Source organism: Pseudomonas sp. HP_12 (genome assembly GCF_055283955.1).
Genome location: NZ_JBTOQG010000019.1, coordinates 1 through 57,671, shown reverse-complemented (window position 1 = coordinate 57,671; position 57,671 = coordinate 1). Strand labels below are relative to the sequence as shown.

The 57,671-nt window shown below is 60.0% G+C and carries 52 protein-coding genes and 1 tRNA gene (1 of these 53 running past the window's edge); 37 read left to right on the top strand and 16 right to left on the bottom strand.

The window, feature by feature from the left end; genetic code table 11:
- Positions 1-402 carry the 3' end of a methyl-accepting chemotaxis protein gene (locus ACYASU_RS14430; RefSeq protein WP_463583180.1) on the top strand. It extends 480 nt beyond the left edge of the window, so 402 of the gene's 882 nt are visible here — the last part of the coding sequence; its start codon lies beyond the left edge, outside the window; its stop codon occupies positions 400-402.
- Positions 403-497: 95 nt separating this feature from the next.
- Here ACYASU_RS14430 and ACYASU_RS14425 read toward each other — a convergent pair.
- Positions 498-588 (bottom strand) — tRNA-Ser (locus ACYASU_RS14425).
- A 169-nt stretch (positions 589-757) separates the two neighbouring features.
- Here ACYASU_RS14425 and ACYASU_RS14420 point away from each other — a divergent pair.
- The 7 genes from ACYASU_RS14420 (at position 758) to ACYASU_RS14390 (ending at position 5,028) form a co-directional block, all read left to right on the top strand.
- Positions 758-1,429, top strand: a complete 672-nt coding sequence (locus ACYASU_RS14420) for a Bax inhibitor-1/YccA family protein (RefSeq protein WP_133777231.1) — start codon at positions 758-760, stop codon at positions 1,427-1,429.
- 114 nt (positions 1,430-1,543) lie between these two features.
- Positions 1,544-1,936 carry a sulfurtransferase complex subunit TusD gene (gene tusD / locus ACYASU_RS14415; protein WP_192174822.1) on the top strand — a complete coding sequence of 131 codons (393 nt, stop codon included), beginning with the start codon at positions 1,544-1,546 and terminating at the stop codon, positions 1,934-1,936.
- A gap of 1 nt (position 1,937) precedes the next feature.
- Positions 1,938-2,300: a sulfurtransferase complex subunit TusC gene (gene tusC, locus ACYASU_RS14410; RefSeq protein ID WP_463583178.1), complete on the top strand. Its 363-nt coding sequence runs from the start codon at positions 1,938-1,940 to the stop codon at positions 2,298-2,300.
- Positions 2,300-2,599 carry a sulfurtransferase complex subunit TusB gene (tusB, locus tag ACYASU_RS14405; protein WP_463583177.1) on the top strand — a complete coding sequence of 100 codons (300 nt, stop codon included), beginning with the start codon at positions 2,300-2,302 and terminating at the stop codon, positions 2,597-2,599. The genes tusC and tusB overlap by 1 nt, the downstream gene beginning before the upstream one ends.
- A complete protein-coding gene (locus ACYASU_RS14400) occupies positions 2,596-2,931 on the top strand; it encodes a TusE/DsrC/DsvC family sulfur relay protein (protein ID WP_463583176.1) in 336 nt (111 codons plus the stop codon). Before tusB ends, ACYASU_RS14400 begins: the two co-directional genes overlap by 4 nt.
- Positions 2,928-3,929 (top strand): glycosyl transferase family protein, encoded by a 1,002-nt coding sequence (locus ACYASU_RS14395; RefSeq protein ID WP_463583175.1) that lies wholly within the window; start codon positions 2,928-2,930, stop codon positions 3,927-3,929. The genes ACYASU_RS14400 and ACYASU_RS14395 overlap by 4 nt, the downstream gene beginning before the upstream one ends.
- A gap of 97 nt (positions 3,930-4,026) precedes the next feature.
- Positions 4,027-5,028, top strand: coding sequence for a glutathione S-transferase family protein (locus tag ACYASU_RS14390; protein ID WP_463583174.1), 1,002 nt, complete (start codon positions 4,027-4,029; stop codon positions 5,026-5,028).
- 183 nt (positions 5,029-5,211) lie between these two features.
- Here ACYASU_RS14390 and cysG read toward each other — a convergent pair whose 3' ends face one another.
- From cysG to ACYASU_RS14360, 6 genes are all read right to left on the bottom strand, one after another.
- Positions 5,212-6,606 (bottom strand): siroheme synthase CysG, encoded by a 1,395-nt coding sequence (gene cysG, locus ACYASU_RS14385; protein WP_463583173.1) that lies wholly within the window; start codon positions 6,604-6,606, stop codon positions 5,212-5,214.
- Positions 6,607-7,887: a serine--tRNA ligase gene (gene serS / locus ACYASU_RS14380; RefSeq protein ID WP_282370030.1), complete on the bottom strand. Its 1,281-nt coding sequence runs from the start codon at positions 7,885-7,887 to the stop codon at positions 6,607-6,609.
- 16 nt (positions 7,888-7,903) lie between these two features.
- Complete coding sequence (gene crcB / locus ACYASU_RS14375; RefSeq protein WP_282370032.1) at positions 7,904-8,278, bottom strand: fluoride efflux transporter CrcB; 375 nt, start codon at positions 8,276-8,278, stop codon at positions 7,904-7,906.
- Positions 8,278-9,600 (bottom strand): replication-associated recombination protein A, encoded by a 1,323-nt coding sequence (locus tag ACYASU_RS14370; RefSeq protein ID WP_192174829.1) that lies wholly within the window; start codon positions 9,598-9,600, stop codon positions 8,278-8,280. Before ACYASU_RS14370 ends, crcB begins: the two co-directional genes overlap by 1 nt.
- An 18-nt stretch (positions 9,601-9,618) precedes the next feature.
- A complete protein-coding gene (gene lolA / locus ACYASU_RS14365) occupies positions 9,619-10,242 on the bottom strand; it encodes an outer membrane lipoprotein periplasmic chaperone LolA (protein ID WP_282370037.1) in 624 nt (207 codons plus the stop codon).
- A gap of 76 nt (positions 10,243-10,318) precedes the next feature.
- A complete protein-coding gene (locus ACYASU_RS14360; RefSeq protein ID WP_282370040.1) occupies positions 10,319-12,733 on the bottom strand; it encodes a DNA translocase FtsK in 2,415 nt (804 codons plus the stop codon).
- A gap of 487 nt (positions 12,734-13,220) precedes the next feature.
- Here ACYASU_RS14360 and aat point away from each other — a divergent pair, with 487 nt between their 5' ends.
- From aat to infA, 3 genes are all read left to right on the top strand, one after another.
- Positions 13,221-13,910: a leucyl/phenylalanyl-tRNA--protein transferase gene (aat, locus tag ACYASU_RS14355; RefSeq protein ID WP_463583172.1), complete on the top strand. Its 690-nt coding sequence runs from the start codon at positions 13,221-13,223 to the stop codon at positions 13,908-13,910.
- Between the two features lie 48 nt (positions 13,911-13,958).
- The gene (locus tag ACYASU_RS14350) at positions 13,959-14,666 is read left to right on the top strand and encodes an arginyltransferase (protein ID WP_463583171.1); all 708 of its coding nucleotides are present in this window, start codon (positions 13,959-13,961) and stop codon (positions 14,664-14,666) included.
- Positions 14,667-14,767: 101 nt separating this feature from the next.
- The gene (gene infA, locus ACYASU_RS14345; RefSeq protein ID WP_002553999.1) at positions 14,768-14,986 is read left to right on the top strand and encodes a translation initiation factor IF-1; all 219 of its coding nucleotides are present in this window, start codon (positions 14,768-14,770) and stop codon (positions 14,984-14,986) included.
- Between the two features lie 247 nt (positions 14,987-15,233).
- Here infA and clpA read toward each other — a convergent pair whose 3' ends face one another.
- Both clpA and clpS read right to left on the bottom strand, forming a co-directional pair.
- Positions 15,234-17,504, bottom strand: coding sequence for an ATP-dependent Clp protease ATP-binding subunit ClpA (clpA, locus tag ACYASU_RS14340; protein WP_346631382.1), 2,271 nt, complete (start codon positions 17,502-17,504; stop codon positions 15,234-15,236).
- 29 nt (positions 17,505-17,533) lie between these two features.
- A complete protein-coding gene (clpS, locus tag ACYASU_RS14335) occupies positions 17,534-17,896 on the bottom strand; it encodes an ATP-dependent Clp protease adapter ClpS (protein ID WP_122536342.1) in 363 nt (120 codons plus the stop codon).
- A gap of 222 nt (positions 17,897-18,118) precedes the next feature.
- Here clpS and cspD point away from each other — a divergent pair, with 222 nt between their 5' ends.
- Together cspD and ACYASU_RS14325 are read left to right on the top strand one after the other, a co-directional pair.
- Positions 18,119-18,385: a cold shock domain-containing protein CspD gene (cspD, locus tag ACYASU_RS14330; RefSeq protein WP_463583170.1), complete on the top strand. Its 267-nt coding sequence runs from the start codon at positions 18,119-18,121 to the stop codon at positions 18,383-18,385.
- A gap of 597 nt (positions 18,386-18,982) precedes the next feature.
- Positions 18,983-21,208, top strand: a complete 2,226-nt coding sequence (locus tag ACYASU_RS14325; RefSeq protein WP_463583169.1) for an NADP-dependent isocitrate dehydrogenase — start codon at positions 18,983-18,985, stop codon at positions 21,206-21,208.
- 75 nt (positions 21,209-21,283) lie between these two features.
- Here ACYASU_RS14325 and ACYASU_RS14320 read toward each other — a convergent pair whose 3' ends face one another.
- Positions 21,284-25,486: a fibronectin type III domain-containing protein gene (locus tag ACYASU_RS14320; RefSeq protein ID WP_463583168.1), complete on the bottom strand. Its 4,203-nt coding sequence runs from the start codon at positions 25,484-25,486 to the stop codon at positions 21,284-21,286.
- Positions 25,487-25,879: 393 nt separating this feature from the next.
- Between ACYASU_RS14320 and ACYASU_RS14315 the strand changes: the two genes are divergently transcribed.
- The 22 genes from ACYASU_RS14315 to nuoN all read left to right on the top strand — a co-directional run bounded on the left by ACYASU_RS14315 (position 25,880) and on the right by nuoN (position 49,719).
- Entirely contained in the window at positions 25,880-26,320 is a 441-nt protein-coding gene (locus ACYASU_RS14315; RefSeq protein ID WP_463583167.1) for an NUDIX hydrolase, read from the top strand.
- Between the two features lie 128 nt (positions 26,321-26,448).
- Positions 26,449-27,579, top strand: a complete 1,131-nt coding sequence (gene mnmA / locus ACYASU_RS14310; RefSeq protein WP_423574728.1) for a tRNA 2-thiouridine(34) synthase MnmA — start codon at positions 26,449-26,451, stop codon at positions 27,577-27,579.
- A complete protein-coding gene (hflD, locus tag ACYASU_RS14305) occupies positions 27,579-28,199 on the top strand; it encodes a high frequency lysogenization protein HflD (protein WP_346628115.1) in 621 nt (206 codons plus the stop codon). Before mnmA ends, hflD begins: the two co-directional genes overlap by 1 nt.
- A gap of 132 nt (positions 28,200-28,331) precedes the next feature.
- Positions 28,332-29,702, top strand: a complete 1,371-nt coding sequence (gene purB / locus ACYASU_RS14300) for an adenylosuccinate lyase (RefSeq protein ID WP_192174841.1) — start codon at positions 28,332-28,334, stop codon at positions 29,700-29,702.
- Positions 29,703-29,786: 84 nt separating this feature from the next.
- Entirely contained in the window at positions 29,787-30,953 is a 1,167-nt protein-coding gene (locus ACYASU_RS14295) for a ribosomal protein uL16 3-hydroxylase (protein ID WP_192174842.1), read from the top strand.
- Complete coding sequence (locus tag ACYASU_RS14290) at positions 30,946-31,371, top strand: GNAT family N-acetyltransferase (RefSeq protein ID WP_282370064.1); 426 nt, start codon at positions 30,946-30,948, stop codon at positions 31,369-31,371. Before ACYASU_RS14295 ends, ACYASU_RS14290 begins: the two co-directional genes overlap by 8 nt.
- Positions 31,372-31,534: 163 nt before the next feature.
- Entirely contained in the window at positions 31,535-32,323 is a 789-nt protein-coding gene (locus ACYASU_RS14285; protein ID WP_282370065.1) for a secretin N-terminal domain-containing protein, read from the top strand.
- Positions 32,324-32,714: 391 nt separating this feature from the next.
- Entirely contained in the window at positions 32,715-32,858 is a 144-nt protein-coding gene (locus ACYASU_RS14280; RefSeq protein WP_463583166.1) for a hypothetical protein, read from the top strand.
- 123 nt (positions 32,859-32,981) lie between these two features.
- Entirely contained in the window at positions 32,982-34,307 is a 1,326-nt protein-coding gene (aceA, locus tag ACYASU_RS14275; RefSeq protein ID WP_122625266.1) for an isocitrate lyase, read from the top strand.
- A gap of 490 nt (positions 34,308-34,797) precedes the next feature.
- A complete protein-coding gene (locus tag ACYASU_RS14270; protein ID WP_037008823.1) occupies positions 34,798-35,211 on the top strand; it encodes an NADH-quinone oxidoreductase subunit A in 414 nt (137 codons plus the stop codon).
- Between the two features lie 10 nt (positions 35,212-35,221).
- On the top strand, positions 35,222-35,896 hold the full coding sequence (locus tag ACYASU_RS14265) for a NuoB/complex I 20 kDa subunit family protein (protein WP_463583165.1): 675 nt from the start codon (positions 35,222-35,224) through the stop codon (positions 35,894-35,896).
- Between the two features lie 74 nt (positions 35,897-35,970).
- A complete protein-coding gene (gene nuoC / locus ACYASU_RS14260) occupies positions 35,971-37,752 on the top strand; it encodes an NADH-quinone oxidoreductase subunit C/D (RefSeq protein WP_122536330.1) in 1,782 nt (593 codons plus the stop codon).
- Between the two features lie 2 nt (positions 37,753-37,754).
- Positions 37,755-38,252, top strand: coding sequence for an NADH-quinone oxidoreductase subunit NuoE (gene nuoE, locus ACYASU_RS14255; protein WP_282370081.1), 498 nt, complete (start codon positions 37,755-37,757; stop codon positions 38,250-38,252).
- Entirely contained in the window at positions 38,249-39,607 is a 1,359-nt protein-coding gene (nuoF, locus tag ACYASU_RS14250) for an NADH-quinone oxidoreductase subunit NuoF (RefSeq protein ID WP_192174847.1), read from the top strand. The genes nuoE and nuoF overlap by 4 nt, the downstream gene beginning before the upstream one ends.
- 134 nt (positions 39,608-39,741) lie before the next feature.
- Positions 39,742-42,453: an NADH-quinone oxidoreductase subunit NuoG gene (gene nuoG / locus ACYASU_RS14245; RefSeq protein ID WP_463583164.1), complete on the top strand. Its 2,712-nt coding sequence runs from the start codon at positions 39,742-39,744 to the stop codon at positions 42,451-42,453.
- Positions 42,450-43,439, top strand: a complete 990-nt coding sequence (nuoH, locus tag ACYASU_RS14240; protein WP_037008811.1) for an NADH-quinone oxidoreductase subunit NuoH — start codon at positions 42,450-42,452, stop codon at positions 43,437-43,439. The genes nuoG and nuoH overlap by 4 nt, the downstream gene beginning before the upstream one ends.
- An 11-nt stretch (positions 43,440-43,450) precedes the next feature.
- On the top strand, positions 43,451-43,999 hold the full coding sequence (gene nuoI, locus ACYASU_RS14235) for an NADH-quinone oxidoreductase subunit NuoI (protein ID WP_037008808.1): 549 nt from the start codon (positions 43,451-43,453) through the stop codon (positions 43,997-43,999).
- Between the two features lie 9 nt (positions 44,000-44,008).
- Complete coding sequence (gene nuoJ, locus ACYASU_RS14230; protein ID WP_037008804.1) at positions 44,009-44,509, top strand: NADH-quinone oxidoreductase subunit J; 501 nt, start codon at positions 44,009-44,011, stop codon at positions 44,507-44,509.
- Between the two features lie 4 nt (positions 44,510-44,513).
- Positions 44,514-44,825: an NADH-quinone oxidoreductase subunit NuoK gene (gene nuoK, locus ACYASU_RS14225; protein ID WP_065989117.1), complete on the top strand. Its 312-nt coding sequence runs from the start codon at positions 44,514-44,516 to the stop codon at positions 44,823-44,825.
- The gene (gene nuoL, locus ACYASU_RS14220; protein WP_172611451.1) at positions 44,822-46,669 is read left to right on the top strand and encodes an NADH-quinone oxidoreductase subunit L; all 1,848 of its coding nucleotides are present in this window, start codon (positions 44,822-44,824) and stop codon (positions 46,667-46,669) included. The genes nuoK and nuoL overlap by 4 nt, the downstream gene beginning before the upstream one ends.
- 52 nt (positions 46,670-46,721) lie before the next feature.
- Positions 46,722-48,254, top strand: a complete 1,533-nt coding sequence (nuoM, locus tag ACYASU_RS14215; protein ID WP_282370096.1) for an NADH-quinone oxidoreductase subunit M — start codon at positions 46,722-46,724, stop codon at positions 48,252-48,254.
- A gap of 7 nt (positions 48,255-48,261) precedes the next feature.
- A complete protein-coding gene (nuoN, locus tag ACYASU_RS14210; protein ID WP_192174849.1) occupies positions 48,262-49,719 on the top strand; it encodes an NADH-quinone oxidoreductase subunit NuoN in 1,458 nt (485 codons plus the stop codon).
- Between the two features lie 451 nt (positions 49,720-50,170).
- Here nuoN and ACYASU_RS14205 read toward each other — a convergent pair whose 3' ends face one another.
- From ACYASU_RS14205 to ACYASU_RS14180, 6 genes are all read right to left on the bottom strand, one after another.
- A complete protein-coding gene (locus ACYASU_RS14205) occupies positions 50,171-51,235 on the bottom strand; it encodes an AI-2E family transporter (protein WP_192174850.1) in 1,065 nt (354 codons plus the stop codon).
- A 142-nt stretch (positions 51,236-51,377) separates the two neighbouring features.
- Positions 51,378-53,057 (bottom strand): methyl-accepting chemotaxis protein, encoded by a 1,680-nt coding sequence (locus tag ACYASU_RS14200; protein ID WP_463583163.1) that lies wholly within the window; start codon positions 53,055-53,057, stop codon positions 51,378-51,380.
- Positions 53,058-53,142: 85 nt separating this feature from the next.
- A complete protein-coding gene (locus ACYASU_RS14195; protein WP_463583162.1) occupies positions 53,143-54,498 on the bottom strand; it encodes an ATP-binding protein in 1,356 nt (451 codons plus the stop codon).
- Entirely contained in the window at positions 54,495-55,163 is a 669-nt protein-coding gene (locus tag ACYASU_RS14190) for a response regulator transcription factor (protein ID WP_272635029.1), read from the bottom strand. Before ACYASU_RS14190 ends, ACYASU_RS14195 begins: the two co-directional genes overlap by 4 nt.
- Positions 55,163-55,492: a PepSY domain-containing protein gene (locus ACYASU_RS14185; protein ID WP_192174854.1), complete on the bottom strand. Its 330-nt coding sequence runs from the start codon at positions 55,490-55,492 to the stop codon at positions 55,163-55,165. The genes ACYASU_RS14190 and ACYASU_RS14185 overlap by 1 nt, the downstream gene beginning before the upstream one ends.
- Positions 55,492-55,800: a PepSY domain-containing protein gene (locus ACYASU_RS14180; RefSeq protein ID WP_463583161.1), complete on the bottom strand. Its 309-nt coding sequence runs from the start codon at positions 55,798-55,800 to the stop codon at positions 55,492-55,494. Before ACYASU_RS14180 ends, ACYASU_RS14185 begins: the two co-directional genes overlap by 1 nt.
- 163 nt (positions 55,801-55,963) lie before the next feature.
- Between ACYASU_RS14180 and ACYASU_RS14175 the strand changes: the two genes are divergently transcribed.
- Positions 55,964-57,046, top strand: coding sequence for a patatin-like phospholipase family protein (locus ACYASU_RS14175; RefSeq protein WP_463583160.1), 1,083 nt, complete (start codon positions 55,964-55,966; stop codon positions 57,044-57,046).
- 104 nt (positions 57,047-57,150) lie between these two features.
- Entirely contained in the window at positions 57,151-57,507 is a 357-nt protein-coding gene (gene queD / locus ACYASU_RS14170) for a 6-carboxytetrahydropterin synthase QueD (protein ID WP_172611443.1), read from the top strand.
- Positions 57,508-57,671: the final 164 nt, after the last annotated feature.

Below are 57,671 nucleotides of genomic sequence, written 5' to 3'. Positions count from 1 at the left end.
GTGGCAGACGAGGTTCGAGCACTGGCGCACCGGACCCAACTGTCCACGCAGGAAATCGAGCAGATGATCACCAAGGTCCAGTCAGGGTCTGCCGCTGCCGTGGAGTCCATGGACAAAAGCAGGCAGGAGGTTTACAGCACGCTGACCTCTGCGAAAGACGCCGGCTCGTCCCTGCGCCTGATCACCGATGCGGTCCTGGAAATCAATGAACGAAATATGCAGATTGCGACGGCGTCGGAGGAGCAAGCCCATGTTGCCCGCGATGTGGACAGAAACCTGGTGAGCATTCGGGATCTGGCAATGCAGAGCACCGAAGGCGCGAGACAGACACTGGAAGCAAGCAACGAGCTGTCGAAGCTGGCGGTCCGGCTCAATGACATGGTCGGCAAGTTCCGGCTTTAGCCCACCGCGGCCCTGACATCCGGACTTCAGGGCCCATCGCCAACCAAACCCCGGAAACGAAAAAGCCCCGCATATGCAGGGCTTTTTACTGTGTTTGGCGGGGAACTAGGGATTCGAACCCTAGAAACGCTATTAACGTTCGCCGGTTTTCAAGACCGGTGCATTCAACCACTCTGCCAATTCCCCGAAGCATCTGGCGTCGGAAGTTTTTCACCCCTCCGTCGCTTTGCGGGCGCCATAATACCGTAATGAAACAAGCTGTCAAACTCTCCGGCTAGCGCGCTGCCTCGCCTCTGTTATGATCTTTGCAACTTGAGGTTTCAAACCCTTCGTTTTCACCATCAGGAGTAGCGCCATGCGCGAACAGGATTACGCAGTCAACAACCGCGTGCAGGTCGAGCAGCTAGAGGTTAGCCGCGTCCTGCGCAACACGTACGGCCTTCTGGCCCTCACCCTCGCCTTCAGCGGCGTCATGGCGTTCGTTGCACAACAGATGAACGTGCGTTACCCGAACGTCTTCGTCGTACTAATCGGCTTCTACGGTCTGTTCTTCCTGACCAACAAATTGCGCGATTCGGCGTGGGGTCTGGTCTCGGCGTTCGCGCTGACGGGCTTCATGGGGTTCATCCTCGGCCCGATCCTCAACCGTTACATCGGCATGCAGGGCGGCGCTGAAGTCGTTGCTTCCGCGTTTGCGATGACGGCACTGGTCTTCGGTGGTCTGTCGGCCTACGTGCTGATCACCCGCAAGGACATGAGCTTCCTCGGCGGCTTCATCACCGCAGGCTTCTTCGTGTTGCTCGGGGCCGTGGTGGCCAGCATGTTCTTCCAGATCAGCGGCCTGCAACTGGCGATCAGCGCCGGCTTCGTGCTGTTCTCGTCGGTCTGCATTCTGTTTCAGACCAGCGCGATCATCCACGGCGGTGAGCGCAACTACATCATGGCGACCATCAGCCTGTATGTATCGATCTACAACCTGTTCATCAGCCTGTTGCAGATCTTCGGCATCATGGGCAGCAAAGACTGATCAGTTTGCCCGCTTAAACAAAAAGCCCGCTTCGGCGGGCTTTTTGCTGTCCGGCGTTCATGAATTCTTTATCATTGCGCCCATGTTCCCTGCCAGCGCCCCACCGAGCCGCCCATGAAGTTCGCCATCGCCCTGCATTCGCCCGCCCACGCGCCCTCCTCACGGCGTGCGCTGCTGTTCGCCAAAGCCGCATTGGCCCAGGGCCATGAAATCGTCCGCCTGTTCTTTTATCAGGACGGCGTACACAGCGCGTCCGGCAATGTCGTGTCGCCTCAGGACGAGTCGGACACTGCCGCGCAATGGCGTGATTTCGTCACCACCCACCAGCTTGATGGCGTGGTCTGCATCGCAGCGGCCCTGCGCCGGGGCTTATTGAATGGCGAAGAAGCGGAACGCTATTCGCGACCTGCGGCGAACCTTGCTGCACCGTGGGAATTGTCGGGGCTGGGTCAGTTGCACGACGCGGTCCAGGCGGCCGACCGTTTGATTTGTTTCGGAGGGCCGTGACGTGGCGAAGTCATTGTTGATCATCAGCCGTCAGGCGCCATGGTCCGGTCCGGATGCCCGCGAGGCATTGGACATTGCCCTGGCCGGCGGCGCGTTCGATCTGCCGGTCGCCCTGCTGTTCATGGACGACGGCGTGTTTCAGCTGGCGACGGCGCAGAACCCCAGCCAGGTGCAGCAGAAAGACCTGACCGCCAACCTGCAAGCGTTGTCGATGTTCGGTGTGGAAGACCTGTTCGCCTGCGGCACCAGCCTGAATCAGCGTGGGATGCAGCCAACCGGCTTGAGCGTCGAACCCCTTCAGGTACTGGATGACCCGCAAATCGCTGGGCTCATTGACCGTTACGACCAGGTGATCACAATCTGATGGCTACCCTGCACGTACTCTCTCACTCCCCTTTTACCGATTCGCGCCTGAGCAGTTGCCTGCGCGTGCTCGGCAGTCAAGACGCGATCCTTTTGTGCGGCGACGCAACCTATGCACTGCGCGAAGACACCGCTACCGCCGAGGCACTGAGCGCGAAAACGGGCAGCCTGAAACTGTTCGTGCTCGATGAAGACGCCACCGCTCGAAACATCGCGCTGCCTGACTGGGCCCAAGGCGTCGACTACGCCGGCTTCGTGGCGCTCTCGGTGCAATACGACAAGGTCAACACGTGGCTATGAAACAGCTCATCGTCGACGGGCGCAGCATCGCGCTGGACAAAGACGGCTATCTTGAGGACCTCCACGACTGGTCCAGTGAAGTCGCCGAAGCCCTGGCCCTTGAAGAGGACATCGCCCTTACTCCCGATCACTGGGAAATTCTCGAACTGCTGCGTGCGTTCTACGCGGAGTTTCAGCTGTCCCCGGCCACACGGCCGCTGGTCAAGTACACCGCGCTGAAACTGGGCGCCGACAAGGGCAACAGCTTGCACCTGAATCGTCTGTTCAACGGCACTCCCGCCAAACTTGCCGCCAAGCTGGCGGGCCTGCCCAAGCCGACCAATTGCCTATGACCGACTTCACTCCCCTCGTCATCGAAACCCCTGCCGAGCATCCGTTCGCGCCCTTCGTGCGTATTCTCGGCAAGGGCAAGCGTGGTGCGCGCAACATGACCCGCGCCGAAGCGCGGGAAGCCATGGGCATGGTGCTCGATGAAAAAGTCGAAGACACCCAGCTCGGCGCATTCCTGATGTTGCTTCGGCACAAGGAAGAGAGCCCGGATGAGCTCGCGGGTTTCACCGAAGCGGTGCGCGAGCGGCTGCATGCGCCGGAACTGAAGGTCGATATCGACTGGCCCACGTATGCCGGCAAAAAGCGTCATCTGCCGTGGTACCTGCTGGCCGCCAAGTGCCTGGCACAGAACGGCGTGCGCGTATTGATGCACGGCGGCGGCGCCCACACCGGCGGCCGCCTATACAGCGAGCAGTTGCTGGAGCTGTTGGGCATTCCGCTGTGCCGCAACTGGCAGGCGGTGGGTGAAGCGCTGGAGCAGCAGAACATTGCGTTCTTCCCCCTCGGCGACTGGGCGCCGCAGCTGCAGCGCATGATCGATCTGCGCAACACGCTAGGGCTGCGCTCGCCGATCCATTCCCTGGCGCGCATCCTCAATCCGCTGGGTGCCCGCTGCGGGCTGCAGAGTATTTTCCATCCGGGCTATCAGGGCGTGCATCGCGACGCCAGCAGCCTGCTCGGCGACCACGCCATCGTGATCAAGGGCGACGGCGGTGAAGTCGAGATCAATCCCGACACCATCAGCCACTTGTATGGCACGACTGACGGTCAGCCGTGGGACGAGGAATGGCCGGCGTTGTCGGACCGTCGCCACGTGAAGCCGGCCACCCTCGATCCGCAGCATCTGCTCGCGATCTGGAAAGGCGACATCGAGGACAGTTACCCGCAACTGGCGCTGATCGCCACCATGGCGCTGGCACTGCGAGGCCTCGGGATGCCGCGAACTGAAGCCTTCGCGCAGGCCGAGCAGTATTGGGCGAACCGAAACAGATCGATTTAGCCGATAGCTACCCCCCAGTCTTTGCGTTATTCGTTCGAACGATTGCCTTTAGACTGATCTCCAACGTACTTCGGTACAGCTCACTTTGGAGTCAGACATGGGCCTTCTCGTTGAAGGACGCTGGCAAGACCAGTGGTACGAAAGCAGCAAAGATGGCGCTTTTCAGCGCGAGCAAGCCAAGCGCCGGAATTGGGTCACCAGCGATGGTCGGCCCGGCCCGTCCGGTGAAGGCGGCTTCAAGGCGGAAGCCGGTCGCTACCATTTGTACGTTTCTCTTGCCTGCCCGTGGGCCCATCGGACGCTGATCGTCCGTAAGCTCAAGGGCCTGGAAAGTCTGATCGACGTCTCCGTGGTCAGTTGGCTGATGCGCGAGAACGGCTGGACGTTCGACAAGCAGAAAGGGTCTACCGGCGACGCGCTGGATGGCCATACCTTCATGTACCAGCGCTACCTGGCCGACACCGCCGACTACACCGGCCGGGTGACCGTGCCGGTGCTGTGGGACAAACAACTGAATCGCATCGTCAGCAATGAATCGTCGGAAATCATCCGGATGTTCAATTCGGCGTTCGACGACCTGACCGGCAATCATCTGGATCTCTATCCAGAGCCGCTGCGCAACGAGATCGACCGGCTGAACGACCGAATTTATCCGGCCGTGAACAACGGTGTTTACCGCGCCGGTTTCGCCACGTCACAAGGTGCGTACGAAGAGGCCTTCGATGAAGTGTTTGCCGAGCTCGATGCGCTGGAAAGCCTGCTCAGCGAGAAACGATACCTGGCGGGTGAATACCTGACCGAAGCGGACGTGCGCTTGTTCACCACGCTGATTCGCTTTGACGCGGTGTATCACGGACACTTCAAGTGCAACCTGCGGCGCATTGCCGACTACCCGAACCTGAGCAACTGGGTGCGCGAGATGTACCAGCTGCCGGGCGTGGCCGAGACAGTGGATTTCGTGCACATCAAGCATCACTACTACGCAAGCCACGCCACCATCAACCCGACCGGCATCGTGCCAAAAGGCCCGCAGCAGGACTTTAGCGGCGAGCATGATCGCGGGCGTTTGAGCGGAAAAGGGATCTTGCACAACGACTGATGGGTTTCAGTTAAAGACCTGAAACCCGTCACCCGGCGCATGATCATTGTGGGAGCGAGCTTGCTCGCGAATAGGCCAGTGCATCCGCAAAATTTTCAGCGGCTGGAAGGCAGTCTTCGTGAGCAAGCTCACTCCCACAAGAATTGTGTAGCTCTCGCAAAGCCAGGCAGGCGCATGTCGTGATCAAACGCTCGCCTGCGCCCCTTCGAACCACGCCAGTTTTTCCCGCAACTTCACCACTTCGCCCACAATCACCAGGGTCGGCGCATGAACCTCATGCTCCGCGACCAGTTGCGGCAGATTGGCCAGTGTGCCGGTGAAGACGCGCTGGTTGACTGTGGTGCCCTGCTGAATCAGCGCCGCAGGGGTGTCGGCCGAGCGACCGTGCTTGATCAGCTGTTCGCAAATGACCGGCAGCCCGATCAGGCCCATGTAGAGCACCAAGGTCTGGGATGGCGAAACCAGATCCTTCCATGGCAGGTCGGTAGAGCCGTTCTTCAGGTGGCCGGTCACGAAACGCACGGACTGCGCGTGGTCGCGATGGGTCAGCGGAATGCCGGCGTAGGCCGCGCAACCACTGGCCGCCGTGATGCCCGGCACGACCTGGAAGGGAATGCCGTGAGCCGCCAGTTCCTCGATTTCCTCGCCGCCACGGCCGAAGATGAACGGATCACCGCCCTTCAGTCGCACCACGCGTTTGCCCTGCTTGGCCAGATCCACCAGTTGCTGGTTGATCTGATCCTGGGGCAAGGCGTGATCGGCGCGCTGCTTGCCCACGTAGACGCGGTCAGCGTCGCGGCGGCACAGATCCAGAATCGCCGGTGCTACCAGGCGGTCGTACAGAACGACATCCGCCTGCTGCATCAAACGCAGCGCGCGGAAGGTCAGCAGATCAGGATCGCCCGGCCCCGCGCCCACGAGGTACACCTCGCCGGTGGTGGCCGGCGCATCGCCGTCAATCTTTGCCTGCAACAGCCGCTCTGCTTCGGCGCCCTGCCCGGCCAGTTGCCGGTCAGCGATGGGCCCCTGAAATACATCCTCCCAGAACGCCCGGCGCTGCTGAACGTTGGGAAACAGCCCTTTCACCTGATGCCGGAAGCGCGCGGCCAGACCGGCCAGATGCCCGTACGTCGGTGGAATCCAGGTTTCCAGCTTGGCGCGGATCAGCCGTGCCAGCACCGGCGCATCGCCACCGCTGGATACCGCGATCACCAGCGGCGACCGATCAACGATGGCCGGGAAGATCACGCTGCACAGCGCAGGCGCATCCACCACGTTAACCGGCACACCGCGCTGGCGGGCATCGGCTGACACCTGCGCATTGAGCGGCTCGTCGTCGGTGGCGGCGATGATCAGCACGCAACCATTGAGGTCCGACTCGGTGTAGCCGCGCAGAATCTCTTCGCCGCCGCTGCGCTCGATCAGCTCGCGCACCTCCGCTCCGATCTCGGGGGCAACCACGCGCAGCACCGCCCCGGAGTCGGCCAGCAGGCGAGACTTGCGCAAGGCAATCTCGCCGCCGCCCACCACCAGCACCCGAGCGCCCCGAAGGTTATGGAACAGCGGCAGAAATTCCATTTAGCCGATCACCTCGATGCCGCCCATCCAGGGCTTGAGGACGTCCGGCACGCGGATCGAGCCGTCGGCCTGCTGGTAGTTTTCCAGCACCGCCACCAGCGTACGACCCACTGCGAGACCCGAACCGTTCAGCGTGTGAACCAGTTCCGGCTTGCCGGTTTCCGGGTTGCGCCAGCGCGCCTGCATGCGACGCGCCTGGAAATCGCCGCAGTTGGAGCACGACGAGATTTCACGGTATTTGTCCTGACTCGGAATCCACACTTCCAGGTCGTAGGTTTTCACTGCGCTGAAACCCATGTCGCCGGTGCACAGCGCCAGCACGCGATACGGCAATTCGAGCAGTTGCAGAACGCGTTCGGCGTGACCGGTAAGGCTCTCAAGCGCTTCCATGGATTTTTCCGGCTCGACGATCTGCACCATCTCAACCTTGTCGAACTGGTGCTGACGGATCATGCCGCGGGTATCACGGCCCGACGCGCCGGCTTCGCTGCGGAAGCACGGGGTGTGGGCGACGAACTTCAACGGCAGCTGCTTGGCGTCGATGATTTCCCCGGAGACGATGTTGGTCAGCGACACTTCGGCGGTCGGGATCAGGTACAGATCGGCCTCGCCTTCGCGGGAGATCTTGAACAGGTCTTCTTCGAATTTCGGCAGCTGGCCGGTGCCCTGCAACGCAGGCGCCTGGACCAGATACGGCGTGTAGGTCTCTTCGTAACCATGCTCGTTGATGTGCAGCGTGATCATGAATTGCGCCAGCGCACGGTGCAGGCGCGCAATCGGGCCCCGCAACAACGCGAAACGGGCGCCGGACAGCTTGGCGGCGGTTTCGAAATCCAGCCAGCCGAACTTCTCGCCCAGGGCAACGTGGTCCTGAACCGCGAAATCGAACGACGCCGGCGTGCCCCATGTGCGCACTTCGACGTTCTCTTCCTCATCAGCGCCCACCGGCACCGATTCGTGGGGCAGGTTCGGCATGCTCAGGGCCATGGCGTCGAGCTCGGACTGGATGGCGTCCAGCTCTTTCTTGCCGGTGCTCAGCTCTTCGGCCATGCGATCGATGTCGGCCATCAGCGGCGCGATGTCTTCGCCGCGCTGCTTGGCCTGGCCGATGGATTTGGAACGGGCGTTACGCTCGGCCTGAAGCTGTTCGGTGCGGGTCTGCACCGTCTTGCGCTGGGCTTCCAGCGCTTCGATGCGGGCCACGTCCAGTGTGTAGCCACGGGAAGCCAGGCGATCCGCTACGTCCTGAAGTTGAGTACGCAGCAGTTTGGAGTCGAGCATATCGGTCTCTCGTATATTAAATTCGGGTCAAAGACAGGCCGGCCCATGTTGCGAGCAGCCCGCCCAGTACGCTGATGAGGGCGTAACCAATGGCCAGAGGAGCCTGGCCGCTTTCAAGCAGGCGAATCGTGTCCAGTGAAAAAGACGAAAAGGTCGTCAAGCCTCCAAGGACTCCCACCATCAATCCGGCGCGCACTTCGATCGGGACTTCCGGGCGAATCAGAAACAGCCCGTAGAGCAGACCGATCAGCAGGCAGCCCACCAGATTCACGGCGAGCGTCGCCGTGTAGAAGTAGCGCGGCCAGTTCGCGGCCACGACGTTAGCCGTGGCGAAACGCAGTAATGTACCAGCCACGCCACCGGCGGACACGGCAAGAATCAACTGAATCACTATTTTCTCCGTTGACGAGGGCTGGCGCGGTCGAGCGCCGACAGGTGTTTGAGTTTTTCGCCGATCTTCAGCTCAAGGCCTCGGGGCACAGGCTGATAATACTGGCGCGGTTCGAGTTCGTCGGGGAAGTAGTCTTCACCCGCCGCGTAAGCGTCCGGTTCATCATGGGCGTAGCGGTATTCTTCGCCGTAGCCGAGCTGTTTCATCAATTTGGTCGGTGCGTTGCGCAGGTGCAGCGGCACTTCCAGCGAACCGTGCTCGGTGGCTTCGCGCATGGCCATTTTGAAACCCATGTACACGGCGTTGCTCTTCGGCGCACAGGCAAGGTACACAATGGCCTGGGCCACGGCCAGTTCGCCTTCCGGACTGCCGAGGCGTTCCTGCACATCCCACGCCGACATGCACAGCGGCAAGGCGCGCGGATCGGCGTTACCGATGTCTTCGCTGGCCATGCGCACCACGCGCCGCGCCAGATACAGCGGATCACAGCCGCCGTCGATCATCCGCGCGAACCAGTACAACGCGGCATCGGGGTTGGAGCCGCGAATGGATTTGTGCAGCGCGGAAATCTGGTCGTAGAATGCTTCGCCGCCCTTGTCGAAACGGCGACGGCTGTCACCGAGCAGGCTTTGCAGCAATTCGGGATCGATTTCGCTGCCGTCTTCCGCCAGATCAGACGCATTTTCCAGCAGATTGAGCATCCGTCGACCGTCGCCATCCGCTGCGGCCAGAAGCGTCGTGAACGCCTCGTCGCCCAGCGTCAGATGCCGATTGCCCAACCCGCGCTCTTCGGTCAGCGCGCGGTTGACCAACTGACGCAACGCCCCTTCGTCCAGGCTCTTGAGCACATAGACCCGGGCGCGGGAGAGCAGCGCGTTATTCAGTTCGAATGACGGGTTTTCAGTGGTGGCGCCGATGAAGATCAGCGTGCCGTCTTCCACGTAGGGCAGAAACGCATCCTGCTGCGACTTGTTGAAGCGGTGCACTTCGTCGACGAACAGAATGGTCCGGCGGCCGTACTGACCCGCCTGCTGCTTGGCGATCTCTACGGCCTGCCGGATCTCTTTGACCCCCGCCAGCACCGCCGACACCGTTTCAAAATGCGCGTCGGAGACTTTCGCCAGCAACCGCGCCAGCGTGGTTTTGCCCACGCCGGGCGGTCCCCAGAAAATCATTGAATGCAGCGCGCCCTGCTCCAGCGCTTCACGCAGTGGCTTGCCGTGGGCGAGCAGGTGCTGCTGGCCGACGTACTCGTCCAGATTGGTCGCTCGCAGGCGGGCGGCCAACGGTTGCGCGATCGGTTCAGTGCTGAACAGGTCCATGAAACAGGCGAACCCCTCTTATTCCTGAATGACGTCAGCGCCTTTCGGGATCTGGAACTGGAATTTGCTCGCCGCGACAGGCTCGTTGGCCTTGACGCCGGTGAACAGGATATTGGTGCGCTGGCCGACGCTGTCGATCAGTTGCATGTCGTTGATCATGCCGTTGCGAAACGACAGGCGCAGGCTGTCGAACAGCGTGTCCTTGGATTTAGGCTTGAGCACGAAGTCGATCACGCCACCCGCTTCCTTGGCAGTGATGTCGAAGCTTTCGCTGATTTTTGATACATCGCCGGACAGCAGCAGTGCTGGGGTCTGGGTCAGACGCTGGTCGAGGGTCTTGATGGTGACCTGCTCCAGGTCAGGGTCCCACAGGGAAACCTTCTTGCCGTCGGAGACCATCGTTTGCTCCTGCGGCGGGTCGGTGTGCCAGTAGAACAGGCCCGGGCGCTGCAAGGTCATCTCGCCGGCGGTTTCCTGCAACTGGGTGCCGCCACCGTCGAGGGTGAGCTGGGAGAAACGCCCGCTCAAGGTTTTCGAGTTTTCCAGCAGTTGGGTCAGGCGCGCCACGTCCTTGCTGTCGGCGTGGGCCGAGACAGCGGAAAAAGCCAGTGCAGATACCAACAGCATGCGGATAAGACGCATGGGATTCCTCTTTGAGTGTGGTTGAAGCCGGGCGCCGCCGCGGTGGCGACGCCCGGTAACGCATGACCGGGAAGTGTCAGTCACGCACAGGGGCTGGCGCAATCACTTCGCGCGAGCCGTTGGTGTTCATCGGCGTCACGACGCCCGCGTTTTCCATGGTTTCGATCATCCGCGCGGCGCGGTTGTAGCCAATCTTCAGCTTGCGCTGCACCGCAGAGATCGACGCACGACGGCTTTCCAGCACGAACTTCACGGCTTCGTCGTACAGCGCATCGCTTTCGCTGTCTTCGCCATCACCGCCGCCACCGCCACCGTCGAAGCCGCTGCCCGGCTCTTCGACGCCGGCCAGGATGTCATCGTTGTAGTTCGGCGTGCCGCGCAGCTTCCACGCCTCGACCACGCGGTGAACCTCCTCGTCCGACACAAACGCGCCGTGCACACGAATCGGCAGGCTGGTGCCCGGCGGCATGTAGAGCATGTCGCCGTGACCGAGCAGTTGTTCGGCGCCGCCCTGATCGATGATGGTCCGGGAGTCGATCTTGCTCGATACCTGGAACGCCATGCGCGTCGGGATATTCGCCTTGATCAGGCCGGTGATCACGTCCACCGACGGACGCTGGGTCGCGAGGATCAAGTGGATACCTGCCGCTCGGGCCTTCTGGGCGATACGGGCGATGAGTTCTTCGACCTTCTTGCCGACGATCATCATCATGTCGGCGAACTCGTCCACCACCACAACAATGGTCGGCAGCTTGGTCAGCAGCGGCGCTTCGTCGTGAATGCTTTCGCGGTGATACAGCGGGTCGGACAGCGGCGTGCCAGCCTCTTCCGCTTCGCGCACCTTCTGGTTGAAGCCCGACAGGTTACGCACGCCCATCTTGGCCATCAGTTTGTAGCGGCGTTCCATTTCAGCCACCGACCAGCGCAAGGCGTTGGCGGCGTCTTTCATGTCGGTCACCACCGGGCACAGCAAATGCGGGATGCCTTCGTAGATCGACAGCTCGAGCATTTTCGGGTCGATCATGATCAGCTTGGCGTCTTCCGGACCGGACTTGAACAGGATCGACAGGATCATCGCGTTCACGCCCACCGACTTACCGGAACCGGTGGTACCGGCGACCAGCAGGTGCGGCATCTTGGCGAGGTCGGTAATGACCGGCTTGCCGCCGATGTCGTGACCCAGCGCCAGGGTGACCGGTGATTTCGCATCGTCGTATTCCGGCGTCGAGAGGACCTCGGAGAAACGCACGATCTGGCGATCTTCGTTGGGGATTTCGATACCGACGGTGGTCTTGCCGGGAATGACCTCGACCACACGGACGCTGGTCACTGCAAGGGAGCGCGCCAGGTCTTTCGCCAGGTTCGAAATACGGCTGACTTTCACGCCGGCAGCCGGCTGGATCTCGTAACGGGTAATCACCGGGCCGGGGTGAATCGAGTCCACGGTGACTTCGACGCCGAATTCCTTGAGCTTGATCTCCAGCAGATGACCCACCGCTGCCAGGGATTCAGGCGAATAGTTGAGCTGCTTTTTCTCTGCCGGGTCGAGGATCGAGATCGGCGGCAGGGTGCCTTCCACGGCGCTGTCGACGAACAACGGCGCCTGTTTCTCTTTCTGGACGCGCTTGCTCGGCTCCGGTGCCCGTGGAGGTGCCGGCGCAATGACGGCGGGCACGTGCTTCTCGCGGGCGGCCATGTGCTCGGTCAACGCCTGTTCGCGCTCGATCAGGCGTTCCTTGGCTTTGGCCTGCTCCCGTCGATCCGGGGCAACCGGCGCGACCACTTCGTCGACACGCATGTCGACTTCACGCAGCTGAGCCACCATCTGCTTGCGTTCGTTGCGGGCGGTCCACCAGCGATTGAGCGAGCCCGTGAACAGTTCGATCAGGTCCAGGGTGATCTTGCCGGTGTTGTCCATGACCTTGAACCAGGACAGATCGGTGAACACGGTCAGACCGAACAAAAACAAGGCGATGAACAGCAGCGTGCTGCCCTGAACATTCAGCGCGCGCTTGGCCAGATCGCCCAGCACTTCGCCCAGCACGCCACCGGCAGAACCCGGCAGGCCCGATGCCGAATGAAAGTGCAAGTGCGCCAGCGAAGCGCCGGCCAGCACCAGAAACACCAGACCGATCATGCGCCAGGAAAACAGCCAGCCGCTCCACTGCCACGGCTCATGGCGATGGCGGAAAACCTGATAGGCCTTGATCCCCAGCAACAGCGGGAAGATGTAGGCGAAGTAGCCGAGGATCATGAACAGGATGTCGGCAGAGTACGCACCGGCGAAGCCTGCGGCGTTCTGAACCTGGGCAGAATTGCTCGAGCTGCTCGTGTGGCTCCAGCCTGGGTCGCCCTGATCGTAGGTCAGCAGCGCCATGATCAGATACAGACACAGCGCGCCGAACGCGATCAGTGCACCTTCCTTGAGCCGGTAGTGCAGGTGCTGCCGCCAGAGCGGAACGGGGGTGGGTGCTATGGTGGATTTCTTCAAAACGCTTCAATTCCTGCGCGCAAGCGCGAACATCTGATGATTGACTGTGTACGACTGCCTTGACGAAATGGCAGTGCCTTTCCCGAACATCGGCCTGAATATCGGTCCGACGGTCAGCATGACCACCGGGGAAAACACGACTGCGATAACGCACGCTCGACAGGTGACTTGAAATGAGGTTAAACAACATCGGCATTGTACGGATTTGCGCGCCGCGCGCTACGTTAGTCTGGCGCGGAGCTTGCCGATCTTCAAGCTTCGCCGGCCGCTGACAATTGCAGCACGCATTTTTCTTTCCCGACAAAGGCTTATGACGCGTAGCTACTGCTTCCTTGAACTGTCAAAAGGCCATGCCGGAACGAAGAAATCAAGCGGTCCGACATCCCGGTTCGATCAGGCGGCTTGTGACCCCGTTCGCAGCACGGAGTTGCAATTCGCAATGGCGACCCGCGCTGACTCCCCTCCCCTCTCGTAAAGTCTGGATGCCATGCTGACCTGGTTACAACGCGACACCCTTGATTTCCCTGCGCTGGAAAAAGCCATGCGCGAGCCCAACGGACTGTTGGCCGGCGGCGGCGATTTGTCTGCCGATCGCCTGATCGCCGCGTACCGCCATGGCTGTTTCCCCTGGTATCAGCAGGGCCAGCCGATTCTCTGGTGGTCGCCGGACCCTCGTACCGTGCTGTTTCCGGATGAACTGCATGTGTCGCGCAGTCTGGGCAAGTTGCTGCGCCAGGGGCGTTATCGGGTCACGTTCGATCAGGACTTCCCGGCGGTCATTCAAGCGTGCGCCGAACCTCGGGCCTACGCAGACGGCACTTGGATAACCGACTCCATGCAGGCGGCCTACATCGAACTGCACGCGCGTGGGTTCGCCCATAGCGTTGAGGTCTGGGACGGCGACGCCTTGGTGGGCGGCTTGTATGGATTGGCCATGGGCCAGTTGTTCTTTGGCGAATCCATGTTCAGCCGCGCCGACAACGCTTCAAAGGTCGGCTTTGCGACGCTGGTCGAACATTTGCAAAGGTGGGGATTTGTCCTGATCGATTGCCAGATGCCGACCGAGCACCTGCTAAGCCTTGGCGCTCGGTCGATTCCACGGCAGACCTTCGCCGACTGTCTGCGCGAACATCTGGATAAGAGCACTTGCGCCGACTGGCTGCCTAGGCGAGTTTGAGTCGGCTGGCATACACTCTTAACTCAAGGTTTTTCTCGAGGGTTGATCATGACCGAGCTGGCGCGGCTGAAGTTCTATGCCACTCAACCCCACTCCTGTAGCTACCTGCCCGAGGAACAAGCCACCACGCTGTTTCTCGACCCCAGCCAGCCGATGGACGTCCAGGTCTATGCCGATCTCTCGGACATGGGGTTTCGCCGCAGTGGCGATCATTTGTACCGTCCGCACTGCCAGAACTGCAGCGCCTGCGTGCCTGCGCGCATTCCGGTCGGGCTGTTCGTGCCTGATCGTCAGCAGAAACGTATTTTAAAAAGGAACGCCGACCTCGAAGTGACGAGCACCAAGCCGCATTTCAGCGAAGAGTACTTCGATCTGTATCAGCGCTACATCGAGCAGCGCCATGCCGATGGGGATATGTTCCCGCCAAGTCGCGACCAGTTTTCCACGTTTCTGGTACGGGACCTGCCGTTCTCGCGGTTTTACGAATTTCGCCTGGAAGGCCGGCTACTCGCCGTGGCCGTCACTGACCTGCTGCCCAACGGTCTTTCGGCCGTTTACACGTTCTACGAACCCTCGGAAGAGCGCCGCAGCCTGGGGCGTTACGCGATTCTCTGGCAGATCGCCGAAGCCGCACGCATGCAATTGCATGCCGTGTACCTCGGTTACTGGATAAAGAACTGCAAAAAGATGAATTACAAGACCCAATATCGCCCCATCGAGCTGCTCACCAATCAAAGATGGGTCACTCTTTACTGAAGCCCTTGGCTTAAACCTCAATTTTCGGGCACAATGCAGCCCGCTTTTGCCTGGCTGCCGTTTGCACCGGGCCATTCATTGGATACCGAGGGCTTTACTGCATGTCGAAAGAAGACAGCTTCGAAATGGAAGGCACTGTCGTCGACACCCTGCCCAACACCATGTTCCGTGTGGAGTTGGAAAATGGGCACGTCGTAACCGCGCACATCTCCGGCAAGATGCGCAAGAACTACATCCGCATTCTTACCGGCGACAAGGTCCGCGTTGAGCTGACGCCCTACGACTTGAGCAAAGGGCGCATCACTTACCGCGCCCGCTAACAGGTCTTAACAAAAACGCCCGGCTCATGCCGGGCGTTTTTGTGTGCGCGGAATATAGAGGCGGCATCACTCGATCCCACAGACCGCGGCACGTTGCAAAAGATGTGGGAGCGAGCTTGCTCGCGAAAAGGCCCGAAGGGCTTCAAAGTAACATTCTCAAGCCAACCCAAACCAAACCCCACAAACCAGCCAGACACAAAAAAGGCGCCAATCGGCGCCTTTCAGGTTTGTTGCATCAACCGAAGCGTCAGGCCAGTTCAGCCGTGGTTTCGTAATCGAACGAGATCTCGCCGTCCTTGATGTCGATGTGTACCACACCGCCATGCTCGGACAACTCGCCGAACAGAATCTCCTCGGCCAGCGGACGCTTGATCTTGTCCTGGATCAGACGTGCCATCGGGCGTGCACCCATCGCTGCGTCGTAACCCTCCTCGGCCAGATAACCCCTCACCGCGTCGGTCACTTCCAGCAATACGCGCTTGTCTTCCAGCTGCGCCTGAAGCTCGGTGAGGAACTTGTCCACCACGTTCTTGATAACCTCATGGCTGAGGCGACCGAATTGAATGATGGTATCCAGACGGTTGCGGAATTCCGGCGTAAAGCTCTTCTTGATCACTTCCATCGCATCAGAAGAGTGATCCTGATGGGTGAAACCGATCGAAGCGCGCGCGGCGGTTTCAGCACCGGCGTTGGTGGTCATGATCACGATCACATTGCGGAAGTCCGCCTTGCGCCCGTTGTTGTCGGTGAGCGTCCCGTGGTCCATCACCTGCAGCAGCAGGTTGAAGACTTCAGGGTGCGCCTTCTCGATTTCATCGAGCAGCAGCACGCAATGCGGCTGTTTGGTGACGGCTTCGGTCAACAAACCGCCCTGATCAAAACCGACATAGCCCGGCGGCGCACCGATCAGACGCGATACGGTGTGACGCTCCATGTATTCGGACATGTCGAACCGCACCAACTCGATACCCAGCGCCTTGGCCAGCTGACGCGCTGCCTCGGTCTTGCCGACACCGGTCGGACCTGCGAACAGGAACGAACCGACAGGCTTGTCCGGCGACTTGAGGCCTGCACGGGACAACTTGATCGCGGTGGACAGCGAGTCGATGGCTGCGTCCTGACCAAACACGGTCAGCTTCAGGTCGCGCTCCAGGTTACGCAGCAACTCCTTGTCGGAGCTGTTGACGTGCTTCGGCGGAATCCGCGCGATCTTCGCAACGATGTCTTCAACCTGCGGCACTTCAATGCGCTTGACGCGCATTTCCACCGGTTGCAGCCGCTGATAGGCGCCCGCCTCGTCGATCACGTCAATGGCCTTGTCGGGCATGTGACGGTCATTGATGTAGCGCGATGCCAGTTCGGCAGCGGCACGCAGGGCTTCGTCGCTGTATTCGATATTGTGATGCTGTTCGAAACGGCCCTTCAGGCCGCGCAGAATGCCGATGGTGTCTTCGACAGACGGCTCCGAGACGTCGACCTTCTGGAAACGACGGGCCAGCGCACGGTCTTTTTCGAAGATGCCGCGGAATTCCTGGAACGTGGTCGAACCGATGCAACGGATATCACCCGACGACAGCAACGGCTTGAGCAGATTGGACGCATCCATCACGCCACCGGACGCAGCGCCGGCACCGATGATGGTGTGGATTTCGTCGATGAACAGGATCGCATGCGGACGTTTCTTCAACTCGCCGAGCAGCGCCTTGAAGCGCTTCTCGAAATCGCCACGGTATTTGGTACCGGCCAGCAGTGCGCCCAGGTCGAGGGAGTACACGACGCTGTTGGCCAGCAGGTCCGGCACCTGATTGTCGACGATGCGTTTGGCCAGGCCTTCGGCGATGGCGGTTTTACCCACCCCGGCCTCGCCCACCAGCAGCGGGTTGTTCTTGCGGCGCCGCGCGAGAATCTGAGCGACGCGCTCGACTTCCATCTCGCGCCCTACCAGCGGATCGATGCGGCCTTGACGGGCCAGCTCATTCAGGTTGCTCGCATAGGCATCCAGAGGATTGCCTGAGGAAGAAGACTCACCGCCCTCGTCATCCTGCATATCTTGCTCACCTTCAGATTGATCGCCATGCCCCGGCACTTTGGAAATACCGTGGGCGATATAGTTGACGACATCGATACGGGCAACGCTCTGCTGCTTGAGCAGGAACACTGCCTGGCTTTCCTGCTCGCTGAAGATCGCCACCAGCACGTTTGCGCCAGTGACTTCTCGCTTGCCGGAGCTCTGCACATGGAAAACCGCACGCTGAAGAACGCGTTGGAAGCCGAGTGTAGGTTGGGTCTCGCGATCCTCGTCATGCACGGGGATCAGCGGCGTGGTGGAGTCGATGAACTCCTGGAGGTCGTGTTTGAGTTTGTCGAGGTTCGCGCCGCAGGCACGCAGTACGGTGGCGGCAGCCTCATTGTCCAATAGGGCCAGCAGGAGGTGCTCGACGGTCATGAACTCATGACGTTTAGAGCGGGCCTCCTTGAAAGCCAGATTGAGGGTGACTTCGAGCTCACGGTTTAACATAGCTTCACCTCATACCCAAGTGTCCGGCGTTAACCGTCCTTCTCGATTTCACAGAGTAGCGGATGCTGGCTTTCCCTGGCGTACTGGTTGACCTGCATAGCCTTGGTCTCGGCGATGTCGCGGGTAAACAATCCGCAAACGGCCCGTCCCTCTGTATGGACGGCCAGCATGACCTTGGTCGCCAGCTCACGATTCAGGTTGAAAAACACCTCGAGCACTTCGACAACGAAATCCATCGGGGTGTAGTCATCGTTGAACAAAACCACCTTGTACATAGGCGGCACCTGCAATATCGGCTTGGCTTCCTGTACAGCGGTGCCCGACGCATCGTCCTCATGGGGATGCGGGTCATCCTGATTGAATGTTAGTCGAATCTTGCTGATTGCATGCATGGTAAAGAAGGTTCACAGAGGACGTGATTGAAATAAGTGGTGGCGGTGATACCGGTTTTCAACTGGACCGCCGCTTGACCTTGACTATCGGCCAATCGGTGTTACAAACAATAGAACCCACATTGGGTAAAAAGGGTCCGCGCAGTCAACCAAAATTTTTTAGGTCCGGCGGATGAGAGGTGATGATACTCCCATCGGAGTCCTTTGCAGAGGGATGTGACTATGCTAAGCGGTAAGGTCAAGTGGTTTAACAACGCCAAGGGGTATGGCTTCATCGTCGAAGATGGTAAGTCCGAGGACCTGTTTGCACACTACTCGGCGATCAGTATGGATGGCTATAAAACCCTGAAGGCCGGGCAGCCGGTAAATTTCGAAATCATCCAGGGACCGAAAGGTCTTCACGCCATTAAAATCAGCGCGAAGATCTCCGCTGATAACCATCAGGTCGTTACTCATCACGAGAGGCAACCCGAGCAGCAGCGGGCATAGCGCAACAATCACGCCTGAGCCGGACCGTTCAAGCGCGAGATTCGATGAGCCGGTCAATCCACTCAGGGTTGGCCGGCTTTTTTGTGCCTTCGCTGCCCCGTTGCGTGCATCTATCGCGCATCTATATAGGGAAGCGAGCCAACGCAACTGTGGCCCAGGTGCTCCTTTAGTCGAAATCCGGTGGGCCACTGATCAGGACGCACCGGCCCCAGGCTGCTGCGACAGGTTGCCGCAGGCCCCGTGTTGCAAGGGCTGCACGGTTTTTCCGGGGAATCCTCACGCATCCCGAGACCTGCGCAATCGTCCCGGGCACCGCAAAGCCGTCACACGAGTACCGTAGTAATGGCCGGGTGCAGTGATATACTCAACGCCGGTGACCGTTGGGTCATTGGGGGCCGAACCACCTGAACCCAGGCTTTCAGCCCTCGACAGGCCGGACCGCTACCCGGGTCCGACCGTTTGACGCTCGACTGATGCACCCCCTATCACGCGACGAAATTCTCGACTTTCGGCTCATCGATACTTTGGGCGAAAGTGCCTACCCTGCGCATCTCGAAATTTTGTGTACGCTCAGCAAAGAAGAGAGTTATCCCGAATATGTCCAACCGCTCGAAGATCATCTACACCTTCACTGACGAAGCGCCAGCCCTCGCCACCTACTCACTGCTGCCTATCATCGAAGCGTTCACCGCCTCCGCTGACATCGCCGTTGAAACCCGCGACATCTCGCTTGCAGCCCGCATCCTCGCCAGCTTTCCCGAGCGCCTGGGTGACAAGAAGGTGTCCGACGATCTGGCAGAGCTGGGCCAACTGGCGACCACGCCGGAAGCCAACATCATCAAGCTGCCGAACATCAGCGCCTCGGTTCCACAACTGAAGGCCGCGATCAAGGAACTGCAAGCCAAGGGCTACGACATCCCGAACTACCCGGATGAAGTCGTCACCGAAGCCGACAAGGTTGCCCAGGCTGGCTACGACAAAGTGAAAGGCAGTGCCGTGAACCCGGTGCTGCGTGAAGGTAACTCTGATCGCCGGGCGCCGCTCTCCGTCAAGAACTACGCGCGCAAGCACCCGCACAAAATGGGCGCCTGGTCTGCGGACTCCAAGTCCCACGTGGCGCACATGGACAATGGCGACTTCTACGGCAGCGAAAAATCCTCGCTGATCGAAGCCGCTGGCGCCGTGAAGATCGAGCTGATCGGCAAAGATGGCAGCACCACCGTGCTGAAGGACAAGACGTCGGTCCTGGCGGGCGAGATCATCGACTGCGCGGTCATGAGCAAGAAAGCCCTGCGCGCTTTCGTGGCCCGTGAAATCGAAGACGCCAAGAAGCTCGGCGTGCTGTTCTCCGTACATTTGAAAGCCACCATGATGAAGGTCTCGGACCCGATCATGTTTGGCGAGTTCGTCGCTGAGTACTATCAGGAAGCGCTGAGCAAGCACGCTGAGGTCCTGAAAGAAATCGGCTTCAACCTGCACAACGGCATCGGCGACCTGTACGCCCGCATCAAGGACCTGCCCGCCGACCAGCAAGCGCAGATCGAAGCGGACGTCAAAGCCGTCTATGCGACCCGCCCTGCCCTGGCGATGGTCAATTCCGACAAAGGCATCACCAACCTGCACGTGCCGAGCGACGTCATCGTCGACGCCTCGATGCCGGCGATGATTCGTGATTCCGGCAAGATGTGGAACAACGACGGCGTGCTGCAGGACACCAAGGCCGTGATCCCGGACCGTTGCTACGCAACCATCTATCAAGCCGTGATCGAAGACTGCAAGCAACACGGCGCCTTCGACCCGACCACCATGGGCAGCGTGCCAAACGTTGGCCTGATGGCACAGAAAGCCGAAGAGTATGGCTCACACAACAAAACCTTCCAGATCGAAACCGATGGCGTGGTCCGCGTGACCGACGACAAAGGTCAGGTCCTGATGGAACAGAACGTTGAAGCCGGCGACATCTGGCGCATGTGCCAGACCAAGGACGCGCCGATTCAGGACTGGGTCAAACTGGCCGTCAACCGTTCGCGCCTGAGCAACACCCCGGCGATTTTCTGGCTGGACCCTGAGCGCGCCCACGATGCGGCGATGATCAAGAAGGTCGAGCACTACCTGAAGGATCACGACACGGCAGGCCTGGACATCAGCATTCAGTCGCCGGTCGACGCGATGAAGGTTTCCCTGGAGCGTATCCGCGCGGGCAAGGACACCATTTCGGTGACCGGCAACGTGCTGCGCGACTACCTGACCGACCTGTTCCCGATCATGGAGCTGGGCACCAGCGCCAAGATGCTGTCCATCGTGCCGCTGATGAGTGGCGGTGGTCTGTTCGAAACCGGCGCAGGTGGTTCGGCGCCGAAGCACGTTCAGCAGCTGAACGAAGAGAACTTCCTGCGCTGGGATTCCCTGGGCGAATTCCTGGCACTGGCCGCTTCCCTCGAGCACTTGGGCAACGTCTACGACAACCCGAAAGCGCTGGTACTTGCTACTGCTCTGGACAAGGCCACCGGTCAGTTCCTGGACAACAACAAGTCGCCATCGCGCAAGGTCGGCGGTATCGACAACCGTGGCAGCCACTTCTACCTGGCCACCTACTGGGCTCAGGCTCTGGCGGCACAGACCGACGATACGGCGCTGCAAGCCAAGTTCACGGAGCTGGCAAAAACCCTGGCTGACAACGAAGCGACCGTCGTCGCCGAGCTGAACAGCGTGCAGGGCAAGCCACTGGACATCGGTGGCTACTACTTCCCAACCCCGGAACTGGCCAGCAAAGCCATGCGCCCAAGCAAGACCCTGAACGACGCGATCAATGCGTTGAAGTAAGACGGTAAGCGCTACGCAGTACAGCAAGGATGCAAAACGAAACCCGGCCTCGTGCCGGGTTTCTTTTTTTGCAGGTCACTGAGGCCGGCAAAACCGCCTGGCATTTACAGGCTGGGAAGCCTTCTCGCTGAGCGTATGCCTGGTGTTCGTGTAATCACTGAGCTCACAGCGGTCAAGGGTGGGTGTGGCTGGATCCGTTTTCTTGCAGAAAATACTTAATGACTTGGCGCCTTCGCTGTTGATGGCCTCCACCTTCGCGGCAACCGAAGGGGGGTCAAGCGCCTTATTGACCGATGTGGTGAATTGAATCCCAGGCTGCGCGGTCTCAAACCCTGCGTCTGTCTGGATTGAATACCCGGTGGTTGACGGATCATCGGTGCACCAGTCGAAGATGACCCCGCCACCTGGCAGAACTGTCCCTTTAATGTCCAGTGGCATCAATGGGCGGTCGTGATGCAGCACAAGCTGCCTTGAATCCGAATAATTAGCCGCTGCGTCATATGCCCTGAGCGTAAAGGTATGGTTCTGGTCAGTGCTCAAGTCCAGGTCTGCGGTGTTGACAGGCCTCTCGCTCGCAACCTGTACAACTTTTTCATCCACGGAAAGCTCGTAACCGACGACGCCAATGTCATCAGTAGCGTTCTGCCACTTCAAAAACGGAGGAGCTGTTTCAGAACCGTTGGCGCCGTAGGCATAGAAGAACGGCGCAAGCACTGGCGCAACCCGATCAACAAGCAACAGGGCGCGGGCAGATTGATTGCCGGCGGCATCGAATGCTTCGAGATGAAAGGTGTAGGTCGTTGCGGGGGTCAGGCCCGATGCAGTGAACGTCGTCAGATCAGTTTCACCGATCGCCTCAGGCAGATCATCTCGGTAAATGTGGTAGCCCGTTACGCCGACATCATCGGTGGAGGCGGTCCACTGGATAAGCAACGTGGTGCCTGTGTCCTCGCTGTATCGGGCCCCGGACGGCGCTGACGGTGGTTCGCGATCCACCAAAAGCATCGTGGGCTGCGATGGGTTAAGGTTGGCGTCGTAGGCGCTCACACTGTAACGATAAGTCGTCAGGGGTTTAAGCGTGGTGTCGTGGTAGTCGGGGGTTTTGGTATCGAAGGTCGCGCCATCGTCCCGCACAACGCGATACCCGACCACACCCACATTGTCGTGTGAGGGAAGCCATGAAAGTTTCAGCGACGTCGGTGTCACATCGCTGTATTCAATGTCACGGGGCGTAGACGGCGCTTCACGATCAACGAACACAGAAACAACAGCTGACTGGTTATCAGCGGCGTCCCTTGCCTGGACAGCGAAGGTGTAGTTCACACCGATTTCCAACCCCTCGACAGTGAATGTCGTGCCTGCGGTCTCGGCCAACAGGCTGCCATCCCTGTAAACCGCGTACCCTTTCATTTTCGTCTCGTCAGACGACGCGGCCCAGCTCAATTTCAACGAGTGGCTTTGCAGGTCACTGAAACTCAAGCCTGAAGGTGACTGAGGGGGGGTCCTGTCGATAAACAATGATACGGGCGCCGAATAAGTGTCATTAAACTTGTGAGCACGAACGGACAGCATAAAGTTGAGCGGTGTGACAGCTTCGTCGATCGCTATCGACGTTTCCGGCGTTACCCCTTGCACCTGTCCATCGTAGGAAATCTCATATGCCAGGCTGCTTGCGGAGCCCGCGATCTCATCCCAACTTATTTCAAACAGCCCGTCCTGGTGGTTGACGACCTTCAGCCCTGTCGGCGTGGCGGGCGGTGTGGCATCAAACGCCGGAACCGCCACGGATGAGGGCGCAGAACGATTGCCATCAAAATCGACCGCTACGACGGACACCTCACTGATGCCTTGCGTGTTGAATTCATAGAAGTTGGTGTGGGTACTTCCCAACACTCGGCCATCACCCGATATCTCGAACTCGGCGATGCCATCCTGGTTTACGGAATCGTCCCAGTAGATCACAGACGTTCCAGGGGTCACTTGCTGTATGACCGGCTTTGTGGGCAACACCTCGTCAAAGCTGCGGGCACAATACATTCTCATGCCGTTCAGGGCAGTGTCGTCACCCTCCCCCTGATAACCCTCGAGCCGCGTTATAAACCCTGCGGCGTACAGATCCGCAGGACAGATAAAATCGCTGCTCCAGACGCCCCAGTCTTCAGGCATTGCTCCGCCGATCCGGGTACCGTCCTGGCAAATACCGATGAGGTCGGTTGCGACCACCTCGTCGCTGTGATCTCTGGGCCACAGCGTCCTCATGGCAAAACCCTTGAGCGGCCCGTTCGACGGGGCGCACTTATACGTCGCGCTCCAGTCCCCCCAGCTTCCTCCCGCACTCTCAATCGGATTCGACTGAGCGTCTTCTGAACAAAACATTCTGACTGAGTTGAGCCCGGTGTTATCTCCGCTACCCTGGTTCTTTTCGATTTTCAAACTGAAGCCCCATGCAAACCGGCCGACCGGGCACTGAGCTTTAGTCCCCCAACTACCAAAAGAGCCATCGGCCTCCGCACTTGTTGGCACGACGTCCTGGCCCGTAAAGCTGTCCAGTGACACCTTCATATAAGAGACCTTGCCCGCCAGTTGCTGATCGCCCCCATATCGAACAGCCAATACCGATCCGTCAGCACTTTCCGTGCTCGCACCGAATCTGTCCAGATTGGCAATGCTGAAGGGAGCGGTCATGTCCTTGCGTACAAATAATCTGACGCAACCCTGCGAACAGGTTTCGGACGCATCTTTAGTACCAAAGAGCGTGATAGTGCTGCCGGCTAAAGCCCCCGTCAGCACAAAGGACTGGGCATCATCGTTTGAACATCCATAAGCATCACCATTTCCGCCTAACTCAAATGAAATGGCCGCATCCACCGGAACAGAGCAAACGTCATCGTCGCTGTCGTCAGCCAATTTTATTTTAGGCATGATGCTGCCTGTCTCGGGCTCGATAATGATGTGGGACACCTTGCCGTCAAGTCCGTTGTGAGGGTGATAGATCACCTCTACATCTGCGTTTGTGTAAGAGCGCTCATAACTGCCCACCACGACTCGCTCGCTGAGCCCGATGTCACGCAACACGTTAATGACGGTGTAGTCGTCCGACTTGCTCGCATTAGGTTGATCGAAGACTTTTATACTGGTGCCTTTCTTGACACCCCTAAGTGCAAGGGATCGTGTTTCGTCGTTCTCGCACCCTGCAGCTTTTAAGCGAATATCCCACTCGACACTGGTGGGCAAGACGCAGACGACGTCTGAGTTCAAAGCACTGGTGGGCCCTGCGTGAAGCGTTGAATCTGGATGAGCCTCGGAGACACCGTTGTTATCCTCATAGAAGTAGACCCCGCCCTCGGTCAATGCACCGGCATAGGCAACCGCATCACCCACTTGGGAGTAATCCAGAGCGAGGAAGTTGGGAATCAACCGTTTCTCATTTGCGAGCGCGCAGGCACGGTCAATCCGGTTTTCCAGCCACGTTAGATTATTGTCAATCTGGGCAGCATGGGCGGGAGAGGAAAACACCGCGTGGAACTGATTCAGGGTAAAAATCCTCGGCCACGATGTAAACCCGACCTGGGAGGCGTACGGAGTTGTCAGCGGGATGTCTGGCCAGCGAGTAACGCACTCCCAGTTATCCGAGACTGGAGACCCCAGATTATAGGTATTCTCCACCTTGAAATTTGAACCTTTAGCCATGTAGATAGGCTTGGCGGGCGTCGGATACTCACCATTGAGGAATTCAACGAAAAAGATGATCCTTTTTTTACTGTCGATAATTTGCTGCAGCGTTGGCCAATGATCATCGCGAATGTAGTCTCTTACATCAAATACGTAGTCCGACAATCCAGGCACACCGGCAAAGGCCTCTTCGATAAATCGGCGTTCGATTCGATCCTGTAGCAAGACAGTGACGACAGCGGATTTATTCTCTTCCTTATCGAGAAACCGCATGACTTTTTGCAGCTCATCCTTGAAGGGTTTTCTAGTTTTAGAGGCAGGAGCGCACGGACTCTCGTCAAAACCTCCATAGGTTTCATGACACAAATACGCCTCGGTCCAGTAGTCGGGATATGCCCCCAGCCTGAAGGGGTGAACGTCCCACATCAATCCGCGAACACCTCGCTCCAACTGTTCGTCCAGGTCATTCAGATAACCGTTATGAGCCGTTACCCAGACGTATTCATTATAGGGCTTGGAAAAATCCCGAATGTATGGCGCGCTGTTGCCTACTCCGGCGTGGTCAGGTTCAGGTTTCTGAAGACCGCGGTCTTTGGCTTGTAACATTGCCGGCGCCGCTGCTGCACTGCCCCGCGGCTCGCCTCCCACTTCAAGCGGCCCCGCCCACCCTCTTTGCATTAATCCAATTAGAAGTATCACCCCGAAAACGATAGGTCGCCATCCAATAACGTCCACATACCGGCAAGCGCACGACCGGCCTTTACCACTATCCATAGTGTTCATGTACTTCTCCATTTATAACGGGCGACCCTATCCGGCACTCAATGAATGCGGACTTGCGCACTGATACAACAACCTTATCTTTCAGTTAAGCACTATTTTTTCCTGGCAAGAAAAGCAAATGCAGGATAAGACCAACGGTAGCCAAGAGGACGGATTTGAGGCAGGTCACTGTAGCGGCTATGCTCCGAAACCTTATTTATATTCTCCGAGCTATCCATGACCTGGCACCCCCACATCACCGTCGCAACCGTCATCGAAAACGGTGGCCGTTTCCTGTTCGTCGAAGAGTTGAAAAACGGCAAGCTCGTACTCAATCAGCCTGCCGGTCACTTGGAGCCTGATGAAACGTTGCGCGAAGCGGCCATCCGCGAAACGCTGGAAGAAACCGGCTGGGACGTCGAACTGACGGGCGTCGTCGGCATTTACCTGTACACAGCCCCATCGAATGGCGTGACATACCAGCGCGTGTGCTTTTCGGCCAAAGCGACGCGGCACCACCCCGAACGGGCCCTGGACACCGGCATCGTCGGCGCGCCCTGGTTCAGCCGCGACGAACTCGCCCGTCAACCGGAGCGCTGGCGCAGCGAGCTGGTATTGCGCTGCATCGACGACTACCTGGCAGGCCCGATTCACAGTCTGGACGTTGTACGCGACTGACTGGCCCTTTCCCGGCTGAAGCCGGTCCTACTCATCCCATGCGTCTGTGCAACTGAATAGCTTTTAGCCTTGGCGCCGACTCCCTGCTAGAATCGCGCCCTTTCCTGCTGCTACCCAATCGAATTCCTATGTCTGATTCAGCCTTTTCCGATACAGAAAAGAAGCGCGTCATTGTCGGCATGTCCGGCGGCGTGGATTCTTCGGTCTCCGCCCTTCTGCTCATGGAGCAGGGGTACCAGGTGGAAGGCCTGTTCATGAAGAACTGGGAAGAAGACGACGGAACGGAGTACTGCACCGCCATGGACGACCTCGCGGACGCCCAGGCCGTGTGCGACAAGATCGGTATCAAACTGCACACCGTGAATTTCGCGGCCGAGTACTGGGATCACGTCTTCGAGCATTTCCTCGAAGAATACAAAGCCGGGCGCACGCCGAACCCGGACATCCTGTGCAACCGCGAGATCAAGTTCAAAGCCTTTCTCGACTACGCCTTCATGCTCGGCGCTGACCTGATTGCCACCGGGCACTACGTGCGCCGCCGCGACATCGACGGCCGCACCGAACTGCTCAAGGGCCTGGACCCGAACAAGGACCAGAGCTACTTCCTGCATGCCGTCGGCGGTGAGCAGATCGCCAAGACCCTGTTCCCGGTCGGTGAACTGGAGAAGCCCGAGGTGCGTGCCATCGCCGAGAAATACCAGCTGGCGACCGCGAAGAAGAAAGACTCGACCGGTATTTGCTTCATCGGCGAGCGTCGTTTCACCGACTTCCTCAAGCAATACCTGCCTGCGCAGCCCGGCGAAATCAAGACCACCGAGGGCGAGGTCATCGGTCGGCATGCCGGCCTGATGTACCACACCATCGGCCAGCGCCAGGGCCTGGGCATCGGCGGACTGAAGGACGCCGGCGATGAGCCGTGGTACGTGCTGGTCAAGGATCTGGAGCACAACGAGCTGATCGTCGGCCAGGGCAACGAACACCCGTGGCTGTTCTCCCGCGCCCTGCTCGCGTCGGAGATCTACTGGGTCAATCCGATCGACCTCAGCAGCCCGCGCCAGCTGACCGCCAAAGTGCGTTACCGCCAGAGCGACCAAACCTGCACCCTGGAACGTACCGAGACCGGCTATCGCGCCACCTTCGACGAACCGCAACGCGCCGTGACGCCGGGCCAGTCCGTGGTGTTTTACGACGGCGAGGTCTGCCTCGGCGGCGGCGTTATCGAAATCGCCGAGCCGTGGCACACCAGGGATGCACGTTGATGACCCCGATTCAGGAACAACTTGTCGCCCTGGCCGGAGTCTTTCAGGCCGCTGTGCTGGTCGATCGCATCGCCAAGACCGGCCAGGCCGGTGAAGCGGCTGTTGGCTGCCTGATGGGCACGCTGCTGGTCATGGACCCGAAAGACACGCTGGACGTGTTCGGTGGCGACGACCTGAATCTGCACGAGGGCTATCGCGCCCTCGCCAGCGCTCTGGAACGCGATCCGGCCACGCTGCAACGGGAACCCCTGCGTTATGCCCTGGCGATGCTAGGCCTGGAACGTCAACTGTCCAAGCGTGAGGACATGCTCGACACCATCGGCAAGCGCCTGCCGCAGATCAAATCCCAAGTCGAGCATTTCGGTATCGCTCACGAGAACGTCATTGCCGCCAGCGGCGCGCTGTATCAGGACACCCTGAGCACCTTGCGTCAGCGGATTCAGGTCCACGGCGACATGCGCAATCTGCAGCAACCCAACAATGCCTCGAAAATCCGCGCGCTGTTACTGGCCGGGATTCGTTGCGCGCGACTTTGGCGACAAGTGGGCGGCCACCGCTGGCAACTGGTCATCAGCCGCCGCAAGTTATTGAAAGAACTGTATCCGTTGCTTCACCGCTGAGTGGCCAACCCCATTCAGCCCGCTCCGAACCTGACATCGCGCGAGTCATAACGGTCAGCCAGCCTCGGCTGACCGGAATTTTCATGTATGATACGCGCCCCTTTTCGTCGCCTGACAGTCCGAGAACACCCCATGCAGCTTTCTTCGCTCACTGCGGTTTCCCCTGTAGATGGCCGCTACGCCGGCAAAACCCAGGCCCTGCGCCCGATTTTCAGCGAGTACGGCCTGATCCGTTTCCGCGCCCTGGTGGAAGTACGCTGGCTGCAACGCCTGGCGGCTCACCCGCAAATCCCTGAAGTGCCGGCATTCTCCGCCGAAGCCAACGCCCTCCTCGATGCCCTGGCTAACGATTTCGCTCTCGAGCATGCCGAGCGCGTGAAAGAGATCGAGCGCACCACCAACCACGACGTCAAAGCCATCGAGTACCTGCTCAAGGAGCAGGCGGCCAAGTTGCCGGAGCTGGCCAAGGTCAGCGAGTTCATCCACTTCGCCTGCACCAGCGAAGACATCAACAACCTGTCCCACGCGCTGATGCTGCGTGAAGGCCGCGACACCGTGCTGCTGCCGCTGATGCGGGAAATCGCCGAGTCGATCCGCGAGCTGGCGATCCGCTTCGCCGCCGTGCCGATGCTGTCGCGCACCCACGGTCAGCCAGCCTCGCCGACCACCCTGGGCAAGGAACTGGCCAACGTCGTTTACCGCCTGGAACGCCAGATCGCTCAAGTCGCTGCCGTGCCGCTGCTGGGCAAGATCAACGGCGCCGTCGGCAACTACAACGCGCATCTGTCGGCCTACCCGGACATCGACTGGGAAGCCAACGCCCGCGCCTTCATCGAAGACGAGCTGGGTCTGGGCTTCAACCCCTACACCACGCAGATCGAGCCGCACGACTACATTGCCGAGCTGTTCGACGCGATCGCCCGCTACAACACGATCCTGATCGACTTCGACCGCGACATCTGGGGCTACATCTCCCTGGGCTATTTCAAGCAGCGCACCATCGCCGGCGAAATCGGCTCGTCGACCATGCCGCACAAGGTCAACCCGATCGACTTCGAGAACTCCGAAGGCAACCTCGGCATCGCCAACGCGCTGTTCCAGCATCTGGCCAGCAAGTTACCGATCTCGCGCTGGCAGCGTGACCTGACCGACTCCACCGTGCTGCGCAACCTCGGTGTGGGCTTCGCTCACAGCGTGATTGCATACGAAGCGAGCCTGAAAGGCATCGGCAAGCTGGAACTCAACGAGCAGAAGATCGCCGCCGATCTGGACGCTTGCTGGGAAGTCCTGGCCGAGCCGATCCAGACGGTCATGCGTCGCTACGACATCGAGAACCCGTACGAGAAGCTCAAGGAACTGACGCGCGGCAAGGGCATCGGCCCTGAAGCACTGTTGACCTTCATCGACGGTCTGGACATGCCTGCCGAAGCCAAGGCCGAGCTGAAAAAGCTCACGCCGGCGAACTACATCGGCAACGCCGTGGCGCAAGCCAAGCGCATCTGACCGCACTGCACACGCTCTGAACGCCCGGCTGAGCCGGGCGTTTTTATTCCCGTCGTAAAAACTCGTTTTTTCAATAGGTTACACATGAATCCTGACATCCCTCTTCAGCTCCTAGGTGGCATCACAGCGCGCGAGTTCCTGCGTGACTACTGGCAGAAGAAACCTTTGCTGATCCGTCAGGCCATTCCGGATTTCCAGAGCCCGATCGACGCCGACGAACTGGCGGGCCTGGCGCTGGAAGAAGAAGTTGAATCGCGCCTGGTCATCGAGAAAGGCGAGCGCCCGTGGGAGCTGCGCCGCGGCCCGTTCGCCGAAGACGAATTCAGCAAGCTGCCGGAGCGTGAGTGGACCTTGCTGGTCCAGGCCGTGGATCAGTTCGTGCCTGAAGTCAGCGAACTGCTGGAAAACTTCCGCTTCCTGCCGAGCTGGCGCATCGATGACGTGATGATCAGCTACGCCGCGCCAGGCGGCAGCGTGGGTCCGCATTTCGACAACTACGACGTGTTCCTGCTGCAGGGTCACGGCAAGCGTCACTGGCAGATCGGTCAGATGTGCGACGCCGAGAGCCAACTGCTCGAGCACGCCGACCTGCGCATCCTCGCCGACTTCCAGGGTACCGACGAGTGGACGCTGGAACCGGGCGACATGCTCTATCTGCCCCCGCGTCTGGCCCACTGCGGCGTCGCGGTGGATGAGTGCCTGACGTACTCGGTGGGCTTCCGCGCGCCAAGCGCCGCTGAAGTGCTGACCCACTTCACGGACTTCCTCAGCCAGTTCATGTCTGAAGAAGAACGCTACACCGATGCCGACGCGCAACCGGTGAGCGATCCGCACCAGATTCAGCGTGATGCCCTCGACCGCCTGAAAGGCTTGCTGGCCGAGCACATGGGTGACGAGCGCCTGTTGCTGACCTGGTTCGGCCAGTTCATGACCGAGCCGCGTTATCCCGAGCTGGTGGTTGGCCCGGAATTGGCCGAGAGCGAGCTGCTCGACAGTCTGGAACAGGGCGCCGTGCTGATCCGCAACCCGAGCGCGCGACTGGCATGGTCGGAAGTCGACGACGACCTGCTGTTGTTCGCCAGCGGTCAGAGCCGTCTGTTGCCGGGCCATCTGCGCGAACTGTTGAAAATGATCTGTGCAGCCGATGCGCTGCATATCGACAATCTGGGCCAATGGCTGGCAGATGACGATGGACGTAACCTGCTCTGTGAGCTGGTCAAACAAGGAAGTCTGGGGTTTGCTGATGAATAAGATCCACGTACGGGTAGCCGACTGGCAGAAAGACAACGCCGACATCCGGCGCATTCGCGACGCTGTATTCGTGTCGGAACAGTCGGTGCCGCCCGAACTGGAATGGGACTCGGAAGATGCAGACGCTCTGCATTTTCTGGCGCTGGAAGGCGATTACGCCGTGGGCACCGCGCGACTGTTGCCGGACGGTGAGTTTGGCCGGCTGTCCGTGCTGAAAGACTGGCGTGGCCTGAACGTGGGTGAAGCGTTGATCACCGCGATCCTCGCCGAAGCAGAGCGCCGCGGCCTGAAACAGCAGCGGCTCAGCGCTCAGGTTCATGCCACGGCACTCTACGAGCGCTTCGGTTTTAGCGTGGTCAGCGACGAGTTCCTCGAAGCCGGCCTGCCCCACGTGGACATGGTGCGCGACTCGCACTGATTGCCCATTGCTGCACCCGGCGCCCCGGCGTTCGCGCCTCAGCTGTCTATGCTGAAACGCGAGCACCGGGGCGTTTTGCTGCCCGCGATTCAACTTGGTGCTGCGCGGGCCGACAAACTGGCAAACTCGTCGTTCAGACGCGCCCCTCGCGGAGACCACATCGATGTCATTACGCACCCTCCTCGCTTCACTGTTGTTGGCTTGCAGCTTCACGGCTTCGGCCGCCACTGAAGTCATCCCCCTGAATTACCGCACCAGCGACGATCTGCTGCCCACCGTAAAGTCGTTTCTGGGCAACGAAGGCAGCGTCAATGCCTATGGCAACAAGCTCATCGTCAACGCCGAACCGGACAAGATCAGCGAACTGCGCGACCTCCTCGGTCAACTCGATACCGCGCCCAAGCGACTCATGATCAGCGTCGACACCAGTGACAGCACGGTCCAGAGCGACCAGGGTTACTCGGTCAATGGCACCGTGCGTTCCCAGGACGGACGCATCAGCGCCGACGGCCGCACGCGCATCCAGAATTACGGCACCGCCAGTCGCGACGGTGGCGTGCAACAGGTTCAGGCCAACGAAGGGACGCCGGCGCTGATTCAGATGGGCCAGAGCGTACCGATCACCACTGTGCAGTCCGATGGCTATGGCTACCCGCAGACCAACACGCAATACCGCAACGTGACCCAAGGCTTCTACGTCACCGCGACGGTCACCGGTGACATCGTCCACCTGAGCATCAGCACCAACAACGACCGCATGAGCCAGCAACAGGCCGACGCGATCAAGGTGCAGAGCACCGACACGCAAGTCAGTGGTCGGCTGGGTGAGTGGATCACGCTGGCCGGCGCCAGCGATCAGTCCCGCGCCGACGAGCATGGCGTCGTCCGACGCTACTCGACACAGGGCAGCAATGACATGCAGCTGCGGGTGAAGGTCGATAGCCTGGATTGAGGGGAAACGCTCGTTATCGCAATGCCAAGCCCAAGGGTGATTTAGCCACTGCGCAAAATTGTGGGAGTGAGCTTGCTCACGAAGAGGCCGGTGCAGCCAATGGCTCTCTGGTGGCTGACAAAAGGCTTTCGCGAGCAAGGTGGAGCGCCACCCCGGTCGCTCCCACATGGACCGTGGCCATCCGTGCTATTCCGGTTAGATACCGCCAATTATGTAGTGCCCGATCCGGCACTACATCCTGCCTCCATACCGTGACCGCCCAGTACCCACGCTGACTTCCCCTTCCCAGCACTCACACGCCTGAAACTGACCGACAAGTCGTATTAGACGAAGGATGTAGTGCTCTAAAAAAAGCACTACAAAGTGTTTGACGAGGCAAAATCGGCGAGGCATGATGGCCTCGCTCCCGCTGATCGGAGGTCATGCAGAACGCCTCCTGATCGCGCTCGAACTCAGCATGTTCGTGCCGATTAACGTCATTTCCGCCCAAAAGGCAGCTTCATCGCCTCATCATCCTGATGGCGAAAAAATCTGACTGAGAATCCATGCTTTCCGATTCAGCGAGCAGCCATCAGTGCGCCTTGAAGAAACACCCGGCGCCGGCGAAGCAAGGAGCTTCACCTCAAGACCCACAACACCAAGCAACGAGGTTTACCCCATGGCACTGACACGCGAACAACAAATTGCAGCCATCGAGAAAGACTGGGCCGAGAATCCACGCTGGAAAGGCGTAACCCGCACCTACTCCGCTGCTGACGTCGTCCGCCTGCGTGGCTCGGTTCAGCCTGAACACACGTTTGCAAAGCTGGGCGCTGACAAGCTGTGGAACCTGGTAACCCAGGGCGCCAAGCCGTCCTTCCGACCCGACAAGGATTTCGTCAACTGCATGGGCGCCCTCACCGGCGGTCAGGCCGTGCAACAAGTCAAAGCCGGCATTCAGGCGATCTACCTGTCTGGCTGGCAAGTCGCGGCGGACAACAACTCCGCCGAATCGATGTACCCCGATCAGTCGCTGTACCCGGTGGACTCGGTGCCGACCGTGGTCAAGCGCATCAATAACTCGTTCCGCCGTGCCGACCAAATCCAGTGGAAAGCCGGCAAAAACCCGGGCGACGAAGGCTATATCGATTACTTCGCGCCGATCGTGGCCGACGCCGAAGCCGGTTTCGGCGGCGTGCTCAACGCCTACGAACTGATGAAGAGCATGATCGAGGCAGGCGCTGCCGGCGTGCACTTCGAAGACCAACTGGCGTCCGTGAAAAAATGCGGCCACATGGGCGGCAAGGTGCTGGTGCCCACCCAGGAAGCCGTACAGAAACTGGTGGCTGCCCGCCTGGCGGCTGACGTTGCCGGCGTGCCGACCATCATTCTGGCGCGTACCGACGCCAACGCCGCAGACCTGCTGACCTCGGACTGCGACCCGTATGACCAGCCGTTCGTGACCGGCACCCGCACGCCGGAAGGCTTCTACAAAGTACGCGCCGGCCTCGACCAGGCGATTGCCCGCGGCCTGGCGTACGCGCCCTATGCCGATCTGATCTGGTGTGAAACCGCCAAGCCGGATCTGGACGAGGCCCGTCGCTTCGCCGAAGCGATCAAAAAGGAATACCCGGATCAGCTGCTGTCCTACAACTGCTCGCCTTCCTTCAACTGGAAGAAGAATCTGGACGACGCAACCATCGCCAAATTCCAGCGCGAGCTGTCGGCAATGGGCTACAAGCATCAGTTCATTACGCTGGCCGGCATCCACAACATGTGGCACAGCATGTTCAACCTGGCGCACGACTACGCCCGCAACGACATGACCGCCTACGTGAAACTGCAAGAACAGGAGTTTGCCGACGCCGCCAAGGGCTACACCTTTGTGGCGCACCAGCAGGAAGTGGGCACCGGCTACTTCGATGACATGACCACGGTCATTCAGGGCGGCAAGTCTTCAGTGACCGCACTGACGGGCTCGACGGAAGAAGAACAGTTCCATTAAGCCACTACGTAATGGGAATTCAGAGGCCGCCTACGGGCGGCTTTCTGATGACAGTGAGGGATTTAACCTACGTTGCCAGTCAAGTATTAACGATAGACAACTCAAATCAGCGCCTAAAAGTTAATTAACCACACAATCAATTACCGTCTTCCCCTCCCGGCTAATTAAACGGGAACTTCGTCACGTTCCAGTGACACACATCAAATACAGCCGCCAAATGATATTTATTATCATTTAAGTCAGACCGAACTGTCGCCGCGCCGCAAAAAACATATTTCTCCAAACCCTCTTCGATGCCCGCCCCGGCTGGGGCTAAGCATGAAAACCGTGACCTATCTCATTAATCCTGCGAATAAATTTGATGCAGAAAATTTACTTGCCCTCCTTTTGCACATAAAATCCCGGAATTGATCGCACTGCGACATATCGTCACTGCTTCTACTTCTTTTCCAAGCCCAGAGACCTTTGCTCTCTGTTAAGGACTGCCAGCATGCCCGACTCGACAGGATTGATTGCCCACAATTGGGGCTTCGCCGTGTTTCTCCTTGGTGTCGTCGGCCTCTGCGCCTTCATGCTCGGCCTTTCCAGCCTGCTGGGTTCCAAAGCCTGGGGCCGCAGCAAAAACGAACCGTTCGAATCCGGCATGCTGCCCACCGGCGGCGCCCGTCTGCGGCTCTCGGCAAAATTCTATCTAGTCGCGATGCTCTTCGTGATTTTCGACATTGAAGCCCTCTTTCTGTACGCCTGGTCTGTGTCCGTCCGCGAAAGCGGCTGGACCGGCTTCGCCGAAGCGCTCGTTTTCATAGCAATTCTGTTGGCAGGTCTTGTCTACCTATGGCGGGTAGGGGCGCTCGATTGGGCTCCCGTTGGTCGTCGTAACCGGCAGGCGAAGCTAAAACAATGAGGCTTTGGCAATGCAATATAATCTCACCAGGATCGACCCGGATGCTCCTAACGAGCAGTACCCCATCGGCCAACGCGAAGTCGTTTCCGATCCGTTAGAAGACCAAGTCCATAAAAACATCTACATGGGCAAGCTCGAAGACGTGCTGAATGGCGCGGTCAACTGGGGTCGCAAGAACTCCCTTTGGCCGTACAACTTCGGCCTGTCGTGCTGCTATGTGGAAATGACCACCGCCTTCACGGCGCCCCACGACATCGCGCGCTTCGGCGCCGAAGTGATCCGGGCATCGCCGCGCCAAGCGGATTTCATGGTCATCGCCGGCACCCCGTTTCTAAAGATGGCCCCGATTATCCAGCGCCTCTATGAGCAAATGCTGGAGCCCAAGTGGGTCATCTCCATGGGCGCCTGTGCTAACTCCGGTGGCATGTATGACATCTATTCCGTGGTTCAGGGCGTGGATAAATTCCTCCCTGTGGATGTTTACGTGCCCGGCTGCCCGCCCCGTCCAGAGGCATTTCTGCAAGGCTTGATGCTGTTGCAGGAATCCATTGGCCAGGAGCGTCGTCCCCTTTCCTGGGTCGTCGGTGATCAGGGCGTTTATCGCGCCGAGATGCCGTCGCAGAAGGAACAGCGCCGCGAACAGCGTATTGCGGTGACCAACCTGCGCAGCCCCGACGAAGTCTGATCCAGTTTTTCTTTTACAAAAAGAAGCCTGAACCTGGGTTCATTCTGTACGTTGACCGATAGCGATCGAGACCTATGACTGCAGACACCGCTCTGTACATCCCGCCTCACAAGGCTGACGACCAAGAGGTCGTCGTTGAACTCCATAACCGTTTTGGCGCTGAAGCCTTCAGCGCCCAGTCCACCGTCACTGGCATGCCCGTGCTGTGGGTGCAACGTGCGCGGCTGATCGAAATCCTGACCTTCCTGCGTCAGATGCCCAAGCCGTACGTGATGCTGTACGACCTGCACGGCGTCGACGAGCGCCTGCGCACCAAGCGCCGTGGCCTGCCGGACGCCGACTTCACCGTGTTCTATCACTTGATGTCGATAGAACGTAACAGCGACGTCATGATCAAGGTCGCGCTGTCCGAAAGCGACCTGAGCATGCCGACCGTGACCGGCATCTGGCCGAACGCCAACTGGTACGAGCGTGAAGTCTGGGACATGTTCGGGATCGACTTCCCGGGCCACCCGCACCTGACCCGCATCATGATGCCGCCGACCTGGGAAGGTCACCCGTTGCGCAAGGACTTCCCGGCCCGCGCCACCGAGTTCGACCCCTACAGCCTGACGCTGGCCAAGCAGCAACTGGAAGAGGAAGCCGCGCGTTTCCGTCCGGAAGACTGGGGCATGAAGCGTTCCGGCACCAACGAGGATTACATGTTCCTCAACCTGGGCCCGAACCACCCTTCGGCCCACGGTGCGTTCCGCATCATCCTGCAGCTGGACGGCGAAGAGATCGTCGACTGCGTGCCGGACATCGGTTACCACCACCGTGGCGCCGAGAAAATGGCCGAGCGCCAGTCCTGGCACAGCTACATTCCGTACACCGACCGCATCGATTACCTCGGCGGCGTGATGAATAACCTGCCGTACGTGCTCTCGGTCGAGAAACTGGCCGGCATCACCGTGCCGGATCGGGTCAACGTCATCCGCATCATGATGTCCGAGTTCTTCCGCATCACCAGCCACCTGCTGTTCCTGGGAACGTACATCCAGGACGTGGGCGCCATGACCCCGGTGTTCTTCACATTCACCGACCGTCAGCGCGCCTACACCGTGATCGAAGCCGTCACCGGTTTCCGTCTGCACCCGGCCTGGTTCCGCATCGGCGGTGTCGCCCACGACCTGCCGCGCGGCTGGGAAAAACTGGTCAAGGACTTCATCGACTGGATGCCCAAGCGTCTCGACGAGTACACCAAGGCGGCGCTGCAGAACAGCATCCTCAAGGGTCGTACCGTCGGCGTCGCTGCGTACAACACCAAGGAAGCGCTGGAATGGGGCGTCACCGGGCCCAGCCTGCGTGCGACCGGTCTGGACTTCGACCTGCGCAAGGCGCGTCCGTATTCCGGTTACGAGAACTTCGAATTCGAAGTGCCTCTGGCCCACGACGGCGACGCCTACGATCGCTGCATGGTCCGCGTCGAAGAGATGCGCCAGAGCCTGAAAATCATCGAGCAATGCATGCGCAACATGCCGGCCGGCCCGTACAAGGCGGATCACCCGCTGACCACGCCGCCGCCGAAAGAGCGCACCCTGCAGCACATCGAAACCCTGATCACCCACTTCCTGCAGGTTTCGTGGGGCCCGGTCATGCCGGCCAACGAATCCTTCCAGATGATCGAAGCGACCAAGGGCATCAACAGTTATTACCTGACGAGCGACGGCGGCACCATGAGCTACCGTACCCGGATTCGCACCCCAAGCTACCCGCACCTGCAGCAGATCCCTTCGGTGATCAAAGGCAGCATGGTCGCGGACTTGATTGCGTACCTGGGTAGTATCGATTTCGTTATGGCCGACGTGGACCGCTAAGCATGAACAGCACGCTTATCCAGACAGACCGTTTCGCCCTGAGCGAATCCGAACGCTCGGCCATCGAGCACGAAATGCATCACTACGAGGACCCGCGCGCGGCGTCCATCGAAGCCCTGAAAATCGTCCAGAAGGAACGCGGCTGGGTGCCGGACGGCGCCATCTACGCAATCGGCGAAGTGCTTGGCATCCCTGCCAGCGACGTTGAAGGCGTGGCGACGTTCTATAGCCAGATCTTCCGTCAGCCGGTGGGCCGCCACATCATTCGCGTCTGCAACAGCATGGTCTGTTTCATCGCCGGTCACGAAGACATCGTCAGCGAGATTCAGAGCACGCTGGGCATCGGCCTGGGTCAGACCACCACCGACGGCCGTTTCACGTTGCTGCCGGCCTGCTGCCTGGGCAACTGCGACAAGGCGCCGGCGGTCATGATCGACGACGACACTTTCGGCAATCTACAGCCTGCGGGCGTCGCCCCGCTGCTGGAGGGTTACGTATGACCATCACTTCCTTCGGCCCCGCCAACCTCATCACCCGCGCTCCGGAAACTCATCCGCTGACCTGGCGTCTGCGCGATGACGGCGAGCCGGTGTGGCTCGACGAATATCAGAAGAAAGACGGTTACGCCGCGGCGCGCAAAGCGTTCGCCACACTGTCGCCTGACGAAATCGTCCAGGCCGTCAAAGACTCCGGACTCAAGGGTCGCGGCGGCGCAGGCTTCCCCACGGGCGTGAAGTGGGGGCTGATGCCCAAAGACGAATCCATGAACATCCGTTACCTGCTGTGTAACGCCGATGAAATGGAGCCGAACACCTGGAAGGACCGCATGCTGATGGAGCAACAGCCCCATCTGCTGATCGAAGGCATGCTGATCAGTGCTCGCGCGCTGAAGGCCTACCGCGGTTACATCTTCCTGCGCGGCGAATACACCACTGCGGCCGTGCACCTGCGCCGTGCGGTAAAAGAAGCCGAAGCGGCCGGCCTGCTGGGCAAGAACATCCTCGGCAGCGGTTTTGATTTCGAGCTGATCGTGCACACCGGCGCAGGGCGTTACATCTGCGGCGAAGAAACCGCACTGATCAACTCCCTCGAAGGCCGTCGCGCCAACCCGCGTTCCAAGCCACCCTTCCCTGCCGCCGTTGGCGTATGGGGCAAGCCGACCTGCGTGAACAACGTCGAGACGCTGTGCAACGTCCCGGCCATCGTCAACAACGGCAACGACTGGTACAAGTCCCTCGCCCGCGAAGGCAGCGAAGACCACGGCACCAAGCTGATGGGTTTCTCCGGCAAGGTGAAGAACCCCGGCCTGTGGGAACTGCCCTTCGGCCTGCCGGCCCGCGAGCTGTTCGAGGACTACGCCGGCGGCATGCGCGACGGCTTCAAGCTCAAGTGCTGGCAGCCCGGCGGCGCCGGTACCGGCTTTCTGTTGCCGGAACACCTCGATTGCCAATTCTACGCCGGCGGCGTGGCCAAGGTCGGCACCCGGATGGGGACCGGTCTGGCGATGGCGGTGGACGACAAGGTCAACATGGTGTCGCTGCTGCGCAACATGGAAGAGTTCTTCGCCCAGGAGTCGTGCGGGTTCTGCACGCCGTGCCGCGATGGCTTGCCCTGGAGCGTAAAGATGCTGCGCGCCCTCGAAAACGGTCAGGGTCAACCGGGCGATATCGAGACGCTGCTGGGGTTGGTCAACTTCCTCGGCCCAGGCAAAACCTTCTGCGCCCACGCACCGGGCGCCGTGGAACCTCTGGGCAGCGCGATCAAGTACTTCCGGCCGGAATTCGAGGCAGGCATCGCACCGACACGTGCGGGCGACCTCAATCAGGTCATCAGTCCGACCATGGTCGGCGCATAACACGATAAACGGTCGGCGGCTCACAAGGCCGCCTTCCCTGCATCCGACGACGCCGCGAGGCTGTTTGAGTCGGATGGCACCGAGATTCCATTAGCCACGCCCGCTGACACCGGGCCAACGAAGAACTTTGAACCATGGCCACTATCCACGTAGACGGCAAAGCGCTCGAAGTCGATGGCGCAGACAACCTGTTACAGGCGTGTCTGTCGCTGGGCCTCGACATCCCTTATTTCTGCTGGCATCCGGCACTTGGCAGTGTTGGCGCCTGTCGCCAGTGCGCGGTCAAGCAGTACACCGACGAGAACGACACCCGTGGTCGTATCGTCATGTCCTGCATGACGCCCGCCACTGACAACACCTGGATCTCCATCGAAGACGACGAATCCAAGGCGTTTCGCGCCAGCGTCGTCGAATGGCTGATGACCAACCACCCGCACGACTGCCCGGTCTGCGAGGAAGGCGGTCACTGTCATTTGCAGGACATGACGGTGATGACCGGCCACAACGAGCGCCGCTATCGCTTCACCAAGCGCACCCACCAGAACCAGGAACTGGGGCCGTTCATCGCACACGAGATGAACCGCTGCATCGCCTGCTATCGCTGCGTGCGCTTCTATAAGGACTACGCCGGCGGCACTGACCTCGGCGTGTTTGGCGCCCACGACAACGTGTACTTCGGTCGCGTTGAAGACGGCACCCTGGAAAGCGAATTCTCCGGCAACCTCACCGAGGTCTGCCCGACCGGTGTATTCACCGACAAGACCCACTCCGAGCGCTACAACCGGAAATGGGACATGCAGTTCTCGCCGAGCATCTGCCACGGCTGCTCAAGCGGCTGCAACATCAGCCCGGGCGAACGTTATGGCGAAATCCGCCGTATCGAAAACCGCTACAACGGTTCGGTGAACCAGTATTTCCTCTGCGACCGTGGCCGTTTCGGTTATGGCTACGTCAACCGCACGGACCGTCCGCGCCAGCCGCTGGCCGAAGGCATCAAGCTGGGCCTGGACGCTGCGCTGGACAAGGCCGCTGACCTGCTGCGCGGGCGCAACATCGTCGGCATCGGTTCGCCCCGCGCCAGCCTGGAAAGCAACTTCGCCCTGCGCGAACTGGTCGGCGCCGAGCACTTCTACTCGGGCATCGAAGCCGGGGAGCTGGAGCGTCTGCGCCTGATCGCCCAAGTGCTGAAAGACAGCCCGCTGCCGATCCCGACCCTGCGTGAAGTCGAAGAGCACGACGCCGTGTTCATCCTTGGCGAAGACGTCACCCAGACCGCTGCGCGCATGGCCCTCGGCTTGCGTCAGTCGGTGAAGAACAAAGCCGAAGACATGGCCGCTGCGATGAAAGTCCAGCCATGGCTCGACGCTGCGGTTAAGAACATCGGTCAGCACGAGTTGAACCCGCTGTTCATCGCCAGCCTCACCGACACCCGCCTCGACGACATCGCCGAAGAGTGCGTGCACGCGGCGCCCGACGATCTGGCGCGCATCGGTTTCGCCGTGGCCCACGCCATCGACCCGAGCGCTCCGGCCGTTGTTGGCCTGGACAGCGAAGCGCTGGAACTGGCCGAGCGCATTGCTGCTGCGCTGCTTGAAGCCAAGCGCCCACTGATCGTATCCGGCGCCTCGCTGGGCTCGAACGCGCTGATCGAAGCCGCGGCGAACATCGCCAAGGCCTTGAAGCTGCGCGACAAGCAGGGCTCGCTGAGCCTGATCGTGCCGGAAGCCAACAGCATGGGCCTGACCCTGTTCGGTGGCGACTCGGTCGACGCTGCGCTGCAGGCCGTGATTTCGGGCCAGGCCGACGCCATCGTCGTGCTGGAAAACGATCTATTCACCCGCGTTGATGCCGCTACGGTCGAGGCTGCATTGAAGGCCGCGAAAGTGGTGATCGTTGCTGATCACCAAAAGACTGCGACCACCGACCGCGCGCATCTGGTGCTGCCGGCTGCAAGTTTTGCCGAAGGCGACGGCACGCTGGTCAGCCAGGAAGGCCGCGCCCAGCGCTTCTTCCAGGTCTTTGATCCAACTTACCTGGACGCAAGCATTCTGGTTCACGAAGGCTGGCGCTGGCTGCATGCTCTGCGCGCTACCCTGTTGAATCAGCCAGTTGACTGGACTCAGCTCGATCACGTCACCGCTGCCTGCGCTGCGAGCAATCCGCAACTGGCCGGCATCGTCGGTGCTGCGCCGTCTGCTGCGTTCCGCATCAAGGGCCTGAAACTGGCTCGCGAGCCGCTGCGTTACAGCGGCCGGACCGCCATGCGCGCCAATATCAGCGTCCACGAACCGCGCACACCGCAGGACAAGGACACCGCGTTCGCGTTCTCGATGGAAGGGTATTCGGGCTCTGCCGAACCCCGCTCCCAGGTGCCGTTCGCCTGGTCGCCGGGCTGGAACTCGCCACAGGCGTGGAACAAGTTCCAGGACGAAGTCGGTGGTCACCTGCGTGCCGGCGATCCGGGCGTGCGCCTGATCGAAAGCAGCGGCGACAAGCTGGGCTGGTTCGCCAATGTCCCGCGTGCCTTCTCCCCTGCACAAGGAACCTGGCAGGTCGTGCCGTTCTATCACCTGTTCGGCAGCGAGGAGACTTCCTCCAAAGCCGCGCCGGTTCAAGAGCGCATTCCTCAGGCATATGTGGCGCTGGCCAAGTCCGAAGCGGACCGTCTGGGCGTCAACGACGGCGCACTGCTGAGCCTGAGTGTTGCCGGACAGACACTGCGTCTGCCGCTGCGCATCAGCGAAGAACTGGGCGCAGGCCTGGTGGCATTGCCGTCCGGTCTGGCCGGCATTCCTCCGGCGCTGTTCGGCAAAACCGTTGATGCCGTGCAGGAGGCCGCTCAATGACCTGGTTCACCCCTGAAGTGATCGACTCGATCATCGCTGTCGTCAAGGCCATCGTGGTGTTGCTCGCCGTGGTGGTCTGCGGTGCGCTGCTCAGCTTCGTCGAACGTCGTCTGCTGGGCTGGTGGCAGGACCGTTACGGTCCGAACCGCGTCGGTCCGTTCGGCATGTTCCAGATCGCCGCCGACATGCTGAAGATGTTCTTTAAAGAGGACTGGAACCCGCCCTTCGTCGACCGGGTGATCTTCACCCTGGCGCCGGTGGTGGCCATGAGCGCGCTGTTGATCGCGTTCTCGGTCATCCCGGTGACCCAGACCTGGGTAGTCGCCGACCTGAACATCGGTCTGCTGTTCTTCTTCGCCATGGCCGGTCTGTCGGTCTATGCGGTGCTGTTCGCCGGTTGGTCATCGAACAACAAGTACGCCCTGCTGGGCAGCTTGCGTGCCTCGGCGCAGACCGTGTCGTACGAAGTGTTCCTCGGCCTGTCGCTGATGGGCATCGTGGTGCAGGTCGGTTCGTTCAACATGGGCGACATCGTCAAGTACCAGGCCGATCACCTGTGGTTCATCATTCCGCAGTTCTTCGGCTTCTGTACCTTCTTCATCGCTGGCGTCGCCGTGACTCACCGTCACCCGTTCGACCAGCCGGAAGCGGAACAGGAACTGGCCGACGGTTACCACATTGAATACGCTGGCATGAAATGGGGCATGTTCTTCGTCGGTGAGTACATCGGCATCATCCTGATCTCGGCGCTGCTGGTGACCCTGTTCTTCGGTGGCTGGCATGGTCCGTTCGATATCCTGCCGCAACTGTCGTTCATGTGGTTTGCCCTGAAAACCGCGTTCTTCATCATGCTGTTCATCCTGTTGCGTGCTTCGATCCCTCGTCCGCGTTATGACCAGGTGATGGATTTCAGCTGGAAGTTCTGCTTGCCACTGACCCTGATCAATTTGCTGGTGACCGCTGCGGTCGTCCTGGCGGCTCAGTGAGGATTTGACCCATGTTCAAATATATTGGCGACATCGTTAAGGGTACGGGTACCCAGCTGCGCAGCCTGATCATGGTCTTCGGCCATGGCTTCCGTAAGCGTGACACCCTGCAATATCCGGAAGAGCAGGTCTATCTGCCGCCGCGCTACCGTGGCCGCATCGTCCTGACCCGCGACCCCGACGGCGAAGAGCGCTGCGTGGCGTGCAACCTGTGCGCCGTGGCGTGCCCGGTGGGTTGCATCTCGCTGCAGAAGGCCGAGACCGACGACGGTCGTTGGTACCCGGAGTTCTTCCGCATCAATTTCTCGCGTTGCATCTTCTGCGGCATGTGTGAGGAAGCTTGCCCGACCACCGCGATCCAGCTGACACCGGATTTCGAGATGGCCGAGTTCAAACGTCAGGATCTGGTGTACGAGAAGGAAGATCTGCTGATCTCCGGCCCCGGCAAGAACCCTGATTACAACTTCTACCGCGTTGCGGGGATGGCCATCGCCGGCAAGCCGAAAGGCGATGCCCAGAACGAAGCCCAGCCCATCAACGTCAAGAGCTTGCTGCCTTAAGGAAGAAAGATGGAATTCGCTTTCTATTTCGCATCCGGCATCGCTGTGGTGGCCACCCTTCGGGTGATCACCAACACAAACCCGGTGCACGCCCTGCTCTACCTGATCATTTCGCTGATCGCTGTGGCCATGACCTTCTTCAGCCTCGGCGCGCCGTTTGCCGGTGCCCTGGAAGTCATCGCCTATGCGGGCGCCATCATGGTGCTGTTCGTCTTCGTGGTGATGATGCTGAACCTGGGCCCGGCCTCGGTTCAACAAGAACGCGCCTGGCTCAAACCCGGCATCTGGCTCGGTCCGATTCTGCTGGGCGGCCTGCTCCTGGCGGAATTGATTTACGTGCTGTTCGCCAACTCCACCGGCGCTTCCATCGGTCACACCACGGTGGACGCCAAAGCCGTCGGCATCAGCCTGTTCGGCCCTTACCTGCTGGTTGTCGAACTCGCCTCGATGCTGCTGCTTGCGGCAGCCGTGACGGCGTTCCATGTCGGCCGCAACGAGGCGAAGGAGTAAAGCCATGAACTCAGCAATCCCTCTGGAACATGGTCTGGCGGTCGCCGGCATCCTGTTCTGCCTCGGCCTGGCGGGCCTGTTGGTACGCCGCAACATTCTGTTCGTGTTGATGAGCCTGGAAATCATGATGAACGCAGCCGCGCTGGCCTTTGTCGTCGCGGGCAGCCGTTGGGCACAGCCTGACGGCCAGATCATGTTCATTCTGGTGATCAGCCTTGCCGCAGCCGAGGCCAGCATTGGCCTGGCGATTCTGCTGCAACTGTATCGCCGCTTCCACACGCTCGATATCGACGCTGCCAGCGAGATGCGCGGATGAACCTACTCTTTCTGACTTTCGTATTCCCCCTGATCGGTTTCCTGCTGCTGTCGTTTTCGCGCGGCAAATGGTCGGAAAACCTCTCAGCCCTGATCGGCGTGGGCTCCATTGGCCTGTCGGCCATCGTGGCCGCTTACGTGATCTTCCAGTTCAACGTCTCACCACCGGAAGGCGGTCACCTGACCATGGTGCTGTGGCGCTGGATGTCAGTGGACGGCTTCGAGCCCAACTTCGCCCTGTATGTCGATGGCCTGTCCATCACCATGCTCGGTGTGGTGGTCGGCGTCGGCTTCCTGATTCACCTGTTCGCCTCGTGGTACATGCGCGGTGAAGACGGCTATTCGCGCTTCTTCGCCTACACCAACCTGTTCATTGCCAGCATGTTGTTCCTGATCCTGGGCGATAACCTGCTGTTCATCTACTTCGGTTGGGAAGGCGTGGGCCTGTGCTCGTACTTGTTGATCGGTTTCTATTACAGCAACCGCAACAACGGCAACGCGGCACTGAAAGCCTTCATCGTGACCCGCATTGGCGACGTGTTCATGGCCATCGGCCTGTTCATCCTGTTCCAGCAGCTGGGCACGCTGAACATTCAGGAACTGCTGGTTCGCGCACCACAGCACTTCAAGGTCGGTGATTTCTGGATCGTTCTGGCCACACTGATGCTGCTGGGCGGTGCTGTCGGTAAATCCGCGCAACTGCCGCTGCAAACCTGGCTGGCGGATGCGATGGCCGGTCCTACTCCGGTGTCGGCACTGATCCACGCCGCCACCATGGTGACCGCGGGCGTTTACCTGATCGCGCGGACCCACGGCCTGTTCATCCTCGCTCCGGACATCCTGCATCTGGTCGGCATCGTCGGGGGCGTGACTCTCGTACTGGCAGGTTTCGCGGCACTGGTGCAGACCGACATCAAACGTATCCTCGCCTACTCGACCATGAGCCAGATCGGCTACATGTTCCTGGCGCTGGGCGTGGGTGCATGGGACGGCGCGATTTTCCACCTGATGACCCACGCCTTCTTCAAGGCGCTGCTGTTCCTCGCGTCCGGTGCGGTGATCGTTGCCTGCCACCACGAGCAGAACATCTTCAAGATGGGCGGCCTGTGGAAGAAGCTGCCACTGGCCTACGCCAGCTTCATCGTCGGCGGCGCGGCGTTGTCGGCCTTGCCACTGGTCACTGCGGGTTTCTACTCCAAGGACGAAATCCTCTGGGAAGCGTTCGCCAGCGGTCATCAGTACCTGCTTTATGCCGGTCTGGTCGGTGCGTTCATGACCTCGCTGTACACCTTCCGCCTGATCTTCATCGCCTTCCACGGCGAAGCGAAGACCGAAGCCCACGCCGGCCACGGGATTTCCCACTGGTTGCCGCTGGGTGTGCTGATCGTGCTGTCGACGTTCATTGGCGCCTGGATTCATCCGCCACTGGCCGGCGTCCTGCCGGAAAGCGCAGGGCATGCTGGCGGCGAAGCCAAGCACAGCCTGGAAATCGCCTCGGGCGCCATCGCTCTGGCGGGCATCCTGCTGGCGGCGGTGCTGTTCCTCGGCAAGCGTCGTCTGGCCACGGCCATCGCCAACAGCGGTCCGGGTCGTTTCCTGTCTGCATGGTGGTTTGCGGCCTGGGGCTTCGACTGGGTGTATGACGTGCTGTTCGTCAAACCTTACCTGGCGATCAGCCGCCTGCTGCGTGGCGACCCGCTTGACCACACAATCGGCCTGATTCCGCGTCTGGTCAAAGCCGGCAACGGCTTGATGACCCGCACCGAAACCGGTCAGCTCCGTTGGTACGCCGCTTCGATCGCCGCAGGTGCCGTACTGGTACTCGGCGCGATTGTGCTGGTCTGATGAGTCGAACTGACATGAACCTTGCGACTTTGCGAAAGGAATTGAGCCCGTCATGATTCTGCCCTGGCTAATCCTGATCCCCTTCATCGGCGGCCTGCTGTGCTGGCAAGGTGAGCGCTTCGGCCCTACCCTGCCGCGCTGGATTGCGCTGTTGACCATGTCTCTCGAGACGATTCTGGGCCTGTGGGTCTGGAGCACCGGTACGTTTACCTACGCTCCAGTTCCGGGCGCCGATCCGACCTGGGCCCTTGAATTCAAGCTCCAGTGGATCCAGCGCTTCGGCATCAGCGTGCACCTGGCCCTCGATGGCCTGTCCCTGCTGATGATTCTGCTGACCGGCCTGCTGGGTATCCTCTCGGTACTCTGCTCGTGGAAAGAGATTCAACGTAACGTCGGCTTCTTCCACCTGAACCTGATGTGGATCCTGGGCGGTGTCGTCGGCGTGTTCCTCGCCATCGACCTGTTCATGTTCTTCTTCTTCTGGGAAATGATGCTGGTGCCGATGTACTTCCTCATCGCGCTCTGGGGTCACAGCTCGGCGGACGGCAAGAAGACACGGATCTACGCAGCGACCAAGTTCTTCATCTTCACTCAGGCCAGCGGCCTGATCATGTTGGTGGCGATCCTGGGTCTGGTCCTGGTGCACTTCAACCAGACCGGCGTGATCACCTTCGGCTACGCGGACCTGCTGAAAACCAAGCTGTCCCACGGCACCGAATACATCCTGATGCTGGGCTTCTTCATTGCTTTCGCGGTGAAGCTGCCAATCGTGCCGCTGCACTCCTGGTTGCCTGACGCTCACGCCCAGGCGCCGACCGCAGGTTCCGTGGACCTGGCGGGCATCCTGCTGAAGACCGCTGCGTATGGTCTGCTGCGTTTTGCCCTGCCGCTGTTTCCGAATGCCTCGGCCGAGTTCGCGCCGATCGCCATGGTGCTGGGCCTGATCGGTATCTTCTACGGTGCTTTCCTCGCCTTCGCCCAGACCGACATCAAGCGCCTGATCGCGTTTTCCAGCGTTTCGCACATGGGCTTCGTGCTGATCGGCATCTACTCCGGTAGCCAGCAGGCGCTGCAAGGCGTCGTCGTTCAGATGCTCGCTCACGGTCTGTCGGCTGCCGCGCTGTTTATCCTCAGCGGTCAGTTGTACGAGCGTCTGCACACCCGCGACATGCGCGAAATGGGTGGCCTGTGGAGCAAGATCGCGTACCTGCCGGCCATCAGCCTGTTCTTCGCCGCTGCGTCGCTGGGCCTGCCAGGCACCGGTAACTTCGTCGGTGAATTCCTGATCCTGATCGGCAGCTTTGTCAGCGCGCCGTGGATTACCGCCATCGCTACATCCGGTCTGGTGTTCGGTTCTGTCTACTCGCTGATCATGATCCACCGCGCCTACTTCGGCCCGGCCAAATCCGACGCGGTCTACAAAGGCATGGACGGTCGGGAATTGATCATGGTGCTGGGTCTGGCGGTGTTGTTGATTCTGCTGGGCGTGTACCCGCAACCGATCCTCGACACATCCTCGGCGACCATGCATGGCGTGCAGCAATGGCTCGGCACCGCCTTCACTCAACTCGCTTCGGCCCGGTAAGAGCGCTATGGACCTGACGATTCAACACTTTATTGCGCTGGCGCCGCTGCTGATTACCAGCATCACCGTTGTGGTGGTGATGCTGGGCATCGCATGGCGTCGCAGTCACTCGCAATCATTCCTGCTGACGGTAGCGGGACTCAACCTGGCTTTGCTGTCCATCTACCCGGCGCTGAAAGTTGCGCCGCTGGTGGTCACGCCTTTGCTGCAAATCGACAGCTTCGCCTGCCTCTACATGGGCATCATTCTGGTGTCGACCCTGGCCTGCGTCACCCTGGCTCACGCCTACCTGGGTGAAGGCAAGGCGGGTTATCCGGGCAACCGCGAAGAACTTTACCTGCTGATCCTCATGGCTGCGGCCGGCGGGCTGGTGCTGGTCGCCGCGCAACACCTGGCAAGCCTGTTCATTGGTCTGGAGTTGCTGTCGGTGCCGGTCTACGGTCTGGTGGCTTACGCGTTCTTCAACAAGCGTTCGCTGGAAGGTGGCATCAAGTACATGGTGCTGTCGGCAGCCGGCTCGGCGTTCCTGCTGTTCGGTATGGCGCTGCTGTATGCCGAATCCGGCAGCCTGGGTTTCAGCGAAATCGGCAAGGCCATCGCCGCCACCGGCATGCCAAGCCCGATCGCCAGCCTGGGTCTGGGCATGATGCTGGTGGGTCTGGGCTTCAAGCTGTCGCTGGTGCCGTTCCACTTGTGGACACCGGACGTGTACGAAGGCGCCCCTGCCCCGGTAGCGGCTTTCCTCGCTACGGCCAGTAAGGTCGCGGTGTTCGGCGTGCTGGTTCGTCTGTTCCAGATATCTCCGGCAGCCACCAGTGGCGTGCTGACGGACGTGATGTCGGTCATCGCCGTGGCGTCGATCCTCGTCGGTAACCTGCTGGCGCTGACGCAGAACAACCTCAAGCGTCTGCTGGGTTACTCGTCCATCGCGCACTTCGGTTACCTGATGATCGCGATGGTGGCGAGCAAGGGCATGGCGGTCGAGGCGATCAACGTCTATCTGGTCACCTACGTGCTGACCAGCCTGGGCGCGTTCGGCGTGGTCACGCTGATGTCGTCGCCTTACAGCGGCCGCGATGCCGACGCGATGTTCGAATACCGCGGTCTGTTCTGGCGTCGTCCGTACCTGACGGCGGTGCTGACCGTGATGATGCTGTCCCTGGCGGGTATCCCGCTGACGACGGGCTTCATCGGCAAGTTCTACATCATCGCAACCGGCGTCGAAGCGCACCTGTGGTGGCTGACCGGTTCGCTGGTCGTGGGCAGCGCCATTGGCGTGTTCTATTACCTGCGTGTGATGGTGACGTTGTACCTGCAAGACTCGAAGATCCAGCGCCACGACGCCCCGTTCAACTGGGCGCAACGTGCAGGTGGTGTGATGCTGTTGGGGATTACGCTGTTGGCGTTCTTCCTGGGCGTCTATCCGCAACCGCTGCTGACCCTGGTGGGCCATGCGGGTTTGTGATGGTTGAGTGATGCACAAAAAACCCTGCCTTCGAGCAGGGTTTTTTTATGGCTTTGATTTAGTACTTCGGCACACTTCAGGATCAAGAGCATCTGCCTAACGGCAGACATTTCGCCTTCGGCGAGTTACTTGGAAAAGCACCCCAAGCTTTTGATCTTGATCTTCATGCACAGGAAGTCCAGACGACGTCAATCGCGACTTGGGTGCAGGCTGAACGTAGGTCTCGCGCAGTGGGCCGAGCCGCATGGATGCGGCGAGAGCTGCCCCCCGCCATGGATGGCGGATGGCAGCGGGCCCACGGAGCGAGACCGGAGTGAAGGAACCCTGACGAAGGAAGGGCCCAACCAGGAGCACAAGCCCTTGGTTACTTGGGGCTTTATCAAGTAACTCGCCGAAGGCGAAATGTCTGCCGTTAGGCAGACGCTTTAGGTCTTGATCTTAGAAGCACACGCTAACCGGGCAATCGAACGGTTTTCTTGTCGCCGGTAAACAACGCCCACGTCGACATAAACAACGCCGCCACCATCGGCCCGATCACAAACCCGTTCAACCCGAACACCGCCATCCCGCCCAGCGTCGAAATCAGAATCAGGTAATCGGGCATCCGCGTGTCCTTGCCCACCAGGATCGGACGCAACACGTTATCCACCAGCCCGATCACAAACACCCCGAACAGCCCCAACACCACGCCCTGCCAGATCATCCCGCTGAGCAGGAAATACAGCGCGACCGGCGCCCAGACAATCCCCGCCCCCACCGCCGGCAGCAACGACAGAAACGCCATCATCACCGCCCACAGCAACGCGCTCGGGATATCCAGTGCCCAGAAAATAAACCCGCCCAACGCGCCCTGCGTCACCGCCACCACGATATTGCCCTTCACAGTAGCGCGAACCACACGGGTGAACTTCAACTGCAGGCGGCGCTTCTGCGGCTCAGCCAGCGGAATCGCGATGCGGATCTTGCGAGTGAGGTCCTGCCCATCGCGCAGGAAGAAGAACAGTAAGTACAGCATGATGAAAAAGCTGACGACGAAATCGAACGTGCCCTGCCCAAAGCTGAATGCCTGCGTGGCCAGGTAGTTGCTGCCCTGCATCGCGCTTTTGGCGATCTTGTCGCGCAACCCGTTGAAATCCCCCATGCCCAGGCGATCAAGCCAGTGCTGCACATAGGGCGGCAGCAGCACTTTGAATTCAGCCAGGTATTTGGCAATGTCGAGCTGACCACTTTCCACATTCTTGTAAAGCGTCGCCCCCTCCTGAACCATCAACGCCGCGATGACGATCACCGGCAGAATCGCGATCAGCAGACAAATCGTCAGCGTGCACAAAGAGGTCAGGTTGCGCTGCCAACCGAAGCGGGCCAGCAGACGGCGTTGCAGCGGCGCAAAGATAATCCCGAGGATCACCGCCCAGAACACCGCGCCGTAGAACGGCAGCAGGATCCAGATGAACGCGATGGTCACCAGTATCAATAACAGCAGCAGGGTTTTGTTTTGTAGCGCGGTTTCGTTCATGTTTCTTCCATGTCATTACACCGCGCCAAGCACACGGTCTGATGCTTAGTCCGTCAATCGCCACAGGAGTGCCGCGGCTGAAGTGCAAGGTCAATGGAGGAGGTGCGGACAGCGAGCCCCGATCGAGGCCCGCCACCCCGGTCTAGATTCTGAACTGCCGGACCAACTGGCCGAGACGCTGATTCAGTTCTGTGAGGTTGCGCGACGTGGAGGCGCCGTGGCGGGTTTCATCGGCCACGCTCTCGACCGCCACGGCAATCTGGTGGACGCTGCGATTGATCTCTTCCGCCACGGCCGTCTGCTCTTCTGCGGCGCTGGCAATCTGCGCGTTCATGGCGTTGATCGTGCCGATCAGTTGACCGATCGTATCCAGCGACGCGCCGGCTTCATTGGCGCGCGCGGAGGTCCCGTCGCCCGCCTCGCTCGAGCGTCGCATCGCCTGCACCGCGCCCTGTGTGCCCTGCTGCAAGCGTTCGATCATGCCCTGGATTTCCTGAGTGCTTTGCTGCGTACGGCTGGCCAGCGCACGCACCTCATCCGCCACCACTGCGAACCCGCGGCCCGCTTCGCCGGCACGCGCAGCTTCAATGGCAGCGTTGAGCGCCAGAAGGTTGGTTTGATCGGCGATGGAACGAATCACTCCGAGCACGCCGGCGATCGACGACACGTCATTCTGCAGGCTGTCCAGTGAGGTACCGCTGTCGCGGATGTCGTTCACCAGCGCGTGAATCTGCTGGATGCTGCCGTCGACCACTCGCTTGGCGGCCTGACCTTCGGCATCGGTTTGCTGCGCCGCAACCGAAGCACCTTGAGCGCTCTTCGCGACTTCCTGCGCAGCGGCCGACATCTGATTGATCGCCGTGGCAACCTGATCAGTTTCGTGACGCTGACGCTCCATTGCCTGCTCGGAACGTTGCGCCTGGTCGGTCACTTCACCCACCAGCCCGGTCAGTTGTGCGGTCATTTCGGCGATCTGCCGGACCAGCCCATGAATCTTGTCCACAAAGCGGTTGAACGACCCGGCCAGCTCGCCGAGTTCGTCCTGGGAGGTCACCGCCAGGCGCTGAGTCAGATCACCCTCTCCGGCGGCGATGTCATCGAGGTTGGCTTTCATCAGGCGCAGCGGCCGCAGAATACCGCCCGCGATCCAGAAACCCACCGCTGCGATAATCACCAATACCAGCAGCGTGATGCCAATGATGCTGACCAGCATGTTCTGCCGGCGCTCGGCGACATTCTTCTGCAGCTCCTGGACCTTGGCATCAATGTTGTCCAGATTGATCGATGACCCGAAGGCCATGTCCCATTTCGGCAGGTATTCGGTGTAACCCAGTTTGGGAACCAGCTCGCTCGAACCGGGCAGCGCGGAGGAATATTCCAGGTAATGAGTACCCGCTTTCGCCACGTCAACGAGACCGGCATTCACGAAAACGCCTTTTGGATCGCGGGCATCCTTGAAGCTCTTGCCGATGCCGTCAGGGCTATTGCCCTTGAACAGCCGCACCGCCTGAGAGTCGTAGCCGAAGAAATACCCGTCCTTGGCGTAGGTGACCTGGGAGAGCATCTTGATGACCTGCGCCCGCGCTTCCATGTCACCCGGGGCCGACGCGTCATAAAGCGGTTTGATGGTGCACAGCGCAACGGCCACGTAACTTTGCAACGTGGCTTTGGCCTCAGCGAGCAGGTGCTGGCGGGTTTCTTCGACGTCGCGCTTGCCCTGCTCACGCAGCATGATGACGGTGCTGACGCTGATGATCAGTGCGAACACCAACACCGGAAGCACGGCAAGCGAAAGTACTTTGGCTTTGAGATTTAGCCGCATGGCAGTCATGACCCTTTGTTTTTGTGCGTTGAGCCGTTGGGGTTCCTTTACGGTTAACGGCCCGGCGCACAAAAAGTTGAGGTCACTAGGAATGAGGCGCGCTTTCGCTCCCGGGCAGTTGCGGGCTGAGTCGCTCGGGCAGATCGATGCGTACTTGCAGCCCGCCCATGGGGCTGTCCAGCAACTGAATGCGCCCGCCCCACGCCTCCACGATATCCTTGACGATGCCGAGGCCCAGACCGTGGCCGGTCACTTGCTCGTCCAGACGATTGCCACGGCCGATCACTTCATCGCGATGCTGCGAGGGGATGCCCGGGCCATCGTCGTCGATCAAAAGACAGTAGCCATCAGCACCTTTGGCAATGGTCAGCCTGACCTGGCTGTCGGCCCACTTGCAGGCGTTGTCCATCACGTTGCCCAACAACTCGAGGATGTCCTCCCGATCCCACGGCAGGAACAGATCCGCAGCGATCTCACTGCTCAGCTCCAGATGCTCGCCATGAATCATCCGCAATGTGGAGAACAGCCCGGGTATCTCCGCAGCACAATCAAACCGCGCACCCGGCAGCGCATCGCCTGACAAACGCGCGCGATTAAGCTCACGCTCCAGACGCTGCTGAATGTGCTGCAGCTGATCGCGCAGGGTCTCGCGCACATGCGGATGACCTGCCAGCCTGTCGCCTTCGGCCAGGCTCATCAGCACGGCCAGCGGCGTTTTCAGCGCATGGCCCATATTGCCAAGGGCATTGCGGGAGCGCTTGAGACTGTCCTCGGTGTGGGCCAGCAGATGATTGATCTGCGCGACCAGCGGTTCAAGTTCCACCGGCACTCGCTCATCAAGTTGCGAGCGCTGCCCTTGTTGCAGCTGGAAAATCTGTTCTCTGGCCCTTTCCAGCGGGCGCAATGCGCGGCGAACCGTGACGCGCTGCAACACCAGAATCAATATCAGGGCCATCAGCCCCAACCCGAGACCGATGCGCTGGACCAGTGCGAAACTGTCTCGCACCGGGGTGTAGTCCTGAGCGACGGTGATGGAGATGGTTTGCCCGAACTTGCGGTAATCGGTGTGCAGCAGCAACAGCGATTGGTCGGTCTTCTCAAGCGCGAGATCGGCGTGCAGACCGGGCTTGCCCGGATGCGGCAACTCTAGATCCCACAGCGAACGCGACCGCCAATGGCCCTGGTCGAAATCAATCCGGAAATAATGGCCGGAATAGGGTCGTTGATAGCCGGGCGACAGCCGATGCTCATCGAGCTGCAAGCCGTCAGGGCCGCGAACCAGTGCCACCAGCAGCAGCTCGCTTTCATTGCGCAGGCCAGACTCGAGATAACGCTGCAAGCCGACTTCAAACAACCACAGGCTGATCTGCGCCAGGACCAGCCCCACAATCAGCAGCACGCTGATCAGGCCCAGGCTCAAGCGTCGCTGTATCGACCTCACTCGCCCGTCCCGGCAAAACGATAGCCTTGCCCGCGTCGTGTCTCGACCACGGCCCGCCCAAGCTTGCGGCGCAAATGATTGACGTGGACCTCGATCACGTTCGAGTCCCGCTCGTTCTCCCCGTCATAAAGATGCTCGGCCAGATGACTTTTGGACAGAATCTGCCCGGGGTGGAGCATGAAGTAACGCAGCAGGCGAAACTCCGCCGCCGTCAGCTGGATGTCCTCCTCCCCGCGACTGACGCACTGGCGCCCTTCGTCCAGGTGCAGGCCGGCGGCTTCAAGTTTCGGCTGATTGGCCAGACCACGGACACGGCGAAGCAGCGCCTGAATGCGCAGCTGCAACTCTTCGGGATGAAAGGGCTTGGTCAGATAGTCGTCGGCGCCAGCCTTGAGTCCTTCGATACGTTCGGCCCACGAGGCCCGCGCCGTCAGAATGAGTACGGGGGTGGACAGCCCGCCGGACCGCCATTTCTGCAGGACCTCTAGTCCCGGAACGCCTGGCAGACCGAGATCAAGCACGATCAGGTCGTAAGGCTCGGTAGCCCCTTGATGAACCGCATCGCGGCCGTCAGTCAGCCAGTCGATCGCGTAACCCTGCCTGCCAAGCGTACTGATGAGCTCGTCCGCCAGGGGAACGTGGTCCTCAACCAATAACAAACGCATCAATCGTCTTCCTTGTCTTGCAACAGGCGGCTGTCACCGGCATCGAATTTCAGTTCGCGCACCACATGATCCGCAGTGAGCAGCTCGATCTCATAGACCAACACACCGTGTTTTTCCTCAAGTTCGGCTTCAAGCAGCTTGGAGCCGGGGTAACGTCCCAGTGCCTGATCAATGAACTGCTCAAGTGGCAGAATCACGCCTTTCCTGCGCAGCTCAAGCACCTCGTCCTGATTCAGATCCCGAGCCAGACACGCTAGGCTCGGGGTGACCGCACACGCGGCCACCAGACAGTAAACGAAACGCTTGGCGGGACGCTTACTGGAGATCATCAGGCGTCCTGATGGTCTTTGAGGATCTGCCCGCTGACGGCGTCGACTTCAACGTCCCACTCCACACCTTGCGTATCGCGCAGTTCGATCTGGTAAACATACTTGCCATATTCCTGTTCCAGCTCGGTGTCAGTGATGGTGGATTTCGGATGCTTCGCCAAGGCGACGGCGTTGAGCTTTTCAAAGGATTGAATAGTACCTGCATCGCGCAGTTTCAGCGCCTCATCTGGACCCAGATCCCGGGCCTGGACATAACCGGCTGTGAGGGTGAGTGCAGTGGCAGCGATAAAAGCAGTCAGGAATTTCATGGTGGATCTCCGTAGTGGTCTGGTTGTTTACGGAGCCAACGATAACCCGGCGAACTTAATTGAAGCTGAATTCATCTGGCTACGTGCCACTACGTGGCAAGCCGCCGGTGGATGTAAGCGAGATCCACGATATGATTCTCCCCTGTCCGACCATGGAGGGGCCATGAGCAACATTCACATCAAATACCCGGCATTGACCATCAAGGCCGGCAGGCGCGCGATGACGCGGATCAGGGAGCAAGGGCTGTTGCCGATAGATGTGGGCATCATCCCGGGCGCGGCGGGTGGACCGAAAGCACTGGGGATTCAGGGACTGGATCTGGCGCTGTTCGGCGAATGGCTGCCCCGGGCTCAGCGGGAGCGCTCCTTGATTGGCGCCTCCATCGGTTCCTGGCGCTTTGCAAGCGCATGCTTGCCGGACCCGGTTGCAGGGATCCAGCGACTTGGCCGACTGTACAACGAGCAGAGTTTCGCCAAAGGCGTGACCATGGCTCAAGTCACCCGCAGCTGTATGACGATGCTCGACGCGCTTTTGCAGGCGGATGATGCACACGTCCTGACGAACGTCCATTACCGGCTCAACGTGATGATCGTCAGAAGCCGCGGCTTGCTTGCCCGAGATCATCGTGCTGGGTTGAGCCTGGGGCTGGGAGCCGTGATCGCAGATAACCTGCTCGGGCGCGCGCGCCTGTCGCGGCATTTCGAGCGGCTGGTCATGCACGACCCACGCCTCGCCCCTCCCCTTCTGCCAATGACTGACTTTCCGTCTCATTGCTTGCCACTGAATACGCTCAACCTGCGCCAGGCATTGCTGGCGTCAGGCTCCATTCCCATGGTTATGGAGGGCGTTGCAGAGATACCCGGTGTTGGCGCAGGGATGTTCCGCGACGGCGGCCTGCTCGACTACCATCTGGATCTTCCATACAGCGGAAGCGACATCGTGCTGTATCCGCACTTTACCGACAAAATAATTCCAGGCTGGTTTGACAAGGCACTGCCTTGGCGCAGAGGCGACCAGACTCGGCTTCAAGACGTCGTACTGCTTGCGCCCTCAAAGGAGTATCTGGCTACGCTGCCCTTTGGCAAGCTGCCTGATCGAAGCGACTTCAAGCGGTTCGTCGGGAGGGATGCGGATCGTCAGCGGTATTGGCGGACCGCAATGGAAAGCAGCAGGCGACTGGGGGACGAGTTCCTGGAGCTCGTCGACACAGGCCGTCTCATTCAACGCCTGCAGCCCTTGGCTTAACTATCTGGTCAGGTTCCGCCTGTCACTCGCGAAACCATTACTGATAAACTCGCCGCTTGCATTTATCGCTCTGGCGATCGCCACTTCTCAAGGCTCATATCACCGTGGAAATTTTTAAAGAATTTACGTTCGAGTCAGCTCACCGGCTCCCTCACGTGCCAGACGGCCACAAGTGCGGACGCCTGCACGGTCACTCATTTCGTATAGCGATCTACCTGCAAGGCGAACCCGATCCCCATACCGGATGGATTCGCGATTTCTCCGAGATCAAGACGATATTCAAGCCTCTGTACGAGCGTCTGGACCACAACTACCTCAACGACATCCCCGGTCTGGAAAATCCGACCAGTGAAGTGTTGGTGAAGTGGATCTGGAAGGAGTTGAAGCCGCTGCTGCCAGAGCTGTCCGCCATACGGATTCACGAGACATGCACCAGCGGGTGCGTGTATCGCGGTGACTGATCAGCGTTAAAAAATGAAAACCACCCCACGGGTGGTTTTTTTTGGACCGGCGTTTAACAGCTTTTCCGCGCGCAAAAACAAAACCCCATCTGCTTTCGCAAATGGGGTTTCGGAATTTAATCTTGACGATGACCTACTCTCACATGGGGAAACCCCACACTACC

Excerpts from the sequence above, each read along its gene's own strand:
- ACYASU_RS14175 (WP_463583160.1), top strand. The coding sequence starts at position 55,964 with ATGAGCAACATTCACATCAAATACCCGGCATTGACCATCAAGGCCGGC.
- nuoN (WP_192174849.1), top strand. The coding sequence starts at position 48,262 with ATGGACCTGACGATTCAACACTTTATTGCGCTGGCGCCGCTGCTGATT.
- ACYASU_RS14350 (WP_463583171.1), top strand. The coding sequence starts at position 13,959 with ATGACCGAGCTGGCGCGGCTGAAGTTCTATGCCACTCAACCCCACTCC.
- ACYASU_RS14270 (WP_037008823.1), top strand. The coding sequence starts at position 34,798 with ATGCCCGACTCGACAGGATTGATTGCCCACAATTGGGGCTTCGCCGTG.
- aat (WP_463583172.1), top strand. The coding sequence starts at position 13,221 with ATGCTGACCTGGTTACAACGCGACACCCTTGATTTCCCTGCGCTGGAA.
- ACYASU_RS14400 (WP_463583176.1), top strand. The coding sequence starts at position 2,596 with ATGAAACAGCTCATCGTCGACGGGCGCAGCATCGCGCTGGACAAAGAC.
- nuoJ (WP_037008804.1), top strand. The coding sequence starts at position 44,009 with ATGGAATTCGCTTTCTATTTCGCATCCGGCATCGCTGTGGTGGCCACC.
- ACYASU_RS14395 (WP_463583175.1), top strand. The coding sequence starts at position 2,928 with ATGACCGACTTCACTCCCCTCGTCATCGAAACCCCTGCCGAGCATCCG.
- nuoH (WP_037008811.1), top strand. The coding sequence starts at position 42,450 with ATGACCTGGTTCACCCCTGAAGTGATCGACTCGATCATCGCTGTCGTC.
- nuoG (WP_463583164.1), top strand. The coding sequence starts at position 39,742 with ATGGCCACTATCCACGTAGACGGCAAAGCGCTCGAAGTCGATGGCGCA.
- serS (WP_282370030.1), bottom strand. The coding sequence starts at position 7,887 with ATGCTCGACTCCAAACTGCTGCGTACTCAACTTCAGGACGTAGCGGAT.
- clpS (WP_122536342.1), bottom strand. The coding sequence starts at position 17,896 with ATGCATGCAATCAGCAAGATTCGACTAACATTCAATCAGGATGACCCG.
- nuoK (WP_065989117.1), top strand. The coding sequence starts at position 44,514 with ATGAACTCAGCAATCCCTCTGGAACATGGTCTGGCGGTCGCCGGCATC.
- lolA (WP_282370037.1), bottom strand. The coding sequence starts at position 10,242 with ATGCGTCTTATCCGCATGCTGTTGGTATCTGCACTGGCTTTTTCCGCT.
- ACYASU_RS14205 (WP_192174850.1), bottom strand. The coding sequence starts at position 51,235 with ATGAACGAAACCGCGCTACAAAACAAAACCCTGCTGCTGTTATTGATA.
- ACYASU_RS14315 (WP_463583167.1), top strand. The coding sequence starts at position 25,880 with ATGACCTGGCACCCCCACATCACCGTCGCAACCGTCATCGAAAACGGT.
- cspD (WP_463583170.1), top strand. The coding sequence starts at position 18,119 with ATGCTAAGCGGTAAGGTCAAGTGGTTTAACAACGCCAAGGGGTATGGC.
- nuoI (WP_037008808.1), top strand. The coding sequence starts at position 43,451 with ATGTTCAAATATATTGGCGACATCGTTAAGGGTACGGGTACCCAGCTG.
- ACYASU_RS14290 (WP_282370064.1), top strand. The coding sequence starts at position 30,946 with ATGAATAAGATCCACGTACGGGTAGCCGACTGGCAGAAAGACAACGCC.
- mnmA (WP_423574728.1), top strand. The coding sequence starts at position 26,449 with ATGTCTGATTCAGCCTTTTCCGATACAGAAAAGAAGCGCGTCATTGTC.
- nuoF (WP_192174847.1), top strand. The coding sequence starts at position 38,249 with ATGACCATCACTTCCTTCGGCCCCGCCAACCTCATCACCCGCGCTCCG.
- tusB (WP_463583177.1), top strand. The coding sequence starts at position 2,300 with ATGGCTACCCTGCACGTACTCTCTCACTCCCCTTTTACCGATTCGCGC.
- ACYASU_RS14325 (WP_463583169.1), top strand. The coding sequence starts at position 18,983 with ATGTCCAACCGCTCGAAGATCATCTACACCTTCACTGACGAAGCGCCA.
- ACYASU_RS14200 (WP_463583163.1), bottom strand. The coding sequence starts at position 53,057 with ATGCGGCTAAATCTCAAAGCCAAAGTACTTTCGCTTGCCGTGCTTCCG.
- nuoL (WP_172611451.1), top strand. The coding sequence starts at position 44,822 with ATGAACCTACTCTTTCTGACTTTCGTATTCCCCCTGATCGGTTTCCTG.
- ACYASU_RS14420 (WP_133777231.1), top strand. The coding sequence starts at position 758 with ATGCGCGAACAGGATTACGCAGTCAACAACCGCGTGCAGGTCGAGCAG.
- ACYASU_RS14185 (WP_192174854.1), bottom strand. The coding sequence starts at position 55,492 with ATGATCTCCAGTAAGCGTCCCGCCAAGCGTTTCGTTTACTGTCTGGTG.
- ACYASU_RS14390 (WP_463583174.1), top strand. The coding sequence starts at position 4,027 with ATGGGCCTTCTCGTTGAAGGACGCTGGCAAGACCAGTGGTACGAAAGC.
- ACYASU_RS14280 (WP_463583166.1), top strand. The coding sequence starts at position 32,715 with ATGATGGCCTCGCTCCCGCTGATCGGAGGTCATGCAGAACGCCTCCTG.
- ACYASU_RS14320 (WP_463583168.1), bottom strand. The coding sequence starts at position 25,486 with ATGTTACAAGCCAAAGACCGCGGTCTTCAGAAACCTGAACCTGACCAC.
- cysG (WP_463583173.1), bottom strand. The coding sequence starts at position 6,606 with ATGGAATTTCTGCCGCTGTTCCATAACCTTCGGGGCGCTCGGGTGCTG.
- hflD (WP_346628115.1), top strand. The coding sequence starts at position 27,579 with ATGACCCCGATTCAGGAACAACTTGTCGCCCTGGCCGGAGTCTTTCAG.
- clpA (WP_346631382.1), bottom strand. The coding sequence starts at position 17,504 with ATGTTAAACCGTGAGCTCGAAGTCACCCTCAATCTGGCTTTCAAGGAG.
- nuoM (WP_282370096.1), top strand. The coding sequence starts at position 46,722 with ATGATTCTGCCCTGGCTAATCCTGATCCCCTTCATCGGCGGCCTGCTG.
- tusD (WP_192174822.1), top strand. The coding sequence starts at position 1,544 with ATGAAGTTCGCCATCGCCCTGCATTCGCCCGCCCACGCGCCCTCCTCA.
- purB (WP_192174841.1), top strand. The coding sequence starts at position 28,332 with ATGCAGCTTTCTTCGCTCACTGCGGTTTCCCCTGTAGATGGCCGCTAC.
- infA (WP_002553999.1), top strand. The coding sequence starts at position 14,768 with ATGTCGAAAGAAGACAGCTTCGAAATGGAAGGCACTGTCGTCGACACC.
- ACYASU_RS14265 (WP_463583165.1), top strand. The coding sequence starts at position 35,222 with ATGCAATATAATCTCACCAGGATCGACCCGGATGCTCCTAACGAGCAG.
- nuoC (WP_122536330.1), top strand. The coding sequence starts at position 35,971 with ATGACTGCAGACACCGCTCTGTACATCCCGCCTCACAAGGCTGACGAC.
- aceA (WP_122625266.1), top strand. The coding sequence starts at position 32,982 with ATGGCACTGACACGCGAACAACAAATTGCAGCCATCGAGAAAGACTGG.
- ACYASU_RS14285 (WP_282370065.1), top strand. The coding sequence starts at position 31,535 with ATGTCATTACGCACCCTCCTCGCTTCACTGTTGTTGGCTTGCAGCTTC.
- ACYASU_RS14295 (WP_192174842.1), top strand. The coding sequence starts at position 29,787 with ATGAATCCTGACATCCCTCTTCAGCTCCTAGGTGGCATCACAGCGCGC.
- nuoE (WP_282370081.1), top strand. The coding sequence starts at position 37,755 with ATGAACAGCACGCTTATCCAGACAGACCGTTTCGCCCTGAGCGAATCC.
- ACYASU_RS14180 (WP_463583161.1), bottom strand. The coding sequence starts at position 55,800 with ATGAAATTCCTGACTGCTTTTATCGCTGCCACTGCACTCACCCTCACA.
- ACYASU_RS14370 (WP_192174829.1), bottom strand. The coding sequence starts at position 9,600 with ATGGACCTGTTCAGCACTGAACCGATCGCGCAACCGTTGGCCGCCCGC.
- ACYASU_RS14190 (WP_272635029.1), bottom strand. The coding sequence starts at position 55,163 with ATGCGTTTGTTATTGGTTGAGGACCACGTTCCCCTGGCGGACGAGCTC.